The sequence below is a fragment of the Klebsiella sp. G-Nf4 genome (assembly GCF_002810615.1).
GTDB lineage: Bacteria > Pseudomonadota > Gammaproteobacteria > Enterobacterales > Enterobacteriaceae > Klebsiella > Klebsiella variicola.
In genome coordinates this window covers 1-55,844 of sequence record NZ_PION01000014.1, presented here as the reverse complement: position 1 = coordinate 55,844, position 55,844 = coordinate 1, and the positions used below count along the sequence as shown (strand labels likewise).

Annotated in this window: 54 protein-coding genes, 1 tRNA gene and 1 pseudogene; 27 read left to right on the top strand and 29 right to left on the bottom strand. The window is 58.9% G+C overall.

All coding sequences use genetic code 11. The features are described from left to right. Positions 1–115 precede the first annotated feature (115 nt). The 4 genes and pseudogenes from CWM57_RS23545 to CWM57_RS23530 all read left to right on the top strand — a co-directional run. On the top strand, positions 116–1,813 hold the full coding sequence (locus CWM57_RS23545; RefSeq protein ID WP_100676472.1) for an AsmA family protein: 1,698 nt from the start codon (positions 116–118) through the stop codon (positions 1,811–1,813). Between the two features lie 254 nt (positions 1,814–2,067). Further along, positions 2,068–3,627, top strand: a complete 1,560-nt coding sequence (locus CWM57_RS23540; RefSeq protein WP_074386939.1) for a PTS transporter subunit EIIC — start codon at positions 2,068–2,070, stop codon at positions 3,625–3,627. A gap of 12 nt (positions 3,628–3,639) precedes the next feature. Further along, positions 3,640–5,019, top strand: coding sequence for a glycoside hydrolase (locus CWM57_RS23535; RefSeq protein WP_100676471.1), 1,380 nt, complete (start codon positions 3,640–3,642; stop codon positions 5,017–5,019). Positions 5,020–5,160: 141 nt separating this feature from the next. Continuing rightward, positions 5,161–5,307 (top strand): annotated as a pseudogene (locus CWM57_RS23530) (glycoside hydrolase); the annotation flags it as partial. 409 nt (positions 5,308–5,716) lie between these two features. Here the strand turns inward: CWM57_RS23530 and CWM57_RS23525 are convergent. The 11 genes from CWM57_RS23525 to CWM57_RS23475 all read right to left on the bottom strand — a co-directional run bounded on the left by CWM57_RS23525 (position 5,717) and on the right by CWM57_RS23475 (position 17,449). Further along, a complete protein-coding gene (locus CWM57_RS23525) occupies positions 5,717–6,439 on the bottom strand; it encodes a MurR/RpiR family transcriptional regulator (RefSeq protein ID WP_100630955.1) in 723 nt (240 codons plus the stop codon). A 71-nt stretch (positions 6,440–6,510) separates the two neighbouring features. Next, positions 6,511–7,185, bottom strand: a complete 675-nt coding sequence (locus CWM57_RS23520; protein WP_100630954.1) for a D-lyxose/D-mannose family sugar isomerase — start codon at positions 7,183–7,185, stop codon at positions 6,511–6,513. Then, positions 7,182–8,099, bottom strand: a complete 918-nt coding sequence (locus CWM57_RS23515) for an ROK family protein (RefSeq protein ID WP_074386935.1) — start codon at positions 8,097–8,099, stop codon at positions 7,182–7,184. Before CWM57_RS23515 ends, CWM57_RS23520 begins: the two co-directional genes overlap by 4 nt. 49 nt (positions 8,100–8,148) lie before the next feature. Further along, positions 8,149–9,009 carry a ketose-bisphosphate aldolase gene (locus CWM57_RS23510; protein ID WP_100676494.1) on the bottom strand — a complete coding sequence of 287 codons (861 nt, stop codon included), beginning with the start codon at positions 9,007–9,009 and terminating at the stop codon, positions 8,149–8,151. An 80-nt stretch (positions 9,010–9,089) separates the two neighbouring features. Next, a complete protein-coding gene (locus CWM57_RS23505; RefSeq protein WP_100676470.1) occupies positions 9,090–9,941 on the bottom strand; it encodes a class II fructose-bisphosphate aldolase in 852 nt (283 codons plus the stop codon). Positions 9,942–9,952: 11 nt separating this feature from the next. Continuing rightward, complete coding sequence (locus CWM57_RS23500) at positions 9,953–11,044, bottom strand: PTS fructose transporter subunit IIC (protein WP_074386933.1); 1,092 nt, start codon at positions 11,042–11,044, stop codon at positions 9,953–9,955. Positions 11,045–11,067: 23 nt separating this feature from the next. Further along, the gene (locus CWM57_RS23495; protein WP_015369119.1) at positions 11,068–11,382 is read right to left on the bottom strand and encodes a PTS fructose transporter subunit IIB; all 315 of its coding nucleotides are present in this window, start codon (positions 11,380–11,382) and stop codon (positions 11,068–11,070) included. Between the two features lie 21 nt (positions 11,383–11,403). Continuing rightward, the gene (locus CWM57_RS23490) at positions 11,404–11,874 is read right to left on the bottom strand and encodes a PTS sugar transporter subunit IIA (RefSeq protein WP_074386932.1); all 471 of its coding nucleotides are present in this window, start codon (positions 11,872–11,874) and stop codon (positions 11,404–11,406) included. Between the two features lie 10 nt (positions 11,875–11,884). Further along, positions 11,885–13,456 carry a BglG family transcription antiterminator gene (locus CWM57_RS23485; protein ID WP_074386931.1) on the bottom strand — a complete coding sequence of 524 codons (1,572 nt, stop codon included), beginning with the start codon at positions 13,454–13,456 and terminating at the stop codon, positions 11,885–11,887. A gap of 267 nt (positions 13,457–13,723) precedes the next feature. Continuing rightward, the gene (yicI, locus tag CWM57_RS23480) at positions 13,724–16,042 is read right to left on the bottom strand and encodes an alpha-xylosidase (protein WP_100676469.1); all 2,319 of its coding nucleotides are present in this window, start codon (positions 16,040–16,042) and stop codon (positions 13,724–13,726) included. Between the two features lie 12 nt (positions 16,043–16,054). Beyond that, the gene (locus tag CWM57_RS23475; protein ID WP_100676468.1) at positions 16,055–17,449 is read right to left on the bottom strand and encodes a glycoside-pentoside-hexuronide family transporter; all 1,395 of its coding nucleotides are present in this window, start codon (positions 17,447–17,449) and stop codon (positions 16,055–16,057) included. Positions 17,450–17,741: 292 nt separating this feature from the next. On the opposite strand from CWM57_RS23475, the gene CWM57_RS23470 reads away from it, so the two are divergent. The 4 genes from CWM57_RS23470 (at position 17,742) to CWM57_RS23455 (ending at position 19,883) form a co-directional block, all read left to right on the top strand. Beyond that, positions 17,742–17,836: transfer RNA gene (locus CWM57_RS23470), tRNA-Sec, on the top strand. A 167-nt stretch (positions 17,837–18,003) separates the two neighbouring features. Then, positions 18,004–18,471: a DUF3237 domain-containing protein gene (locus CWM57_RS23465; RefSeq protein ID WP_100676467.1), complete on the top strand. Its 468-nt coding sequence runs from the start codon at positions 18,004–18,006 to the stop codon at positions 18,469–18,471. A gap of 112 nt (positions 18,472–18,583) precedes the next feature. Then, positions 18,584–19,591 (top strand): zinc-binding alcohol dehydrogenase family protein, encoded by a 1,008-nt coding sequence (locus CWM57_RS23460; RefSeq protein ID WP_100676466.1) that lies wholly within the window; start codon positions 18,584–18,586, stop codon positions 19,589–19,591. A gap of 1 nt (position 19,592) precedes the next feature. Then, entirely contained in the window at positions 19,593–19,883 is a 291-nt protein-coding gene (locus CWM57_RS23455) for a putative quinol monooxygenase (RefSeq protein WP_100676465.1), read from the top strand. 54 nt (positions 19,884–19,937) lie between these two features. On the opposite strand, the gene CWM57_RS23450 is transcribed toward CWM57_RS23455, so the two are convergent. Then, positions 19,938–20,636 carry a winged helix-turn-helix transcriptional regulator gene (locus CWM57_RS23450; RefSeq protein WP_100676464.1) on the bottom strand — a complete coding sequence of 233 codons (699 nt, stop codon included), beginning with the start codon at positions 20,634–20,636 and terminating at the stop codon, positions 19,938–19,940. Positions 20,637–21,006: 370 nt separating this feature from the next. On the opposite strand from CWM57_RS23450, the gene CWM57_RS23445 reads away from it, so the two are divergent. Next, the gene (locus tag CWM57_RS23445) at positions 21,007–22,056 is read left to right on the top strand and encodes an NAD(P)-dependent alcohol dehydrogenase (RefSeq protein ID WP_100676463.1); all 1,050 of its coding nucleotides are present in this window, start codon (positions 21,007–21,009) and stop codon (positions 22,054–22,056) included. Here CWM57_RS23445 and CWM57_RS23440 read toward each other — a convergent pair. Continuing rightward, on the bottom strand, positions 22,053–23,006 hold the full coding sequence (locus CWM57_RS23440; RefSeq protein ID WP_100676462.1) for a GlxA family transcriptional regulator: 954 nt from the start codon (positions 23,004–23,006) through the stop codon (positions 22,053–22,055). The two genes, CWM57_RS23445 and CWM57_RS23440, sit on opposite strands and share 4 nt — an antisense overlap. Before the next feature lie 21 nt (positions 23,007–23,027). After that, on the bottom strand, positions 23,028–23,807 hold the full coding sequence (locus CWM57_RS23435) for an MBL fold metallo-hydrolase (protein ID WP_100676461.1): 780 nt from the start codon (positions 23,805–23,807) through the stop codon (positions 23,028–23,030). A 167-nt stretch (positions 23,808–23,974) separates the two neighbouring features. Here CWM57_RS23435 and CWM57_RS23430 point away from each other — a divergent pair, with 167 nt between their 5' ends. Beyond that, positions 23,975–24,535 carry an NUDIX hydrolase gene (locus CWM57_RS23430; protein WP_100630946.1) on the top strand — a complete coding sequence of 187 codons (561 nt, stop codon included), beginning with the start codon at positions 23,975–23,977 and terminating at the stop codon, positions 24,533–24,535. Here the strand turns inward: CWM57_RS23430 and CWM57_RS23425 are convergent. From CWM57_RS23425 to CWM57_RS23415, 3 genes are all read right to left on the bottom strand, one after another. Beyond that, complete coding sequence (locus CWM57_RS23425) at positions 24,525–25,379, bottom strand: DMT family transporter (RefSeq protein WP_074386920.1); 855 nt, start codon at positions 25,377–25,379, stop codon at positions 24,525–24,527. The genes CWM57_RS23430 and CWM57_RS23425 overlap by 11 nt on opposite strands. 24 nt (positions 25,380–25,403) lie before the next feature. Further along, positions 25,404–26,213, bottom strand: coding sequence for a lipoprotein NlpA (gene nlpA, locus CWM57_RS23420; protein ID WP_100676460.1), 810 nt, complete (start codon positions 26,211–26,213; stop codon positions 25,404–25,406). Positions 26,214–26,340: 127 nt separating this feature from the next. Further along, positions 26,341–27,246, bottom strand: coding sequence for an AraC family transcriptional regulator (locus tag CWM57_RS23415; protein ID WP_100630944.1), 906 nt, complete (start codon positions 27,244–27,246; stop codon positions 26,341–26,343). 116 nt (positions 27,247–27,362) lie between these two features. Between CWM57_RS23415 and CWM57_RS23410 the strand changes: the two genes are divergently transcribed. Further along, positions 27,363–27,899 carry a carboxymuconolactone decarboxylase family protein gene (locus CWM57_RS23410; RefSeq protein WP_074386917.1) on the top strand — a complete coding sequence of 179 codons (537 nt, stop codon included), beginning with the start codon at positions 27,363–27,365 and terminating at the stop codon, positions 27,897–27,899. 20 nt (positions 27,900–27,919) lie between these two features. Here the strand turns inward: CWM57_RS23410 and CWM57_RS23405 are convergent, their stop codons facing one another. After that, positions 27,920–28,390: a DUF1348 family protein gene (locus CWM57_RS23405; protein ID WP_100676459.1), complete on the bottom strand. Its 471-nt coding sequence runs from the start codon at positions 28,388–28,390 to the stop codon at positions 27,920–27,922. Then, positions 28,390–29,019 carry a pyridoxamine 5'-phosphate oxidase family protein gene (locus CWM57_RS23400; RefSeq protein WP_074386916.1) on the bottom strand — a complete coding sequence of 210 codons (630 nt, stop codon included), beginning with the start codon at positions 29,017–29,019 and terminating at the stop codon, positions 28,390–28,392. The genes CWM57_RS23405 and CWM57_RS23400 overlap by 1 nt, the downstream gene beginning before the upstream one ends. Before the next feature lie 95 nt (positions 29,020–29,114). Here CWM57_RS23400 and CWM57_RS23395 point away from each other — a divergent pair, with 95 nt between their 5' ends. Next, the gene (locus CWM57_RS23395; protein ID WP_061152913.1) at positions 29,115–30,029 is read left to right on the top strand and encodes a LysR family transcriptional regulator; all 915 of its coding nucleotides are present in this window, start codon (positions 29,115–29,117) and stop codon (positions 30,027–30,029) included. Here CWM57_RS23395 and CWM57_RS23390 read toward each other — a convergent pair. Further along, a complete protein-coding gene (locus CWM57_RS23390; RefSeq protein ID WP_074386915.1) occupies positions 30,026–31,519 on the bottom strand; it encodes an MDR family MFS transporter in 1,494 nt (497 codons plus the stop codon). The two genes, CWM57_RS23395 and CWM57_RS23390, sit on opposite strands and share 4 nt — an antisense overlap. Before the next feature lie 80 nt (positions 31,520–31,599). Between CWM57_RS23390 and CWM57_RS23385 the strand changes: the two genes are divergently transcribed. Then, complete coding sequence (locus CWM57_RS23385) at positions 31,600–32,247, top strand: TetR/AcrR family transcriptional regulator (protein ID WP_074386914.1); 648 nt, start codon at positions 31,600–31,602, stop codon at positions 32,245–32,247. A 493-nt stretch (positions 32,248–32,740) separates the two neighbouring features. Here the strand turns inward: CWM57_RS23385 and CWM57_RS23375 are convergent, their stop codons facing one another. Further along, positions 32,741–33,157, bottom strand: a complete 417-nt coding sequence (locus CWM57_RS23375) for a GNAT family N-acetyltransferase (RefSeq protein WP_074386913.1) — start codon at positions 33,155–33,157, stop codon at positions 32,741–32,743. Here CWM57_RS23375 and CWM57_RS27935 point away from each other — a divergent pair. Then, complete coding sequence (locus CWM57_RS27935) at positions 33,132–33,248, top strand: hypothetical protein (protein WP_162676795.1); 117 nt, start codon at positions 33,132–33,134, stop codon at positions 33,246–33,248. The two genes, CWM57_RS23375 and CWM57_RS27935, sit on opposite strands and share 26 nt — an antisense overlap. On the opposite strand, the gene CWM57_RS27930 is transcribed toward CWM57_RS27935, so the two are convergent. Further along, the gene (locus tag CWM57_RS27930) at positions 33,208–33,330 is read right to left on the bottom strand and encodes a hypothetical protein (RefSeq protein ID WP_046620780.1); all 123 of its coding nucleotides are present in this window, start codon (positions 33,328–33,330) and stop codon (positions 33,208–33,210) included. The two genes, CWM57_RS27935 and CWM57_RS27930, sit on opposite strands and share 41 nt — an antisense overlap. 206 nt (positions 33,331–33,536) lie before the next feature. Between CWM57_RS27930 and eefA the strand changes: the two genes are divergently transcribed. The 8 genes from eefA to CWM57_RS23330 all read left to right on the top strand — a co-directional run bounded on the left by eefA (position 33,537) and on the right by CWM57_RS23330 (position 44,330). Then, entirely contained in the window at positions 33,537–34,661 is a 1,125-nt protein-coding gene (gene eefA, locus CWM57_RS23365) for a multidrug efflux RND transporter periplasmic adaptor subunit EefA (RefSeq protein ID WP_074386912.1), read from the top strand. Continuing rightward, a complete protein-coding gene (gene eefB / locus CWM57_RS23360; protein WP_100676457.1) occupies positions 34,661–37,768 on the top strand; it encodes a multidrug efflux RND transporter permease subunit EefB in 3,108 nt (1,035 codons plus the stop codon). The genes eefA and eefB overlap by 1 nt, the downstream gene beginning before the upstream one ends. A gap of 3 nt (positions 37,769–37,771) precedes the next feature. Beyond that, positions 37,772–39,136: a multidrug efflux RND transporter outer membrane subunit EefC gene (gene eefC / locus CWM57_RS23355; protein ID WP_100676456.1), complete on the top strand. Its 1,365-nt coding sequence runs from the start codon at positions 37,772–37,774 to the stop codon at positions 39,134–39,136. Positions 39,137–39,181: 45 nt separating this feature from the next. After that, positions 39,182–40,345, top strand: coding sequence for a multidrug effflux MFS transporter (locus tag CWM57_RS23350; protein WP_100676455.1), 1,164 nt, complete (start codon positions 39,182–39,184; stop codon positions 40,343–40,345). A 162-nt stretch (positions 40,346–40,507) separates the two neighbouring features. Next, on the top strand, positions 40,508–41,410 hold the full coding sequence (gene murQ, locus CWM57_RS23345) for an N-acetylmuramic acid 6-phosphate etherase (RefSeq protein ID WP_074386908.1): 903 nt from the start codon (positions 40,508–40,510) through the stop codon (positions 41,408–41,410). Between the two features lie 24 nt (positions 41,411–41,434). Further along, the gene (murP, locus tag CWM57_RS23340) at positions 41,435–42,865 is read left to right on the top strand and encodes a PTS N-acetylmuramic acid transporter subunit IIBC (RefSeq protein WP_074386907.1); all 1,431 of its coding nucleotides are present in this window, start codon (positions 41,435–41,437) and stop codon (positions 42,863–42,865) included. Between the two features lie 165 nt (positions 42,866–43,030). Beyond that, positions 43,031–43,933, top strand: a complete 903-nt coding sequence (locus tag CWM57_RS23335) for a DMT family transporter (protein ID WP_002923118.1) — start codon at positions 43,031–43,033, stop codon at positions 43,931–43,933. Between the two features lie 106 nt (positions 43,934–44,039). Then, positions 44,040–44,330 (top strand): YicS family protein, encoded by a 291-nt coding sequence (locus tag CWM57_RS23330; RefSeq protein WP_023298372.1) that lies wholly within the window; start codon positions 44,040–44,042, stop codon positions 44,328–44,330. A gap of 3 nt (positions 44,331–44,333) precedes the next feature. Here CWM57_RS23330 and CWM57_RS23325 read toward each other — a convergent pair whose 3' ends face one another. Genes CWM57_RS23325 through galB form a run of 4 tightly spaced genes read right to left on the bottom strand, consistent with a single transcriptional unit; the run spans position 44,334 to position 47,736 of the window. Beyond that, complete coding sequence (locus CWM57_RS23325) at positions 44,334–45,197, bottom strand: NAD(P)-dependent oxidoreductase (protein ID WP_100676454.1); 864 nt, start codon at positions 45,195–45,197, stop codon at positions 44,334–44,336. 2 nt (positions 45,198–45,199) lie between these two features. After that, a complete protein-coding gene (locus CWM57_RS23320) occupies positions 45,200–46,285 on the bottom strand; it encodes a 4-oxalomesaconate tautomerase (RefSeq protein ID WP_074386905.1) in 1,086 nt (361 codons plus the stop codon). Continuing rightward, a complete protein-coding gene (locus tag CWM57_RS23315; RefSeq protein WP_023298375.1) occupies positions 46,286–46,999 on the bottom strand; it encodes a 4-carboxy-4-hydroxy-2-oxoadipate aldolase/oxaloacetate decarboxylase in 714 nt (237 codons plus the stop codon). Then, positions 46,996–47,736: a 4-oxalmesaconate hydratase gene (galB, locus tag CWM57_RS23310; protein ID WP_008806774.1), complete on the bottom strand. Its 741-nt coding sequence runs from the start codon at positions 47,734–47,736 to the stop codon at positions 46,996–46,998. The genes CWM57_RS23315 and galB overlap by 4 nt, the downstream gene beginning before the upstream one ends. Positions 47,737–47,863: 127 nt before the next feature. On the opposite strand from galB, the gene CWM57_RS23305 reads away from it, so the two are divergent. Next, positions 47,864–49,090 carry a LysR family transcriptional regulator gene (locus CWM57_RS23305; RefSeq protein ID WP_100676453.1) on the top strand — a complete coding sequence of 409 codons (1,227 nt, stop codon included), beginning with the start codon at positions 47,864–47,866 and terminating at the stop codon, positions 49,088–49,090. On the opposite strand, the gene CWM57_RS23300 is transcribed toward CWM57_RS23305, so the two are convergent. From CWM57_RS23300 to CWM57_RS23290, 3 genes are all read right to left on the bottom strand, one after another. Beyond that, positions 49,087–50,349, bottom strand: a complete 1,263-nt coding sequence (locus CWM57_RS23300) for a gallate dioxygenase (protein WP_100630941.1) — start codon at positions 50,347–50,349, stop codon at positions 49,087–49,089. The two genes, CWM57_RS23305 and CWM57_RS23300, sit on opposite strands and share 4 nt — an antisense overlap. Before the next feature lie 13 nt (positions 50,350–50,362). Then, entirely contained in the window at positions 50,363–51,733 is a 1,371-nt protein-coding gene (locus CWM57_RS23295) for an MFS transporter (protein ID WP_100676452.1), read from the bottom strand. A gap of 211 nt (positions 51,734–51,944) precedes the next feature. Continuing rightward, positions 51,945–52,886 (bottom strand): LacI family DNA-binding transcriptional regulator, encoded by a 942-nt coding sequence (locus CWM57_RS23290; RefSeq protein ID WP_100676451.1) that lies wholly within the window; start codon positions 52,884–52,886, stop codon positions 51,945–51,947. A gap of 293 nt (positions 52,887–53,179) precedes the next feature. On the opposite strand from CWM57_RS23290, the gene CWM57_RS23285 reads away from it, so the two are divergent. The 4 genes from CWM57_RS23285 to CWM57_RS23270 form a co-directional block, all read left to right on the top strand. Then, the gene (locus tag CWM57_RS23285; protein WP_004145041.1) at positions 53,180–53,494 is read left to right on the top strand and encodes a PTS sugar transporter subunit IIB; all 315 of its coding nucleotides are present in this window, start codon (positions 53,180–53,182) and stop codon (positions 53,492–53,494) included. A gap of 11 nt (positions 53,495–53,505) precedes the next feature. Then, positions 53,506–54,828: a PTS cellobiose transporter subunit IIC gene (locus tag CWM57_RS23280; protein ID WP_002923156.1), complete on the top strand. Its 1,323-nt coding sequence runs from the start codon at positions 53,506–53,508 to the stop codon at positions 54,826–54,828. A 97-nt stretch (positions 54,829–54,925) separates the two neighbouring features. Next, a complete protein-coding gene (locus tag CWM57_RS23275; protein WP_004205145.1) occupies positions 54,926–55,228 on the top strand; it encodes a PTS lactose/cellobiose transporter subunit IIA in 303 nt (100 codons plus the stop codon). Positions 55,229–55,372: 144 nt separating this feature from the next. After that, the coding region (locus tag CWM57_RS23270; protein ID WP_044650547.1) for a carbohydrate porin at positions 55,373–55,844 on the top strand (472 nt) is incomplete at its 3' end.

Sequence of the window (55,844 nt, the reverse complement as noted above, 5' to 3'; positions counted from 1 at the left end):
CGGCCGGGACGCTCTCCACGACCTGCCTCATCACGGAAATAAACCACGCCCGCCTTGAGAAGTGCGCCTAAATCGGGCATAACACGGTTATGTGCATCTCACAGAATGGAAGACCATGAAATTTCTTGGAAAGCTGATTCTCTGGCTGCTAGTCGCTCTGCTGCTCGTCATTGTTGGCGCATGGTTTCTGCTGCAAACCCACTGGGGCGCCCGCCAGGCCAGCGCCTGGCTCAGCAATGGCACCGGCTGGCAGGTCTCCTTCGATGCGATGGAACACGATTTCTCCTCCCCTCTTCATGTGCAGTTGCAAAACGTCACCTTTGGCCGGGAAGGCAAGCCGGCCACCCTGGTGGCAAAAACGGTCGATATTGGCTTCAGCACCCGCCAGTTTAGCGATCCGCTGCATGCGAATGAGATAGTCCTTAACGACGGCACCCTGAATCTGTCTCCCCACTCCGCGGCCCTGCCGTTCGCTGCCGACCGGCTGATGTTGCGCAATATGGCCTTCAACAGTCCGGAAACCGGCTGGGCGCTTAGCGCGCAGCGCGTCACCGGCGGCGTCAGCCCATGGGCGCCGGAGGCAGGCAATGTGCTGGGGAACACGGCGCAGATCCAGATGAGTGCGGGCTCGATGACCCTCAATGGCGTCGAAGCCAGCAACGTCCTGATTCAGGGTAAGATTGATCATGGCGAGGTCACCCTCTCCACCCTCGGCGCCGATGTCGCCCGCGGCACCTTAACCGGCAATGCAAAACGCAGCGCTGACGGCAGCTGGCTGGTGGATAACCTCCAGCTCAATGAGATTCGACTGCAAAGCGCCTCATCGCTGGCCGACTTTTTCGCCCCGCTGACCACCGTCCCCTCCCTGCAGATTGGCCGCCTGGATATCACCGACGCCCGCCTGCAGGGGCCGGACTGGGCGGTAACCGACCTCGACCTGAGCCTGCGCAGCCTGACGCTCAGCCACGGCGGCTGGCAGAGCGAGGACGGCACGCTGTCGATGAACGCCAGCGAATTTATCTACGGCTCGCTGCACTTCTTCGACCCGATCCTGAATGCTGAATTCTCTCCCCAGGGCATTGCGCTGCGCCAGTTTACCTCACGCTGGGAGGGCGGCATGGTGCGCACCTCCGGCAACTGGCTGCGCGCCGGTAACGCCCTGGTGCTCGACGACACCGCCTTCGCCGGACTGGAGTACACGCTGCCGGCGAACTGGAAACAGCTGTGGATGGAGCCAATGCCGGCCTGGCTGCAAAGCCTGACGCTGAAAAAATTCAGCGTCAGCCGTAACCTGATCATTGATGTGGACCCTGCCTTCCCGTGGCAAATTACCGCCCTCGATGGCTATGGCGGCGAGCTACAGCTGGTGAAAAACGGCAGCTGGGGAGTATGGAACGGCAGCGCGACGCTGAACGCCGCGGCGGCGACTTTTAACCGGATAGACGTGCGCCGCCCGTCACTCAAGCTGAGCGCGACGGCGTCTACGGTCAATATCACTGAGCTTAGCGCCTTCACCGAGCGCGGCATTCTGCAGGCCACCGCCGCGGTATCGCAGCTACCCCAGCGCCAGGTTAATCTCAGTCTGAACGGCCGCGGCGTGCCGCTGGGTATTCTGCAGGCCTGGGGCTGGCCTTCGCTTCCCATTAACGGGGACGGCAATCTCCAGCTGACCGCCAGCGGCAGCGTGCGGGCCGATGTCCCGCTCAAACCGACGGTTAACGGGCAGCTCAGTGCGGTAAATATGGAGAAACAGCAGGTGGCGCAAACGATGCGCAACGGCGAGGTCAACACCGCGCCCGCCGCGCCGCAGTAAACTCCCCCTCACCCTGGCCCTCTCCCCCACGGGGAGAGGGAACACTTCCCGGCAAAACTCCGCTCTGGCCACTCCCTCTCCCTTTCAGGGAGAGGGTTGGGGTGAGGGTCCTGAAACCTGTGTGCAATAAGCGGCTATCTGTACCTATTTAGCGCAACAGGTTCCTTTCAAATATCAGAATTGCTATAACCAAATTACTGGAAGTCGATAAAAAAACCGCTCCCTGTACCTACAAAAATATAAAAGGATCAATCATGCCTGAAATACGTCAGCGTATTCTGGAGAATATGCAAAAATTCTCCCGGGCCATGATCGGCGCCGTATTGTTCTTGCCGGTCATTGGCTTAATTCTGGCCCTCAGTTCAGTATTAACTAATCCGACATTAATTGCTGAAACCAGTTTCTTACACCAGCTTGGGCAAATGCTCGGCGACACCTTTTGGCCTTTATTTGGCAACCTCGGCTTATTATTTTGCGTCGGCATTAGCTATGGTCTGGCAAAAGATAAAAAAACCGAAGTCGCGCTGGTTTCAGTGATGTGCTTCATTATGTTCCTTGGCGCCAATCACTCCTGGCTGGAACACACCCACGGACTCGCCGAAAAAATTAACGGTGAATATTATGGCACCGGACAAACCCAGCTGCTGGGCTTTGTGGTGGTGGATATGGGCGTTTTCCTGGGCATTATTCTCGGCTGCACGATTGCGTGGGTGCACAATAAAGTCTCTGCCATTGAGCTGCCTGGCGCGCTGTCGATGTACGGCGGCGCTAAGCTGACGCTGGTGGCGATGACGCCGGTGGTTATCTTCTACGCCATCGCCTTTACCTGGATTTGGCCCTTTATGACCCATGGCATCTCCGCCCTCACCGGTTTTATGAAAAATGCCGGAGTCGCCGGGGTCTTCGTCTATGGTTTCTTTGAAAAATTTCTTATCCCGACCGGCCTGCATCATTTCGTCTGGTCCCCCTTCCAGCTCACCCAGATTGGCGGCACCCTGAACGTGGACGGTCAGGTGGTCTCCGGGACCCAGGCCATTTTCCTCGCTTATATGCGCCATCCCGACCTGACGCCGGTCATGAACGACGCATTACGTTTTTCGCAGCAAGGGATGACCACTATCTTTGGCCTGGCGGGCGCCTCGCTGGCGTTCTACCACACCGCGAAGCCGGAGAAGAAAGTGATGGCGAAGGCGATTCTGCTGCCAGCGATTATCACTTCGATGCTGACCGGTATCACCGAACCGATTGAGTTCACCTTCTTATTTGTCTCGCCGCTGCTGTGGGTGATCCATGCGACGTTAACCGCCGCCTCGCAGGCCATTTGCGACATCTTCACCGTACGTCCCTGGGGAGCATCGGGCCTGATCGAGTTTCTGATCTATAACCTGCCGCTGCCGGTCTCCTTAACGCGCTGGCCGGGCTATGTCCTTATCGGTATCGGCCAGTTCGCCGTTTACTACGTGATTTTCCGCACCCTGGTGGTGAAGCTGAACCTGAAAACGCCGGGCCGGGAAGATGACGAGAACGTGAAGCTTTACAGCAAAGCAGAGTACCGCCAGAAAGTCGCGCAACCACAGTCGGTCACCGATGACATTATCCGCGGCCTCGGGGGCAAGGCGAATATTCTCTCCGTCGATAATTGTTTTACTCGTCTGCGCGTGGCTGTGCGCGATATGGCGCTGGTTGATGACGCGCAATTAAAAAATACCGGCGCCAATGGCGTCGTACGAAATCGTAATGAAGTTCAGGTTATTTATGGCGTAAAAGTGGGACAGGTACGTTCCCGGGTTGATAACTGGTTAGCAGAAAATTAATGAGGAGTTTGTATGAAATTAACCGTATTAGGCGGGGGCGGCGTTCGCTCTGCATTTTTAGCGAAATCTCTGGCCTATAACGCTCACCGCATTGGTTTAACAGAAGTGGTTTTTCTCGATAACTCTGCTGATAATCTGGCGATATTTGGCGAAATTGCCAGCTATGTATTTAATACTATTCGCCCGGATATTCAGTTTAGTACCACTACCGACCCGGTCGCGGCGCTGCAGGATGCGAACTATATCATTACCACCCTACGGGTTGGCGGTGACGAAAGCCGCATTCGCGACGAACGCATTGCGCTGCAGCATAACACCCTCGGCCAGGAGACCACCGGCGCCGGCGGCTTCGCGATGGCCATGCGCTCGATCCCGGCGATCCTTCGCTATTGCCGGCTGATCGAAGAACATGCCGCCGAAGACGCCATTCTGTTTAACTTTACTAACCCGTCAGGCCTGGTGACGGAAGCGATCATCAAGTCCGGTTTTAAGCGCCGGGTCTATGGGATCTGCGATGCTCCCTCCGAGCTGATTCGTGAACTGCCAGCGATCCTTGGTTGTGAGGAACACGACCTCAGCGTGGAATGCTATGGGCTGAACCATTTCTCATGGTTTACCCACTTCACCGTACGCGGGGAAGAGGTAACCGAACGGCTGATCGCCAGCCCGGAACTGTACCAGAAGACGGCGATGCAGTACTTCTCCCCGGAGCTGGTGCGGCTTTGCGATAATCAGCTACTCAATGAATATCTCTATTATTACTACTATCGAGAGGTGGCGCTGAAGGCGATTCAGGAGGCCGGCGAGACGCGCGGAGAGCAGATCGCCCGTATCAATCAGGAGATGCGCGAAGCGCTGCGCACCGTGGATGCCAGAACGCAACCGGAAGCCGCTTTCACCATCTGGATGCAGCATTACCTGCGCCGGGAAAACAGCTATATGCAGAATGAGTCGCAGCAGGAAAAATTCCACACCCGCGAACCGCTGACGCTGCGCCAGTTTATCGAAGAGCCGGACACCGGCGGCTATGCCGGGGTGGCGCTGGATATTCTGGAAGCGGTGAACAGCACCACCACCAAGCGTATCGTGGTATCGATCCAGAATAACGACACGCTCGACTTTTTGCGCCCTGACGACGTGATTGAGATCAGCTGCGACCTGAGCCGGGATGGCCTCAAGCCGGTGACGCCGGTGAAGGTGCCGACGGCGCAGAAGAATATGATTTCCTGCGTGAAGGAGTATGAGCGGCTGGCGGTGGCGGCAATCCTGCAGCAGGATAAATCGCTGGCGGTGCGGGCGCTGATGGCGCACCCGCTGATCGGTTCATATTCGCTGGCGAAAACCCTGGTCGAGGCCTACCTCGACGATGAGCAATTCGCCGCCTGGCAGTAACCCGCATTGCCGATGGGATCCCCCCCGCTCGCGCTGCGCTTAGCGGGGCTACGAACGGAGCGGTTTGTGTTTTATGTAGGTCGGATAAGGCGTAAGCCGCCACCCGACAAAATAGCCGCATCACCCGGTAGCCCGGATAAGGCGCAAGCCGCCATCCGGGAACTGCAGCAGGATAAATCGCTGGCGGTGCGGGCGCTGATGGCGCACCCGCTGATCGGTTCATATTCGCTGGCGAAAACCCTGGTCGAGGCCTACCTCGACGATGAGCAATTCGCCGCCTGGCAGTAACCCGCATTGCCGATGGGATCCCCCCGCTCGCGCTACGCTTAGCGGGGCTACAGCCCACTCGATGGAATAGTTCGGATAAGGCGTAAGCCGCCACCCGACAAAATAGCCGCATCACCCGGTAGCCCGGATAAGGCGCAAGCCGCCATCCGGGAACTCCCCCGCTCGCGCTGCGCTTAGCGGGGCTACGAACGGAGCGGTTTGTATTTTATGTAGGTCGGATAAGGCGTAAGCCGCCACCCGACAAAATAGCCGCATCATCCGGTAGCCCGGATAAGGCGCAGCCGCTATCCGGGAACTCCCCCGCCCGCGCTACGCTTAGCGGGGCTACAGCTCACCCGATTGAGTAGCCCGGATAAGGCGCCAGCCGCCATCCGGGAACACCCCCCGCTCGCGCCGCGCTTAGCGGGGGCTAACTATTGCTACGTACGCTGGTAAACCACATCTTCAATAGTCGCTCAAAGCCTAAGATGCAGTAGCCGAAAAACGGATTGCTCCAGTAAATATCATCATCGAACTTCTGCGGGTCGTGAATAATAAACGCCGTATCCGCAGCCTGCGCCAGCGGGCTTTGATAATCGCCGGTAAAGCAGACCAGATTAATCTCCTTCCCCTCCAGGGCCTTCACCCAGTTAAGCGCCGAGCTGCTGCGCCCGGATTTAGAAATTATCCAGATGGAGTCGAAGCGGGCGGCGTTTTTCTGTTCCAGGATTTCGTAATCCGGCCACAGCGCCAGGCTCGCGTTGACGCCGGTGACGAGGAACTTGTTGTAAATATACTGGGCGATCAGCTGTGAAAAGCCGCTGCCGTGGATCAGGACGCGCTGCTGCGCAAGGCTTGCCAGCAGCGGCGTCAGCGCTTCTTCCGGCTGAACGCTCATGTAGTCGATATCGTTGGTGACATCGAGCTTCGGCATGGTGATATTGAACTTGATGAAATAGACCAGCTCCAGCCAGCCGCTGAACTTCAGTTTCTTCGCCAGCCGGACCAGCGAAGAGGGATTGCTGTAGCACTGTTCGGCCACAGCGCGGACTCCCTGGCGGATACACTGCTCCGGGTCGTTCTGAATAAAGCGCAGCACGGTCATTTCCGTTTTACTTAGCTTCACGTCACGAAAGATACTTTCTAAATCCATGGCAGGCTCCTCTCAGCGGCAGAATACGCTATCACCTGAGGGAAACCAGGTCTGTGGGATGGCTCTCAACGTCATTGCCGGTATTCACTGCACAGCAGCCATTTTGCGGGTTCATCTTCCTCGATTGAGGGAAAACGCCCGCCGGCCTCAAGAAAACGATTATCCGTACGATCGTCATTAACCATCGAGATTTCCCAACCCATCACCATCCCTTTTTCGGCCCAGAAGCGATGATAGAGGCGCACCGGTATACAGACACTCTGTCCTGGATGTAGCACCAGCGTTTCAGCGGGTTTCAGCGTACGCCGGCAGCCATCAATCGCCACGCTAACGGGACGCTGATGATCTAACTGTTCGTCCTGTGTCGCCCAGGCCAGTTGCATACAGAGGTCGCCGCCGCCACGGTTAATAATGTCCTCCATTTTGTGGTAATGAAAATGCCAGGGCGTTTGCTGATCTGGCTGAATCTGCAACATTTTTTCCGCATAGGGTTTGGCGTAACGCGGGTCGGATAATGAACCGTTGCGTAACGTCAGCAGCGTCAGGCCCGTTTCGCGAAAGCAACCGCTACCAAAATCCGTCACATCCCATCCAAGCTGTAAATCCTGGACTTCATGCCAACCTTCACGCCGCTTTTGCGGCCAGCATGATGCCGTAAAGTGAGCAAATTCCGGCAGGCTGATACGAAAAGTTTCGGCCATCGCCAGCGCTTTATCTATTGCATAGTTAATCTGGGAACGTTTCATGGTTTTACTCCGCTTCGCACGGCAAGCCAGGCGGCGCCGCGCATACCGCTACTGTCGCCATGCCGCGCAGAAATAATAGGGGTGGAAAAATGGTCGGTGAAGACAAGCGGGGCGACCACCGAGGGTAAATCCGCCACCAGCTGCGGCGCGTTGGATAAACCGCCGCCCAGCACAATCACGCCGGGATCGATGATATTGACGATAGTCGCCAGCGTCCGCGCCAGCTGTTGACGAAAGCGATGGACCTGATGGCAAGCGGCGGGTTCTCCCACCTGCGCGCGGGCAAGAATCTGCTCGCTCGACAAAGACTCTCCACTTAGCAGTCGATAGCGTTCACATAGCCCCGTTGCGGAAATAAAGGACTCCACACAGTTAAACCTGCCGCAATAACAGCGTGTCGGCGGCCCATCCTCCTCAGGAGAATAGCCGGGCAAGGCGATATGCCCGCACTCTGCGGCAATACCTGAGGCGCCGACGAAAGGTTGCCGCTCCAGGGCAATACCGCCTCCGCAGCCGGTGCCTAACGTCATGCCGAAAACCGATGGAAACCCTTCCCCCGCGCCATCGCATGCCTCTGATAAGGCGAAACAATTGCCATCGTTGGCTAACACCACCGGCTGACCGAGCGCCTGTTCAAGCGCATCCTGTAAACGATAGCCGTTAATCACCTGAATGTTGGCGTTACGAATGGCGCCATGCTGTGGCGAAACGCTACCCGGCAACGCGATGCCAATAGCCATCGGCGATCCCGTCCGCGCGCGAATATCGGCAACGAAATCCACGATGCACGACATAAATGCCTGACGGTTTTCTTTCCGTGTTGCGCAGCGATAACGCCCCCGCTCCCGTCCCTGCTCATCCATCACGACGGCGGCGATTTTCGTCCCACCAACATCCAGTCCGAGGTAATTCATCTTTGCCTCCTGCCGATTGGAAGGCGGGTACGCCCGCCTTCCGACTGGGTCAATACAAGCTTGCTTTGCCGGTGGAACCAAACAACTTCATTTTGTGGCGAATAACTTCACGTGCGGCAGTAATCGGTTCCGGATAAATCACATTCGGATCCCACCAGCTCTCTTTAGTCAAAATTTCACGTACTTTCAGGAAGTAGGCGTGTTTCATATCGCTGGAGATATTGATTTTCCCAACGCCGAGCGTGACCGACTCGGCGATTTCCGCATCCGGATTGGCGGACCCGCCGTGCAGCACCAGCGGGATCGACACCCGTCCGGCAATATCGCGCAGGATGTGCATCTGCAGTTCAGGTTGCATCCCTTTTGGATAGATGCCGTGCGCGGTACCAATCGCCACCGCCAAGGTGTCGACGCCGGTGCGAGTGACAAAATCCTGCGCCTGCGCCGGGTCGGTGTAGGTGACTTTCGATACCCCACCCTCTACCGACGTTCCCGTCTGGCCGATGGTCCCCAGTTCACCTTCAACAGAAACGCCAGCCGCATGCGCCAGCCTGACCACTTCCTGGGTTAAAGCGACGTTTTCTTCGTAGGGCAACAGCGACCCATCGATCATCACCGAGGTAAAACCGCACTGGATCGCACGCAGCACATGCTCCACCGACGCGCCATGATCGAGATGCAGTGTAAATGGCACCCGGCTACGCTGAGTGATGTCCCGCACGTAGCTAAAAAAGGAATCGCCGACAAAATCGTGCTCGCTGGGGTGAATGGAAATGATCGCGGGGGTATTTGTCGCTTCCGCCTCTTCCACGACGGCGCGAATAAAGCAGCTGTCCGCAACGTTAAATGCGCCGATGGCAAAGCCGTGTTCACGAGTCGGTTTCAGTATTTCTTGCATGGAAACTAACATGGTCTTCTCCAGTTTCAGGGTGTAGTTCGCCCTGCCAGGGCGAATATGCGCTGGCATAAAGGGCGTGACTGATAAGTAAATCAGGCGCGGTTCATGGCGCCGGACGCTTGTAAGTAAGGGATGATAGCTTCAGCGCTGGCGTGTTCCATCACCGCCATGGCATCGGCCAGTTCAATAGAGCTGTCATGGCAAAGGGTGTGGAGGAGTGCGGCTTTACCGGCCTCAAATACCGCCGCGCCGACATTAATCTTCGCCACGCCAAATGCCGGGCAGCGGGCAAGCTGATCAAATGGCGTACCGCTGCCACCGTGCAGCGCTAAGGGCACCGAAGAGGCTCGCTGCACCTGCGCCAGACGGTCAAAGTCCAGCGCGGGCGTCACCCCAAGCGCATACATGCCGTGGGCCGTGCCGACGGAGACCGCCAGTAAGTCGATACCGGTTTTCTCGATAAACGGAGCGACGTCCGCAGGTTGCGTCATCAGGTCGGCATTTGTCGCAGAGTCATAGCGCGGAGCATCCGCCAGATGCCCCAGCTCCCCCTCAACGCACAGCCCGACGCTGGCAGCCAGCGTAGTCACTTCACGGGTCTGGCGGATATTTTCCGCAAGTGGAAATGCAGAAGCGTCAATCATCAACCCGCTGAATCCAGCGCGAAAAGCCTGGCGGATCTTCACCGGTTCTTTCCCATGATCGAGACTCAAGGTCACGGGAACGCTGGCCTCTTCGGCAAGGGTCCTGGCCACCGCCATCGCCGTCGCTGGCGGGAAATGCGCCAGATGGCCCTGATAGAGATTGAGAATAATCGGCGCGCGGTATTTTTCCGCCACGCGTACCGCGGCGCGGGCGCTCTCCAGATTCATACAGTTAATCGCCAGCAGGGCATACTGTTCACGCCAGGCTTTCTCAACCATCTGCTTCATATCGGCAAACATAGGGCCTCCGTTTACTCAAGGGTAAAGGTGATTTCATCATCGGCGACCTTTTGGTCGCTCAGTTCATCAAACTCTTCATCACGCTCCGTGACCGGTTTTTTCCACAGCGACAACATCACGCCACAGATAACCGTCCCAATCGCCAGCGCCAGACAAAACAACAGCGGATGGGTGAACAGCGGCACCACAAACATCCCTCCATGTGGAACCGGACTTTCCACACCCCAGGTCATAATCAAGCCGCCAGCGACCGCCGAAGCCACGACACAGGATCCCACCACCCGCAGCAGATCGCGGGCCGCGATAGGGATCACCCCTTCGGTGATCATGCAGATACCCATCGGGAAGGCGGCCTTAAGCGCTTCACTTTCGGCACGGGTATATTTATGACGGGTCAGCAGGAAGGACAACGTAATACCGAACGGCGGGATCATGGAGCCGACAAACTTGACCGCCTCCGGCCCATAGACCCCGCTCACCAGCAAGCCATCGGCGAATAACGACATGGTTTTATTCACCGGCCCACCAAAATCAAAGGTGGCCATCGCGCCAAGAATGGCCCCCAACAGGAATCGTGAACCGCCCTGCATCGATTCCAGCAGATGAATCAAGGCCTCCTGCAACCAGGCAATCGGCTTGCCTATCAGGGTCATCATCAACAGTCCGCTGATAATGGTGCTTAGTACCGGCAGCACCATAATGGGCATCAGCCCTTGCATTGATTTTGGCAACCGCACGTAATGCTTTAACAGAAGCACCGTGTAGCCCACCAAAAAACCGCCCAGCATCCCGCCGATAAAACCGGTGTGGATCTGCCCGCAGACAAAGCCAACAATCAGTCCTGGCGCAAAACCGGGTCTGTCGGCAATGGAATAGGCAATCGCCGCACAGATGAGCGGGACAATGAGCCCCATCCCCCAACCGCCGATTTGATTCAACATCCACGGGATGGTGCCGACGTTCTCGGCGACATTAGTACCGCCTAATATCTGACCGAGGGCAATACAGATCCCGGCGGCAACAATCAGCGGTATCATCCATGAAATACCCGTTAACAAGTGCTTTTTAATTTCCTGCGAGACAGGTGGTTTATTCTCACTCATGGTAGATCCCTCCAGAATAAGGATCAGGCATTCGCTAAGGATTTCTCGACCTTTTCGATGAACTGAATCGGTGACTTAATAACGACCTCCGTTTTCACGCGGACAATTCGTTTGTTTTTAAAACGCTCTTCGCCTTTAATTTTCACATCAACGGCAAGAATAACGACATCGGCGGCAGCAATATCTTCGGTTGTCAGTTCATTCTCAGTACCTATTGTTCCCTGAGTTTCAACTTTGACATTGTGGCCCAGCGCTTTCGCGCCTTTCATTAACTTCTCACGTGCGATATAAGTATGAGCAATACCCGCCGTACAGGCGGCAACACAGACAATATTCATCTCAGACTCCAATAGTTATTGTTAGTAAACATCCGATTCAGCATATTGACTAAAGAGATCAATAATCTTCTGCGGACTGGTTTCTTCGAGCAATTGCGCAATAATGTCATCATCGGCCAACGCTCCAGCGACCTGGGAGAGTAAGCGGATATGGGTGGTATTTTGATCTTCCAGACGGACGGCAAATAAAATAATGCAACGAACCTGACTTCCATCGAGCGTTTCCCAGGCAATATCCTGGCGAGTACGGCCAATGGCGAGCGTAGTATTCAGCACCGCAGATGATTTCCCATGAGGAATAGCGATGTGATTTTCAAATCCGGTCGAACCTTCCGACTCACGCTGCCAAACATCCTTAATAAACGTTTCTCGACAGCTTATGGCCCCATCTTTCTGCAGCAGATCGGTTAATTCTTCAATCACCTCCGCTTTAGTCGTGGCCTTCATATCCAGCAATACACGCTTAGTATTTAAAATTCGGCTGATGTCCATATTATTTACCTCATGGATATAAAATTTCATTGCTGGCAGTTGACGTTGCAGCATGGTGTAATTTCTCAGTGATCACTTTTTCTGTTACCCGCTTAATATCGGCATCGTTAAAAAAAGCCGTTACATAGACTACCGGTAGCGCAATCTCCGGCAGATGAATGGTTGAAATGACCAGTTCAATATCATCCTGTCGCTGTAGCGTATGTAAACTACCCGCAGGCAGTACGCCGACGATGGTCCAGTCGGGAAAGGCCCTGAGGACCCGGCTTTTCAACAGATGCGAAGTACCAATCCCGGTCGAACACACCAGCAGTACCCGCTTTCTGGCCACCTGCCTCTCCATTGCAGCCTGGAAATGGACAGTTAAATAACCCACTTCATCTTCCGATACCGCGTTCTCGCCCCAGGCGGCAAATACCTGATTCACCACCCGCAGAGTTAATGGCCACACCTCCGTTAATTCGCCTTTGATATCTTCAAGCAACGGATTACGGATATAGATACGATAATTCAGTCGGTTGAGCAGTGGCTTGATATGAATGAGCAGCCCTTCATATAACGCGGTGTCATGCGTCAAATCGATATCAACCACCGAGGAAAACAAGGCGATCAGCCGGGAGGTGATTTGCCGGGCCTCATCGCTGGAGCGTATATTGCACAGCATGCTGATATCATCACGCTCTTCCACCAGCATGCCGGACGAAATAATGTATTGATAAATAAACCAGCTTTCGTCCTCTGGTAAAGGATGGGCAATGCGGGCCTCAATTTTTTGCAGCATATTCTGCGCGATACGAAAGATGGACTCATCAAATAACGGATGTCCCTGTTCGCGGCGCGGTAACGCATTACCTCGAGTGATGCGATACATCATAATCAGGATATGGGTGAAGATATTGACGTAATACGGCTCGCCCAGCGACCAACTGAGTTTACGTTCCATATCCTGTAAAAGTGACTGCACAAAGATGACATCTTCTTCACCGAAATAATGCACTAATGCTTTATAGCTACCGCTATCCAGACGGGAGTGAATAATATTCCCTGGCTCATTATGGTTAATAACACCATTAATTAATAAAGCCATGGCCTGGCGAACATGTGATTCACTCCCCTCAATATGAGTACCGCTCTGACTACGAATGAGCACCAGACCCAGTGGTCTAATCCATGATTCGATCACTTTTAAATCATTCACAATCGAGGCGCTACTAATAAAATAACGTTCTGACAATTTACTGATCGACGTTTCACGCGGCGTTTCACTTAATAACTGAGAAGCAATTTTCACACGCCGGGAATTATTCATCATGGCATCTGTATCATCGCTTTCGCTACTGAGCAACTGGTCTAGTTGCAACAGATCGGCGACGTTATCAGCCAATAGCATGACACCAGCGCCGGCACGTTTATCAATACTGATTTTCCAGTCAGAGAGCCATTGTTCGAGAAAACGTAGGTCACGCTGAACTGTTTTTTCTGAAACATTCAGGTGTTCAGCTATTTTCAATAACGTAACGTATTCTCGTTTAGGCAAGAGAAATTTTAATAATCTGTTCTGTCGCGAGGTAACCATTTGCATTATTTACCCTTATTGCATAGCAGATTAATGCCAATAAGACATCGCTATACGACGCGATCTCCACGAAAATCATTGAGGATAAATATAGGGAGAGAGGGAGTAAACAACAATACTAAATCGTGTCCGGACATCCGGACAGAAATAAGACAACCCGGAGAAAGAAAGAATATTTATAAGTCAGATCACACTTTTGCAATAAATATACGTGATAACGATCTCAAATTCGCCGAAGAATAACTCCCGCAATATGCTGCGGGAGTTTTTTATTTACAGCGTAATCGTCAACGTATTGCCCTGGGCGCTCACCACCACACCCCATTCGCTGCCAGCCTGCGTACCGCCCTGCACGCCCGCGACCTGCGGGATATTGCGCAGACACAGCGTCCAGCCGCGGGCCTCACCTTCGCCGCTCACGGCGATGGTGTTGCCCTGGCGTATAGCCTTCAGGGTGAAGATCGTCGAACCGTCGGCCGCCGGAACGTCACAGCGTGCCTCGCGTCCATCCTCGAGCTGGAACAGCTGGAAGGCGGTGCCCTCATGCCAGGCATAATCGGGTTTCTGGTCGTTGTTGCCCAGCGCCAGCAGGGTGTTGTCACGAACGTAGACCGGCAGGCTCAGCGCATCGTGATGCTGCTTATGCCAGCGGCTACCCGGTAATTCATCGTTATGCCACAGGTGCGTCCAGCGCCCATCCGGCAGATAAAATTGCACCTCGCCCGCTTCGGAGAACACCGGCGCCACCAGGACCGAATCACCGAGCATATACTGGCGGTCAAGATAGTCGCAGGCCGGATCGTCCTGAAACTCGAGCATCATCGCACGCAACATCGGCGTGCCGAACTCGTTGGCCAGCGCCGCCTGGCGATAGAGATACGGCATCATGCGGCATTTCAGCTGCGTGAAGTGGCGCACCACGTCGCAGGACTCTTCGTCGTAAGCCCATGGCACCCGATAGGATTTGCTGCCGTGCAGCCGGCTGTGGCTGGAGAGCAGGCCGAAGGCGCACCAGCGCTTGTAGACGTGGGCCGGCGCGGTGTTTTCGAAACCGCCGATATCGTGACTCCAGAAACCGAAGCCGGACATGCCGATCGACAGCCCGCCGCGCAGGCTTTCCGCCATCGATTCGTAGTTGGCGTAGCAGTCGCCGCCCCAGTGCACCGGGAACTGCTGCGCGCCCACCGAGGCGGAACGGGCGAACAGCACCGCCTCCTGCTCGCCGACGGTCTCTTTCAGCACCTTCCACACCAGCTCGTTATAGATGAATGCGTAGTGGTTGTGCATTTTCTGCGGATCGGAACCGTCAAACCACTGGACGTCGGTCGGGATACGCTCGCCGAAGTCGGTCTTGAAGCAATCGACCCCCATCGCCACCAGGCCTTTTAACTTGTCGGCGTACCACTGGCAGGCTTCCGGGTTGGTGAAGTCATAAATCGCCAGCCCCGGCTGCCACTTATCCCACTGCCACAGCGAACCGTCCGGGCGCTTCAGCAGGTAGCCCTTCTCTTTCAGCTCCTTGAACACCGGCGAGCGCTGGCCGATGTACGGGTTGATCCACACGCAGACCTTCAGCCCTTTCGCCTTCAGGCGTTTGATCATCCCTTCCGGGTCCGGGAAAGTTAGCGGATCCCATTCAAAATCGCACCACTGGAAGGCCTTCATCCAGAAGCAGTCGAAGTGGAAGACGTGCAGCGGCAGATGGCGCTCAGCCATGCCGTCGATAAAGCTATTTACCGTCGCTTCGTCATAGTTGGTGGTGAACGAGGTCGTCAGCCACAGACCGAACGACCATGCCGGCGGCAGCGCCGGGCGGCCGGTGAACTGCGTATAGCGGTTAAGCACCGCTTTCGGCGTCGGGCCGTCGATCACGAAGTACTCAAGGTATTCGCCTTCAACGCTGAACTGGACTTTAGAGACCTTCTCCGAGCCCACCTCGAAGGAGACGCGCTGCGGATGGTTGACCAGCACGCCGTAGCCGTGGTTGGTCAGATAGAAGGGGATATTTTTGTAGGATTGCTCGGTGCTGGTACCGCCGTCTTCGTTCCAGGTTTCTACCGTCTGGCCGTTGCGCACCAGCGCGGTAAAGCGCTCGCCGAGGCCGTAGACGGTTTCGCCGACGCCGAGGTCGAGGCGCTCAAACATGTAGTTGCGCTGGGTCTTACTATCCTGCACGTAGCCGTTGTTTTTCAACTGGCTACCGGTGATGCGCACGCCGTCGCGCAGAAAATCCAGCGCCCAGAATTCACCTTTAGTGACGCGCACGCTGAGGTTGCCGCTTTTCAGCTCGGCGAACCCGGCCGTATTTTCTATTTCGACATGGATGTCTTTCTGCACGTTCAGCGGATAGTGCGGGCCGTTATCCAGCGCGCCCTGGAAGTGCGCCATGCGCACGCCGATTATCCCTTCCTGAGGCGAGAAAAAGCGCAGGGTGAACAATGGCGTATCCAGCTGCCAGGCACGTTCGCGAACATCGCGCGGCGCGGCATAGACCACCATTTCATTCCCCTGCTGTTCCACCTCGTAAACCTGTACGGGTTGGATCAGGTTGAGCCCTGGTTGAATGAGCCAGTTTCCATCACTGATTTTCATTAAAACGTCCTCTTAGTTTTGCCATTCTTTATCGATCGGGGCTGCGGTGAAATCTTGTTCGTTGCGACGCGCGCCCTCGGCCAGCTCGGCCATCATTTTTTTCAGGAACGGCGTTTTCAGCGTGTAGTAGCGTTTGGCGATCACCGCGCTCAGCAGGTAGCACATCGCCGGAACGAGGGTGAACAAGGCGATAATGATGGTGAGGGTGGCGCCGTTCTGGGTTTTGGCGGCGGCGTCATAGCCGCCGCCGGCCAGCATCCAGCCGATCAGCGCGCCGCCCAGCGCCAGCCCCAGCTTGAGCACAAACAGGGTGCCGGCGAAGCTGATGCCGGTCAGGCGTTTGCCGTTGCACCATTCGCCGTAGTCGACGGTGTCGGACATCATCACCCACTGGATTGGGGTCACCAGCTGGTGCAGTACGCCAATGACGAAGATAAAGGCGAACATAGTGATTTCAGCGTCCATCGGTACGAAGAACATCGCCACGCTAAGCACCGCCAGGAGGGCGTTGGTCCACCAGAAGACGCTGACTTTGCATTTCCAGTCGGTCAGCGGTTTCGCCAGCGCCGAGCCAATCAGGTTGCCGACGCAGTAGGTGGTGAGGAAGACGGTGAACAGCGCCGCCGAACCCATGATCCAGGTGGTGTAGTACATCATCGCGCCGCCGCGAACGCAGACCGCGAGGATATTGAGGATGGTGAGCACGCCGACCACCCGCCACTGGTCATTGCGCCAGATATCGCGCAGGTCTTCACGCATCGAGGTGCTGCTCGGCGGCGCTTCGACACGCTCTTTAGTGGTGAAAAAACAGAAGGCCAGCATCAGGAAGGCAATGACTGACAGCACCGCGATGCCCCCCTGGAAGCCGAGCGCTTTATCTTCGCCGCCGATAAAGTTGACCAGCGGCATCATCAGCACGGTGGAGAGCATGCCCCCCGCCGTCGCCAGCACGAAGCGCCAGGACTGCAGCGAGATGCGCTGCGTCGGGTTGTCGGTGATCACGCCGCCCAGCGCGCAGTAGGGGATATTCACTACGGTGTAGAGCAGGGTCAGCAGCGTGTAGGTCACGGCGGCGTAGATCAGCTTGCCGTTGTGGCTTAAATCCGGCGAGCTGTAAGCCAGCACGCAGACGAGGCCGAACGGGATAGCGCCGAAGAGGATCCACGGGCGGAACTTACCCCAGCGGCTACGGGTACGGTCGGCAAGCAGGCCCATGCACGGGTCGGAAATCGCATCCAGCGCCCGCGCCAGCAGGAACATGGTGCCGACAAAGCCGGCGGGGATACCGAAAATATCGGTGTAGAAAAACATCATGTATAACATGACGTTATCAAAAATGATGTGGCTGGCGGCGTCACCCATACCGTAGCCAATTTTCTCTTTGACGGACAGAATATGATCTTTCATTTGCGCACTATTCCCTTAGCGGCACCGCGGATTGGTACCGGTTACGATTTTTGTAAACCTTTGCCGCAGTAAGATGAATTGCGATATCTCGTTATCAGATTACGTTTCTTGTTTTCTGTGATCGTGGTAGGGAATCAGCGAGTGAAAAAGTGTAACTCACGGATTTTGTGAGGATTTGTCCAGGACTGTTCTGTAAAGTCCAGTTTTAACAGTAAAAAAGTGCGTTTAGGTATGTGGTAAACGGCTGAAAGTAGCTATAATGCGCCCCGCCTCCATGTAGCAATCGAGGCGCGGAAGATCGTCATCTCCGGTGAGGTGGCTGGACTTCAAATCCAGTTGGGGCCGCCAGCGGTCCCGGGCAGGTTCAACTCCTGTGATCTTCCGCCAGTTTGCCTCTGCTCCCCAACAGCCACGCCATACCAACCTGAGCCCCCCCAAACTCATCATCCCAGCCAATCATTTTCATCCAAACCCTGCGTTATTTTGTCTCTCGCAAACCCGTTACACTGGCGCGGTGGCCGCGTGCCGTTGCCAACCGAAACAGGAGAGCCATAATGACCCCCGAACTCAGACACTGTTTTTCCATTACCATCCAGGTTGATAAACCGATAATTGTCTCCCGCATCCCGCAGACCGGTAAGCGCCAGCTGATCCCGATTGTCGGCGGCAGCGTCTCGGGTCAACTTCGCGGCCACGTGCTGTCCGGCGGGGTCGACAGCCAGATAATCGAACCTGACGGCACCTGCAGGCTGTCCGCCCGCTATGCCCTGCAGGTGGCGGAAGGGACAGTCTATGTGGAAAATAACGGCATCCGCCGGGTGCCGGCCCAGTATCATGACCAGCTGTTCGCCGACGATATGCGCTTTTTTAGCGATATTCCGCCAGAAACCATCTATTTTCGCACTGTTCCCTCCTTCGAGGTGGATACCCCCGCGCTCAGCTGGCTAACCACCTCGCTGTTTATCTGCTCCGGTGGACGAACCCAGGATGGCGTGATGCTCGATTTCTATCAGGTGGGCTGATTTTCACTTTCTGCGTATAACTGTTATTGCCGTTAGCCCGTTTTTCCCCTTCCGGCAGCGGTCTACGATGGCGTCCTCTCTTCCTTTACCCGAATCGCAGACCGGAGCAGTTATGAAAGCTATCGCTATTACTCAAGCCGCCGCTGACGGCAACAACATCCCTTCTTTAACCGAGATCGACCTGCCGGTCCCCACCGCCCACGGGCGTGACCTGCTGGTCGCCGTGAAAGCCATCTCGGTCAACCCGGTGGACACCAAAGTGCGCGCGGGATTCCAGGGCGACACGCCGCGGGTGCTGGGCTGGGACGCCGTTGGCGTGGTGCAGTCCGTCGGTGAGGAGGTGACGTTGTTCGCCCCGGGCGATGAGGTCTGGTACGCTGGCGCGCTGGGCCGGGCCGGGAGCAACAGTGAATATCAGCGGGTGGACGAGCGCCTGGTGGCGCATAAACCGCGCACCCTCGATAACGCCGCTGCCGCCGCGCTGCCGCTGACGGCGATCACTGCCTGGGAGCTGCTGTTTCACCGTCTCGGCGTTGAGGAAGGCGGCAACGCGGGCGACACACTGCTGATCGTCGGCGCGGCGGGCGGCGTGGGGTCAATCCTGACCCAGCTGGCCAGCAAACTGACCGCCATGACGGTGATCGGCACCGCCTCGCGTCCGGAGAGCCAGCAGTGGGTCCGCGAGGCGGGCGCGCACCATGTGATCGATCACAGCAAGCCGCTCGCCAACGAGCTAGCGCGCATTGGCATCACCTCGGTGACCCATGTCGCCAGCCTGACCAACACCGAGCAGCACTTCAACGCGCTGATCGACGCCCTCGCCCCGCAGGGCAAGCTGGCGCTGATTGATGACCCGGAGACTCTGGACGTGGTGCCGCTGAAAGCAAAAAGCATTTCCCTGCACTGGGAATTTATGTTCACCCGCTCAATGTTTGAGACGGATGACATGATCGCCCAGCACCAGTTGCTCACCCGCGTGGCAGCGCTGATCGACAACCACACGATCAAAACCACCCTCGGCGAACACTACGGCGCCATCACCGCCGCCAATCTGCAGAAAGCGCATCGCCAGCTGGAAACCGGGCGCGCCGTCGGCAAGATCGTGCTGGAGGGGTTTTAAGATGATATCGCTTATCGCCGTGCTCAAGGCGAAACCGGGCCAGACGGACGCCCTGCGCCAGGCCCTGCAGGCGCTGCTCCTGCCGACGAGACAGGAGCCGGGCAACCTCGACTACGCCCTGCTTCAGCTGCGCGACGCGCCGGACACCTTCTATATGCGCGAGGCGTGGCAGGGACAGGACGCCCTCGATGCGCATGTCGCGATGCCCTATTTTCAGGCGTTTATTACGCAGATGGAGTTCCTGCTGGCTGAGCCGCTGCGGCTGGACTATCTGACGGCGATTGAGCCTTAGCAGGTTCGATTCACGAGGGGTGGGAAAATCACGCCCCTCCGCCGCACGGGTTAGTTAAAAGTGGGCGGGAAGCGGGTGAGCGATGGTCCTCAGCACACCGCGATGGATCGTAATATAGTCGCCTTTGCGCAGCTCCGACAGAATCGACATAATGCGGCTGCGCGACAGGTTGGTACGGCGAAGGATAAAGTTTAATACGTTGATTTTTCGACGATACGCCTCCGGATAGCCTGCCAGCTCTATTAACAGGGTTCGCACCATCAGGTAAGAATCCACCCCCATCATCTCCTGCGAACGCATGCTCAACACCATCAGCCGCTGCGCCAGAACATGGGCCATCTCCTGCCACAAGTTTTGCGCATTGAGGATCTCGACCGCGGCCTGATGCGCTATCCAGTGTCCGCGCAAATCTGTCTCAGCAAACAGAGAGCAGTGGTGTTTTTCCGGAATACCGTTAAAGACGCCGTAACCATCGATTAATCCCAATAGCGAAGGGGAAAATATCGTTGATATCACCATGTTGTTTTCCGCATGGCATAGCGAGGCAATCCCCTCTTCGAGCAGAATTAATCCGGATTCAGCCTGGGTCGGCGGAAAACGATAATAGGTCGATCGCGGCAGCGCAAAGGGTGAGCTGGCGGGCAGGAACGCAGATAACAGGGATTCCACCGCGAATAACGGCTTTGTCTGTCTTCCGTAATAAAAAGACGGTAACGCCTGGTCGGTAGAGAGGCTGGCTGCAGGTATCGACATGGTTTTATGCCATCGGTCAGGTTGAAAAAGTGATTCGTTGAGAATCATAGTATCAACAGGTGAAATAACGAATAAAAGACAAGACGTTACGGGGATAAAAAGAGTGTAAGCATCATTATCTGCAATAACTATTTATCTTTATTCTACAGGAATAAATAATACTATTTGCCGTAAATACCTATAAGGCTTAGCGGCTATAAAGATAAGGCCACCTTATTATTTACTGCGCTGGCTAACACCGCGCCTGAGGGTTTCTCAACCGCTTTCCCCCTCGCATCTCGGCCAGTCCAGGCTACGCTTATCGATGCCACTGACCACCCGCATTCCCCTCCCGTTCTATTGAGTCCATTCATCAAGAAGAGGTTTCGCTATGCTGATCAACGCTATTGGTACCTACTCCGCCAGCCAGCCGCTGGAATCAATGGCCATCACCCGACGCGAGCCGGGGCCACAGGATGTACAGATCGCCATCGCTTACTGCGGCGTCTGCCACTCCGATCTCCACCAGGCGCGATCGGAGTGGGCGGGAACGCTCTACCCCTGCGTGCCGGGGCATGAAATTGTGGGCCGGGTGACCGCGGTCGGCGACGCCGTCTCGCGCTACGCCGTCGGCGATCTGGTCGGCGTCGGCTGTATGGTCGATAGCTGTCAACAGTGCGAAGAGTGCGCTGAGGGGCTGGAAAACTACTGCGACCACATGGTGCTGACCTATAACGGCCCGACCCAGGATGCACCGGGCCACACGCTGGGCGGCTATTCCCAGCAGATCGTGGTCAAAGAACACTACGTACTGCGGATAACCCATCCCGAAGCGCAGCTGGCCGCCGTCGCGCCGCTGCTGTGCGCCGGGATCACCACTTACTCGCCGCTGCGCCACTGGCACGTCGGGCCGGGTAAAAAAGTCGGTGTGGTCGGCATTGGCGGCCTCGGGCATATGGGGATCAAGTTGGCCCACGCCATGGGGGCCCACGTGGTGGCCTTTACCACCTCCGAATCCAAACGCGAGGCGGCCAGAGCGCTGGGTGCTGATGACGTGGTGGTGTCGCGCAACGACGACGAAATGGCGGCCCACGTCAAAAGCTTCGACTTCATCCTCAACACCGTGGCGGCGCCGCACAATCTCGATGCCTTCACCACGCTGCTGAAACGCGATGGCACCATGACCCTCGTAGGCGCTCCGGCCACGCCGCATCCGTCGCCGGAAGTGTTCAATCTGATCTTCCGCCGCCGGTCAATTGCCGGCTCGATGATCGGCGGTATTCCGGAGACTCAGGAGATGCTCGACTTCTGCGCCGAACACGGCATCGTCGCCGATATCGAGCTTATTCACGGCGATGAGATCAACGAAGCCTGGGAAAGAATGGTCAAGGGTGACGTGAAATACCGCTTCGTGATCGACAGTGCGACCCTCGCCGGCTAAGCGCCGCTGCGAAAGGTGCGCCGCCACTCCGCCGGGCTGACGCCAAAGCGCGCTTTAAACTGCTGGCGCCAGGTGACCGCTGAAAGATAACCCACCGCCTCCGCCACCTGCTCGACCGGCAGATCGCCCGCCTCAAGCAGACTCTGGCTGCGGCGCAGACGTTCGGCGGTCAGCCAGTCGGTAATGCTCATCCCGGTCGCCCGGGCGAAGTGGCGGGTCAGGGTACGGCGGCTCATCGCCACCACCCGGGCCAGCGAATCGAGACTGTGCGGCTCGGCAATATGCTGCTGCAGATAATCCAGCAGGCAGTTAATCCGCGCATCGCGGGTGTTTTTCGGCACTGGCTGGGCGATAAACTGCGCCTGGCCGCCTTCGCGGTGCGGCGAAACAATCATCCGCCGGGCGATCTGATTGGCCGCGAGGCTGCCGAAACGCTGGCGGATGAGATACAAGCAGCAGTCCAGCGCCGCCGCGGTGCCCGCCGAGGTGATCACCCGCTGATCATCCACATACAGGGCATTGATATCCAGCTGCACCTGCGGAAACAGGCGCTGAAAATCCTGTTCGAACTCCCAGTGAGTCGCCGCTCGCCTGCCGTCCAGCAGCCCGGCGTAGCCGAGGACGAACGCGCCGAGACACAGGCCGACGATTTCCGCGCCGTTATCCCGCGCCCGCACCAGGCTATCAAGCAGCGCCTGCGGCGGACGCCGATCGACCTCGCCCCAGTAAGGCACCACCACGATATCCGCCTGTTCCAGCGCGGCGTAATCGCCGGTGGCGTAGAGCGCAAAACCATCGCGGGCGCGAAGCAGCCCCGGCCGCTCGGCGCAAATGTGCAGGTTAAAGCGTTTGATTTCAGAGACCGAATCGCCAAACAGCATGCAGGGGACGGCGTAGTGAAATGGGCTAAAGCCCTCTACGGCGACAATCGCCACGTCGGTGAGTTTCATCGTCCCTTCCCCTTGCGCATGTTAATAAACCACGGTTTCCCCATCCTGCGGGATACTCACCACATCGGCAATCTGATTATCCACCGCATACTGGCGCATCTCTTCCCGGCTCACCAGGCAGTGGTTGACCGCCTCGAGGTGGATAGCCATGATTTTCGCTTCCGGCAGGGTGAAGTGCACGTTCAGGAGATCTTCCTTACCCATGATAATCGGGCCAAAGCCGATGACGTGGGCGTAGCCGGCGTTCAACACCACCACGTCCGGGCGCAGCTTCAGCAGGTCGGCTGCAATGTCATCGCGCCAGATAGTATCCCCCACCAGCCACAGCGTCTTCTCCTGCGGATGGCGAAATACCACGCCGCAGGCTTCTCCCAGGCGTTCAGCCATCGCCGGCACTGCGTAGGTACGATCGCTGCCGTGTTGGCCGGAGGTGGTTTTCTGCAAGCGTACGCCGGCAAATTCGCTGTCAGCCGACAGCAGGCGCAGATCCTGAAATCCCTGGCTGCGCAGCAGCGCGGCGTCGGCCTCATGCTGGACGAACACCGGCAGGGTTTTCGGGATCGCGGCGATCGCCGCCGCGTCCCAGTGATCGTCATGGGTATGGGTGACGATCACTGCATCAACATCGATAATTTTATCGCGGGAAAACGGCAGCTCAACCAGCGGATTGCGCAGCTCGCTACGCGCGGTACCGGGAAAACCTGGCCAGGCGCCCTTGTCCGCCAGCATCGGGTCGATGAGAAATCTTTTCCCGGCGTAGTCAATCATCTGGGTCGCATTACGGATATGGGTGATGTTCATGTTGGCGTTCCTCTGTGGGGTCATCTGACGAACATCGTACTGAGTACCAGCCTGGCTCAACAGGGGCATTTGGGCAATGATCGATGAAATCGGGCCAACCTGCGGCAGTTGCCATCCGCCTCCGGCTATGTTGTTCTTAAGGCTCAATTTTTGACAGGAGTGGCACGATGAAAAAGAAACTGACCGCCGCCGATATGCACGACCCGCAGGTCATCGCCGAGACGCCGTGGTTCAGCATGCGTAAGGTGGGTATTGATGTCGCCCCCGGCGAGCGCCGCGACTTTTACGCCATTCACTATCCGCGCCCGGCAGTGGGGATTGTGGCCATTCAGGATGAGAAAGTACTGCTGATTCGCCACTACCGCTACCTGATCGATAAGGTGGTGTGGGCGATCCCCTCTGGCGGCGTCGATGAAGGGGAAGACCCGGCGGTCGCCGCGCTGCGCGAACTGCGGGAAGAGACCGGCTGGCAGGCGCAACGCGTCAAGGAGATCATTCGCTTTAACCCCTCCTACGGCAGCAGCGATCAGCTGTTTATCACCTGGCTGGCTACCGATTTACACTGGGTGGGGATGGATGCGGATCAGGATGAGGTAATGGAAACCGGCTGGTTTACCTTTGAGGAGATAAACCAGCTGATCGCCCGCGGCGAGATGCCGGACGGGCTGTCGCTGGTGCCGCTGCTGCAGCTGATGGCGCAGCGGCGAAGCGGCCCGCTTACGGCTTAAGCATCCGCCAGCGGAACCACAGCTGGGCCACCAGGATCAGCACGCCGCCGATGATTTTCTGCAGCGGCAGCTGTTCGCCGTACCACAGCGCGGCGGCAATGACCGTCAGCAGCGGTTCGAGCACCATGATGATCGCCGCGCTGGCCACCGCCGCGTACTTCTGCCCCTTCATCTGCAGACCGAAGCGCAGGCTGGTGGCGATGACAATGCTGGCCACCAGCCAGCCGAGAGTCGGCAGGGTCATCGGCTGGTCCCAGCGTTCAACGGCAACGGAGATGGTCAACCCGACGATACCGGTGATCGCCAGCTGCACGGTGGTCAGGGGGATCAGCGGCACTTCACGCGCGCAGCGACTGGTGTAACAGAACCAGATCGACTGCACCAGCGCCGTCAGCAAAAACCAGCCCTGGCTGGGGTGGAAGGCTATCGGCATATGCAGACTGAGCAGCCCCAGGCCCACCACCGCGATCGGCAGGCACTCCCACCAGGCGCGCGGCGGGCGTACCTTCATCATCACCCACGCGGTCAGCGGGACGAACATCATCGACAGGCTCATGATAAACGCCCCTTCGCCGAGCGACGCCGTCGTGGAGACCGAGTAGATCCACAGACAGAGGTTGAGGGCAAACCAGAGTCCGCTGATGATGAGCTTTGGCCAGTGCTGCTTTTGCGGGCGAAAACCGCGGCAGAACGGCAACAGCAGCAGCGCGGCGAAGAAAAAGCGCAGCCCAAGAAACGCGAAAACCGGCATGCCGGCGATCGCCTCGCGGGAAAATATCCAGCCGCAGGCGGCAATCACCGTCGCGGCAATCAGCAGCAGATCGGCCTGCCGTTGGCGTACCATACGCGCCTCTCCCTGTGTTTTAGCTTACCAGCCCGGCACCGCGCCGCCGTTGAAGATAGTCTCTGCCGCCTTCGCCACCTCCGGCGACTGATACGACTGCATAAACTCCTTCACGTTTTCCGCGTCTTTATTGTCTTCCCGGGTCACGATGATGTTCACGTAGGGCGAGTTTTTATCTTCGATAAAGATGCCGTCACGAACCGGTGACAGCCCGGTTTGCTGCAGATAGGTGGTGCTGATGATGGCCACATCGACTTTGGGATCGTCAAGTACGCGCGGCAGTTGCGCCCCTTCCAGCTCCATGATGTTCAGGTTATGCGGGTTGTCGGTGATATCCACCGCCGTCGGCAGCAGGCCGGTACCGGCTTTGAGGGTAATCAACTTCTCTTTTTGCAACAGCAGCAGCGCCCGCCCGAGATTGGTCGGGTCGTTGGGGATGGCGATCGTCGCGCCGTCTTTCAGTTCGGCGACTGACTTGATCTTGCGCGAATAGCCGGCCATCGGGAAGACGAAGGTATTGCCGACGGCCACCAGATGATAGTTATGCGCTTTGTTGTCCTGCTCAAGGAAAGGCCGATGCTGGAAGACGTTGGCGTCCAGATCGCCGGCGTTGGTCGATTCGTTAGGCAGCAGCGAGCCGCTGAATCCCACCAGCTCGACGTCCAGACCGTACTTCTCTTTGGCCACCTTCTTCGCCACTTCCGCCACATCCTGCTCGGCGCCGTTAATCACGCCGACCTTAATGTGCTTCGCTTCATTACCCTTTTGGTCGCAGCCGACCAGCACCAGACCCGCCAGCACCACTGCGGCGGCGGCCCGTAAACGTAATCTCATCCTCTTCACCCTGTCTGTCCTGACTGTCATTGTTTTTTTCGTGCAAAACTATAGCGACTTTCGGGTCGGGTAATAAACAGCAAACCACGCAACTGGAAATAAAATCATCTTCGCGGAACGCGACGCGCTAGCCCCGTCGCCACTCGCCCGGCGTCACGCCATAGCGCATTTTGAAGCGCTTCGAGAATGACGCCAGCGACTGAAAGCCGCAGCGTTCGGCAATGACCTCGAGGTTGGTCTGACGCTCCAGGCGCAGCAGCCGGGCGGCCAGCGCCATTCGCAACTGCGACAGCCACGCCTGCGGCGTCAGGTGATAGACGCGGGCAAAGTGACGGGCAAAGGTGGCCCGCGACAGAAACGCGCGGGCGGCCATGCTTTCCAGCGTCCACGGTTGCTCCGGGGTCGCCATCACCGCCAGCACCGCCGGCATCAGGCGTTCATCGCTCATCAGGCGCAGCAGTCCGCCGGGCGGCTGTTGCTCACCAAGCAGCATGCGCAGCAGGAGCACCAACAGCGTATCGCCGAGGCTGCGCACGATGGCGCTGCCGCCGGGACGCTGCGTCAGGCTCTCGCGCACCAGTATATTAAGCAGCGCGTCCAGCTCCGGGCAGTCTTCACGCGCATCGGTATGGAGATGGATCAGCGTCGATGCTTCACTGAACAGCCAGCTGACGTGCGGACCAAAATAGAATTCGCCGCACAGCATCTCCAGCGCCCCCTCCGTCGGGCCGGCGCGCATTTCCGTCACCGTGCCGTTAAACCGGTGCGCCACCGGCAGCACCTGGCCCCACTCCACCAGGCTCTCCATCAGGTGTGGCGAACCGTGGGGCAGGAGAACGACATCGCCCGCGCGCAGGTGATGGGTTTGGCCACCGACGTTGAGCCGCCCCTCGCCGCGCAGCACCACGTGCCAGGGCACCACGCCGCTGCGCATTTGCTGGTGCCCGGCCTGCCAGCGGCCGCCGAAGCGACAGTGCAGGTTCACTTCACAGCGCGGCGCCAGCAGCGCCAGCAGATGACTGAGACTGTCCATGCTTCTCCTGAGACGATAAGACAAAAAGGTGAGACGAAGACCGCCAGTCTAGCATGCGGCAAGCGCCTAAGATGACCCCATTGCCAACACACCCTCGATAACAACAGGAGTTAACCATGAGCCGTTTAGCAGATATCCGTGAACAAGACGCCACCGGCAAAGCCGCCGATATTTTCGCCGGGATCAAAAAAGCGATGGGCAAAGTGCCGAACGCCTATCTCACCATCGGCGGCCACTCGCCGGCGGCGCTGCAGCAGGCGCTGGCGCACAATGCGATGCTCCATAAAGGCAGCCTCAGCGCCCAACAGCTGGAAGCGATTAATCTGTCGGTCAGCGAAGCCACCGGCTGTGACTACTGCCTGGCCGCGCACACCCTGATGGCGAAAAAAGCCGGCTTCAGCAGCGAGCAGATCCACGCCCTGCGCCGCGGGGAGTATACGGAAGAGGCGCAGCTTGATGCGCTGGTGAAATTTGCGCAGACTCTGGTGACCACCACCGGCACCCTGCCGGCAACCGACGTCGCCGCGCTGCGCAACGCCGGTTTTAGCGACCAGCAGGTGATTGATATTATCAGCGCCATCAGCGCGATCCTGTTCACCAACATGGTGAACCGGGTTAACGACACGGTGGTCGACTTCCCGAAAGCCGATTAATCCGTCGCGCCGCGCCGGTTTTACAGCCCCAGATCGCTGAGCCCCGGATGATCGTCCGGGCGGCGCCCCTGGGTCCAGTGGAACAGGCGCTCGCTTTCGGCGATCGGCAGATCGTTGATGCAGGCGTAGCGCGTCTGCATCAGTCCGTGCTTATCAAACTCCCAGTTCTCATTGCCATACGAGCGAAACCAGTTGCCGCTGTCGTCGCACCACTCATAGGCGAAGCGCACGGCAATGCGATTCTCCTGCCATGCCCACAGCTCTTTAATCAGCCGGTATTGCTGCTCCTTGCGCCATTTTCGCTGCAGGAACTCAACAATTTGCCCCCTGCCGTGGACAAATTCGCTGCGGTTGCGCCATTCGCTATCGACGGTGTAGGCCAGAGCGACTTTTTCGGCATCGCGACTGTTCCAGCCATCTTCCGCGGCGCGGACCTTCTGGATAGCGCTGTCGCGGGTAAACGGCGGTAACGGGGGACGTTGCTCATTCATCAGGAGTCTCCTTTTGAGGATAATTGCTGCTGCAGGCGCTGATTCTCCTGCTCCAGGTCATGAATACGTTGCTGCAAGTTCTGGCTGTACTCCGCCACCTGCTGCGCGCTGTAGCGCGGCGTAATGTGCTGCGGGCAGTTCCAGTCAAACGCCTGCAAATGAAAAAGAAACAGGCGTTCAATGCGGGCGCGATAGTTGGCCGGCGCCACCTGCGCCAGCAGCTCCGGGTGGTCCTCTGCCGCCAGGACTTCGACGGTGGCGTAGATTTTCAGCCTGGCACGGCGCGGATAATCCATCAAAAACAGGCAGGCCCGGTCGCTGCCGCGCAGATTGCCGGTAGTGATGTACTGGCGGTTGCCGCCGAAATCGGCCATCGCCAGGGTGGTGTCATCCAGCAGATGCAGAAACCCCACCGGGCCGCCGCGATGCTGAATGTAGGGCCAGCCGCTCTGCGACACCGTCGCCAGATAAAAGCTGTCGCGGGTGGCGATCATCCCCGCTTCGCTGTCGCCGAAGCGGTCGGCCTGGCGGCGACTGTGCGGCGTTTGCCACAGCATGTCGCTGCCCATTTCATGCTGCACATCCATCACGTCCGGGGTGATGGCGATATCGAGAAAGGTTGCTGCCATAGCGCCTCCTGTTGTCTGGCGCCATCATGGACTGTACTGTGAAGAATGATAATACGGGTTAAGTGGCAATCATCTTTCCGGAAAACGGGAGAATAATGGATCGATTAAGCGCGATGGCGCTGCTGGTGAAAGTGACCGAGCTGGGGAGCATGTCGGCGGCGGCGCGGGCGCTGAATATGCCGTTGACCACCGTCAGCCGCCATATCGGTGAACTGGAGAGTGCGCTGGGCGTGCGCCTGCTGGCGCGAACGACCCGCAAACTGACGCTCACCGACGCCGGGGTCGATTATGTCGCCGCCGCGCGGCGGATCCTTGAGGAGGTGGAAAACGCCGAACGCCAGGCGACGGGCGAATATCAGGAACCGAAGGGCGAGCTGGTGATCTCCGCGCCAACGATGTTTGGCCGTCAGCACGTTCTCCCGGTGATCGGTGAATTTATCGCCCGCTACCCGCAAATTCGCGTCCGTTTGCTGCTCAGCGATCGCAATGCTGACCTGGTGAGCGACCATGTCGATCTGGCGGTGCGGATTGGCGACCTGGCGGACAGCAGCATGGTGGCCACCCGCCTTGGCACCATGCGGATTGTGGCCTGCGCCCATCCGGCGCTGCTGGCGAAATACGGCGAGCCGCAGCGGCCGCGCGATCTGGCGGCGCTGCCGATCATCCGCATTGAATCGCCGATGCCCTATCGCGGCTGGCGCTTTCGCGCCGCTGAGCGCGAGGACCAGCTGATTAACCTGCCGCCGGTGCTATCCGTCACCACGCCGGAGAGCGCCGCCGATGCTGCGCGGCTGGGCGTGGGCGTGGCCCGCTTACTGCATTATCAGGCGCTGGATGGCCTGCGCCACGGGGAGCTCCGTCTGCTGCTGGAAAGCGTCGAGCCCGCCCCCGCGCCGGTCCATTTGCTGTATACCGCACGAGATCTGGCGCCACTTAAGCTGAGGAAATTTATCGATTTTGCCGCACCGGCGCTGCGTCAGGCACTACTGCGCATCGCCGGCGCCGCTTAATGCACCGCGGTCTTCAGCGGTGCCTCCTTTAACAGCCAGGAGAGGACAAACGCCACCGCCATAATGCCGGCCGCCATCAGAAATGCCGCGTGGATCGCCGCACCGAAGGCGTCGAGGTAGTCGAGGCGGATATCCGCGGGCAGGTGCTGAACCGCCACCGGATTCATTCCCGGCGGCAGCACCGCGCCTTCCGGCAACAGCTTTTGCAGGTTGCTCTGCAGCACGTGCGTGAACACCGCGCCAAACAGCGCCACGCCGATGGAGCCGCCAATCGAGCGGAACAGGGTCACGCCGGAGGTGGCGACGCCGTACATCTGCGCCGGCATCGCATTCTGCACCGCCAGGACCAGCACCTGCATCACCAGCCCCAGACCCGCCCCCAGCACACCGGTAAACAGGTATAGCTGCCACATCGGCGAATGAATGGTGATGCGGGTCAGCAGTACCATGCCGGTGACGCCGAGCAGGGTGCCGAGGATCGGAAACAGGCGATATTTACCGGTACGGCTGATAATCCGCCCGCTGATAATCGAGGTCAGCAGCAGGCCGCCCATCAGGGGGATCAGCTGCAGCCCGGCCTCGGTGGGCGTCGCCTCCTTCACCACCTGCAGATAGAGCGGCAGGAAGGTGACTGACCCGAACAGCGACATGCCGATGACGAAGCCAATCAGGCTGCACAGCAGGAAGCTGCGGTTGCGGAACAGCGCCAGCGGAATAATCGGCTCGGCGGCGATCCGCTCTTCGTAAATAAAGCCGATGATCCCCACGATGCCGAAGGCCAGAATGCACCACAGCTGCGGGTCATTCCACGCATGGACGCTGCCCCCTTCCGAGGTAAACAGAATGATGCACAGCAGCGCCATGCTGAGGTAAATCGCCCCCAGCCAGTCAATCTGATGCTGGCTGCGTTTATTGCTGCTGTGGAATACCGCGCCGATCACCAGCAGCGCGAACAGGCCGAGCGGCAGGTTGATATAGAAGATCCAGCGCCAGGAGGCGTGCTGCACCAGAAAACCGCCGATCAGCGGGCCGATCACCGTCGCCAGGCCGAAGACGCCGCCGAACAGCCCCTGATAACGGCCACGGTTGGCGGGTGGGATGACGTCGGCGACCGCCGCCATACTGATCACCATCAGGCCGCCGCCGCCGAGCCCCTGCAGGCCGCGCATCAGCACCAGTTGGGTCATATTCTGCGCCAGCCCGCAGAGCGCGGAGCCGACGAGAAACAGCCCAATCGCCACCTGCAGCACGATTTTGCGACCGAACAGATCGCCGAATTTCCCGTACAGCGGCACCGCGATGGTGGAGCTGAGAATATAGGCCGTGACCACCCAGGAAAGCTTGTCCAGCCCGCCCAGTTCGCCGACAATCGTCGGCAGCGCGGTGGAGACAATGGTCTGATCCAACGCCGAGAGCAACATCACCAACAGCAATGCGCTGAACAGCAGGCGTATCGACTGCACCGGTGGGTTAGCGACTTCAGAAGTCATTACAACGCTCGCTTGAAATTAATTAAATGCATAATTAATATTTAGTGAAAGAATGAGTCGGGTCAAGAGATCGCCATACCATGACAGCACAAAAGGATCAGGATGCACCCCGCCGCCCGGGTCGGCCGCGCGGTAAAAAACCGGGTACCGCCAACCGCGAACAGCTGATGGACATTGCCCTGACGCTGTTTGCCCGCGACGGGACGGCTCGCGTGTCGTTGAACGCCATCGCCAAAGAAGCCGGGGTGACGCCGGCGATGCTGCATTACTATTTCAGCTCCCGGGAAGCGCTGGTGACCCAGCTGATTGAGGAGCGCTTTATGCCGCTGCGCAATCACATCAGCCGCATTTTTGTCGATCATCCGCAGGACCCGGTGTTGGCGCTGACGATGATGGTCGAGACGCTGGCGCATATGGCGGAGAAAAACGCCTGGTTCGCGCCGCTGTGGATGCAGGAGATCATCGGCGAGATGCCGATCCTGCGTCAGCATATGGATGCCCGCTTCGGCGAGGAGCGTTTTCAGGTGATGCTGGAGACGGTGCGTCGCTGGCAGCTGGAGGGCAAGATCAATCCGGCACTGTCGCCGGAGCTGCTGTTTACCACGGTGATTAGCCTGGTGCTGGTGCCATTTTCACGCATTCACAGCGATCCGCGTTTACAGGCGGTCAACCGCCAGACCATCATCAGCCACGCGCTGGCGTTAATGGGCCACGGCATCGGGGGTTAAGGCGTGGTTTTGACGCTTTTGTAGCCCGGATAAGGCGCCACGCGCCGCCATCCGGGATTTTCCCTGCTCGCGCTACGCTTAGCAGGGCTACCACTCCCGTGTTATGTCCGGGCAGATTGCGCTCCCGATATTTCTTCTGCGCTATGTCTCTTATGGCGCAGGGAGCGCACAGGGGGCGGTCAGTCGCCGCCGCCCCCTGTACCCCCGGGCTCCGGCCAGCACCGGCAGTTTCAGTCGCGCAAGTGGGTATATCAACAACAGGCCGCTCGGCATCATGGCGGGCACAGCACGAACCCCAGGACGGGTAAGGCGACAGCCGCCACCCGGCAAGAATACAGGTGCCGTGCCTGATATCCTGCCCGGCGGCGCTGCGCTTGCCGGTCCTGGGTGGGACGAAACGACGGGAGGACTGTGTAGGCCGGATAAGGCATTTATGCCGCCATCCGGCACAACCACAGGTACGGTACCTGACCGCCCGGGGATACCACTACCGTTACAGCGCCTTCGACAAATAGTGGCGCTGCATGCCTGCGTGGGGGAAGTCGGGCAGCGACATCTGCAGCTGATAGCCTAATTTTCGATAAAACGGCAGCGCCTGGAAGCTAAAGGTATCCACCAGCAGATGGCTGCAGCCTAGCGCCTGCGCCTGCTGTTCCGCCTCCTGCATCAGCTCGCTCCCCAGCCCGCGCCCGCGCGTCGTCTCGCTGACCCACAGATACTCAATGCACAGCCAGTTGCCCTTGCGTTTGGCAATCAGCCCGCCCTGCATCACCCCTTGCGCATCGCGGGAGTAAACCCCCAGATCGCCAAACTGCGCCGCATCGAGATACTGCTGATTATAGTGCCGCAGACCGGCAAGCAATTCTTGTTGATCGTCGGGATTAATGCTTTTTGTAATGATTAGTGTCATTAACTATCTCCAGTATTGCGATGCCGAATCGTTATTTTCCCTCTCCACTTTCACAAAATATTCTTATTTTCTCCATGATTATTTGCCTTAATTTTTTGCGTTCTAAAAGTAAGCAAAAAAACCTTTCCATTATCGCGGCGGATCGTATAATGGAGAAAAATGAGAATGATCATTCTCACCACAAAACCAGAGGAGATGCGCTTTTCACCTCCTGAATACCGAAGAGGTTGGCTTCAACGGAGACACAATAACAATCACGTTCAGGAACATCTGTGTTCCTTTTTTGTCATTTTCGCTCACCCGAAAATGCCTCAGCGCCCAACCTATTCCCTCGTTTTTAAATAAACGGGGCGGACGTCTTATATCTTGAGAAAATATAATGAAATACATCATAGCTCCCATCGCGACAGCATTATTTCTCCTTAGCGGATGCGATAATGCGCAGACATCTGCCCCGCAGCAACCCGCGCCGGAAGTGGGCGTGGTCACCCTGCAAAGCCAGCCGGTTCCGGTAGTCAGCCAGCTCACCGGCCGCACCACCGCCTCGCTCAGCGCCGAAGTACGCCCGCAGGTGGGCGGCATCATCCAGAAACGCCTGTTTACCGAAGGCGATATGGTGAAGGCCGGGCAGGCCCTTTACCAGATCGATCCCTCCAGCTATCGCGCGACCTGGAACGAAGCGGCGGCCGCGCTGAAACAGGCCCAGGCGCTGGTGGTCTCCGATTGCCAGAAGGCCCAGCGCTACGCGTCGCTGGTCAGGGATAACGGCGTTTCCCGCCAGGATGCCGACGACGCCGCCTCCACCTGCGCCCAGGACAAGGCCAGCGTGGAATCGAAGAAAGCAGCGCTGGAGAGCGCGCGCATCAACCTGAACTGGACCACCGTCACCGCGCCGATTGCCGGGCGCATCGGCATCTCGTCGGTTACGCCGGGGGCGCTGGTCTCCGCCGATCAGGATACCGCGCTGGCGACGATCCGCGGGCTCGACACCATGTATGTTGATCTGACGCGATCCAGCGTCGATCTCCTGCGTTTACGCAAACAAAGCCTGGCCAGCAACAGCGATACCCTCAGCGTGACGTTAACCCTGGAAGATGGCAGCACCTATCAGGAAAAAGGGCGTCTGGCGCTTACCGAAGTTGCCGTCGATGAATCCACCGGCTCGGTGACCCTGCGCGCGATCTTCCCCAACCCGCAGCACGTCCTGCTGCCGGGGATGTTCGTCCGCGCGCGCATCGATGAAGGCATCATGAACGACGCGATCCTCGCCCCGCAGCAGGGGATCACCCGCGATGCCAAAGGCGACGCCACGGCGCTGGTGGTCGATGCCGCCAACAAAGTTGAGCAGCGTACCGTGGAAACCGGCGACACCTATGGCGATAAATGGCTGGTGCTGAGCGGCCTGAAAGCGGGCGATAAGCTGATTGTCGAAGGCACCAGTAAAGTGGCCCCCGGACAGACAGTGAAGGTCGTTGCCGTTAACAACAACGGAGGCAATGCCTGATGTTCTCCCGTTTCTTCGTGCGTCGCCCGGTCTTTGCCTGGGTGATCGCCATTCTGATTATGCTCGCCGGGGTGCTGGCGATCCGCACGCTGCCGGTAGGCCAGTATCCGGACGTCGCCCCGCCGGCGGTGAAAATCTCCGCCACCTATACCGGGGCGTCCGCCGAAACCCTGGAGAACAGCGTCACCCAGGTCATCGAGCAGCAGCTCACCGGGCTCGACCACCTGCTCTATTTCAGCTCCACCAGCAGCTCCGACGGCTCGGTCAGCATCACCGTCACCTTTGAGCAGGGGACCGACCCGGACACCGCCCAGGTGCAGGTGCAAAACAAAGTCCAGCAGGCGGAATCGCGGCTGCCGAGCGAAGTCCAGCAGTCCGGCGTGACGGTGGAAAAATCGCAGAGCAGCTTCCTGCTGATCCTCGCGGTGTATGACAAAACCAACCGCGCCACCAGCTCCGACATCTCCGACTGGCTGGTCAGCAATATGCAGGACCCGCTGGCGCGCGTGGAGGGCGTCGGCAGCCTGCAGGTGTTCGGCGCCGAATACGCGATGCGCGTCTGGATGGACCCGACCAAACTCGCCTCCTACTCGCTGATGCCTTCCGACGTCCAGTCGGCGATTGAGGCGCAGAACGTGCAGGTTTCCGCCGGTAAAATCGGCGCGCTACCGTCGTCCAATGCCCAGCAATTGACCGCCACCGTGCGGGCGCAATCCCGGCTGCAAACCCCTGACCAGTTCAAAGCGATCATCGTGAAAAGCCAGGCCGACGGCTCGGTAGTGCGCCTGAGCGATGTCGCGCGGGTGGAGATGGGCAGCGAGGATTACACCGCCACCGCCAATCTGAACGGCCACCCGGCCGCCGGGATCGCAGTGATGATGGCCCCCGGCGCCAACGCGCTGAATACCGCGACCCTGGTGAAAAGCAAAATCGCCGAATTCCAGCGTCAGATGCCGCAGGGCTACGATATTGCCTATCCGAAGGACAGCACCGAGTTCATCAAAATCTCGGTCGAGGACGTGATTCAGACCCTGTTCGAAGCGATCATTCTCGTGGTCTGCGTGATGTATCTGTTCCTGCAGAACTTCCGCGCGACGCTCATCCCAGCGGTGGCGGTGCCGGTGGTGCTGCTTGGCACCTTCGGCGTGCTGGCCCTGTTCGGCTACTCGATTAACACCCTGACGCTGTTCGCCATGGTGCTGGCGATCGGCCTGCTGGTGGATGACGCCATCGTGGTGGTGGAAAACGTCGAGCGCATTATGCGCGACGAAGGGCTGCCCGCCCGCGAAGCGACCGAAAAATCGATGGGCGAAATCTCCGGCGCGCTGGTGGCGATTGCCCTGGTGCTGTCGGCGGTGTTCCTGCCGATGGCCTTCTTCGGCGGATCGACCGGGGTCATCTATCGCCAGTTCTCGGTCACCATTATCTCGGCGATGATGCTGTCGGTGGTGGTGGCGCTGACCCTCACCCCGGCGCTGTGCGGCGCGCTGCTCAGCCACTCCAAACCGCACACCAAAGGGTTCTTCGGCGCCTTTAACCGCCTGTGGGGGCGCACGGAAGCGGGCTACCAGCGCCGCGTACTCGGCGGCCTGCGCCGGGGCGCGGTGATGATGGGCGCTTACGCGTTGATTTGCGGGGCGATGGCGCTGGCGATGTGGAAGCTGCCGGGCAGCTTCCTGCCGGTGGAGGACCAGGGGGAGATCATGGTCCAGTATACTCTGCCCGCCGGGGCCACCGCGGTGCGTACCGCTGAGGTGCGCCGCCAGGTGACCGACTGGTTCCTCACTAAAGAGAAAGCCAATACCAACGTCATTTTCACCGTCGACGGCTTCAGCTTTAGCGGCAGCGGCCAGAACGCCGGGATGGCCTTCGTGTCGCTGAAAAACTGGTCGCAGCGCAAAGGGGACGACAATACCGCCCAGGCCATCGCCCTGCGGGCCACCAAAGCGCTGGGGACGATCCGCGACGCCACTCTGTTCGCCATGACCCCGCCGTCGGTAGACGGTCTCGGGCAGAGCAACGGCTTCACCTTCGAACTGATGGCCAGCGGCGGTACCGACCGCGACAGCCTGATGAAGCTGCGCAGCCAGCTGCTGGCGGCGGCCAACCAGAGCAGCGAGCTGCAGTCGGTGCGCGCTAACGATCTGCCGCAGATGCCGCAGCTGCAGGTGGATATCGATAACAACAAAGCCGTCTCGCTGGGGCTGTCGCTGAGCGATGTAACCGATACGCTCTCCAGCGCCTGGGGCGGTACCTACGTGAATGACTTTATCGATCGCGGCCGGGTGAAAAAGGTCTATATCCAGGGCGAAAGCGACGCGCGCGCGGTGCCGTCGGACCTCGGCAAATGGTTCGTTCGCGGCAGCGATAACAGCATGACGCCGTTCTCCGCCTTCGCCACCACCCACTGGCAATACGGCCCGGAAAGCCTGGTGCGCTACAACGGCTCCGCCGCCTTTGAGATCCAGGGCGAAAACGCCGCCGGCTTCAGCTCCGGCGCGGCGATGGACAAGATGGAAAAGCTGGCCGACAGCCTGCCGGCGGGCTCCACCTGGGCGTGGAGCGGCATTTCGCTGCAGGAAAAGCTCGCCAGCGGCCAGGCGATGAGCCTCTACGCCATCTCGATTCTGGTGGTGTTCCTGTGCCTGGCGGCGCTGTATGAGAGCTGGTCGGTGCCGTTCTCGGTGATCATGGTCATCCCGCTCGGCCTGCTCGGCGCGGCGCTGGCGGCGACGCTGCGCGGTTTAAGCAACGACGTCTACTTCCAGGTGGCGCTGCTGACCACCATCGGCCTGTCGTCGAAAAACGCCATCCTGATCGTGGAGTTCGCTGAATCCGCCGTGGATGAGGGGTATTCGCTCTCCTGGGCGGCGATCCGCGCCGCGCAGACCCGTCTGCGCCCGATTGTCATGACCTCGCTGGCGTTTATCGCCGGGGTACTGCCGCTGGCCATCGCCACCGGCGCCGGAGCCAACAGCCGCGTGGCGATCGGCACCGGCATCATCGGCGGCACCCTGACGGCCACCCTGCTGGCGGTGTTTTTCGTACCGCTGTTCTTCGTGCTGGTGAAACGTCTCTTCACCCGCCAACGTCCTTCTCAGGAGTAAGGTATGTTTCGTTTGAGTGTAGTGTTTATCGCGCTCCTGACCGCGGGCTGCGTCTCGCTTGACCCGCATTATGATCGCCCGGCCGCGCCGGTGCCGGCCACCCTGCCCGGGGCGCACGGCGAATCGACGGCGGTGGTCGGCGACTGGCAGAAAGTGGTCAATGACGCGCGGCTGAAAAAAGTGGTCAGTCTCGCGCTGAACAGCAACCGCGATGTGCAAAAAGCGCTGGCCGATATCGAGGCCGCGCGCGCCCAGTACGGCGAGACGCGGGCGTCGCTGTTTCCCACCGTCGATGCCGATCTGAGCCATACCCGCAGCAAAACGGTAGCCAGCGGCCTGAGCTCCACTTCGCAGGCCGACGGCGCGGTCTCCAGCTTCGAACTGGACTTGTTCGGCAAGAACCAGAGCCTGTCGCGCGCGGCGCGCGAAACCTGGCTTGCCAGCGAATTCACCGCGCAGAATACCCGGCTGACGATGATTGCCGATTTGACCACCGCCTGGGTGACGCTGGCGACGGATAATAGCAATCTGGCGCTGGCGCAGCAGACCATGGACAGCGCAGCAAACTCGCGCAACATCGTCGCCCGCCAGATGGCGGTGGGTACCGCTTCCGCCGGCGATGTAAGCTCGGCGGAAAGCGTCTATCAGCAGGCCCGCGCCAGCGTCGCCAGCTATCGCACGCTGGTGGCGCAGGATAAAAACGCCATTAACCTGCTGGCGGGGGAAACCGTGCCGGAGAGCCTGCTGCCCGGTACTCTCGAGAGTCTGGGGGATAACAGCATCGCGCTGGTGCCGGCGGGTGTGTCGTCGTCGGTGCTGCTGCGCCGGCCGGATATTCAGGAAGCGGAGCACAATCTGAAGAGCGCCAATGCCGATATCGGCGCGGCGCGGGCGAACTTCTTCCCGTCGATTTCCCTGACCGCCAGCGCCGGGGTCGGCAGCGACTCACTGTCGTCGCTGTTCAGCCACGGGATGCAGGTATGGTCGTTCGCCCCCTCCATCAGCCTGCCGCTGTTCACCGGCGGCAGCAACCTGGCGCAGCTACGCTATGCGGAAGCAGAGAAAAAGGGGCTGATCGCCACCTACGAGAAATCGATTCAGAGCGCCTTTAAGGACGTTGCCGATGCGCTGGCGCGCCGGGAAACGCTGAGCGAAGAGCTCGATGCCCAGCGGCAGTACGTCGCCGCCGAGCAGACATCGCTGGATATCGCCATGAAGAGCTATCAGGCCGGAGTCGGCGATTATCTGTCGGTGCTCACCGCTCAGCGCACGCTGTGGTCGGCGAAGACGACGTTGCTGTCCCTGCAGCAGACCGACCTCAATAACCGGATCACCCTCTGGCAGTCGCTGGGCGGCGGCGCCAGTTAATTTCACCCGCCGGGCGGCCGCGCCCGGCTTCTGTAAGGAATCGTTATGCCACGTGTTTCCCTCTCCTGGGCGCTGATCCTCGGCCTGCTGTCAGGTATCGGCCCGCTGTGCACGGATTTTTATTTGCCGGCGCTGCCGGAGATCACTCAGCAGCTGCAGGCCACCAGCACCCAGACCCAGCTGTCGCTGACCGCCGCGCTGATTGGCCTCGGCCTGGGTCAGCTGTTTTTCGGCCCGCTGAGCGACCGCATTGGCCGCCTGAAACCGCTGGCGCTGTCCCTGCTGCTATTTATCTTCGCTTCGGTGATGTGCGCCCTGACCCGGGATATCAACATGCTGATTGTCTGGCGTTTTTTACAGGGCTTCGCCGGTGCCGGCGGCTCGGTGCTGTCGCGATCCATCGCCCGCGATAAATACCAGGGCACCCTGCTGACCCAGTTTTTCGCCCTGCTGATGACGGTGAACGGCATTGCGCCGGTGCTGTCCCCGGTGCTGGGCGGCTACGTCATCACCGCCTTCGACTGGCGAATTCTCTTCTGGACGATGGCCGCCATTGGCGGCGTGCTGCTGGTGATGAGCCTGACGATCCTGCGGGAAACGCGCCCGGCCACAGCAACGCATGCCGCCCGCCAACAGCCCGGCCAGCCGGTGTTGAAAAATCGCCGCTTTCTGCGCTTCTGCCTGATTCAGGCCTTTATGATGGCTGGGCTGTTCTCTTACATCGGCTCCTCTTCCTTCGTGATGCAGAGCGAATACGGCATGAGCGCCATGCAGTTCAGCCTGCTGTTCGGTCTGAACGGTATCGGGCTGATTATCGCGGCGATGATCTTTTCCCGCCTGGCGCGCCGCTTTAGTGCCGAAAGTCTGCTGCGCGGCGGCCTGACGCTGGCGGTGGGCTGTGCGGCGATCATGCTGCTGTTTGCCTGGCTGCAGCTGCCGGTGCTGGCGCTGATCGGCCTGTTCTTTACCGTGTCGTTGATGAGCGGCATCAGCACCGTCGCCGGCGCGGAGGCGATGAGCGCCGTCGACGCCGCGCAGTCCGGGACCGCGTCCGCGCTGATGGGCACCCTGATGTTTGTCTTCGGCGGCATCGCCGCGCCGCTGGCGGGCCTCGGTGGTGAAACGATGCTGAAAATGAGCTTCGCGATGGCCATCTGCTACCTGCTGGCGCTACTGTTGGGCCTCAGCAAACCGCGCAGCGCGCGCTAAACGCCAGGTGCGGTAATAAAATATTCCAGATTTATTACCGCACTATTTCCCGCCATACCTACCATTCTCGTATTATTCTCCGCGTACTAATCGTGATACTCTTCACAGGCAAGGAATAAATAATTCCTTATACTGCGCGCCACTGAGAATAACGAGGTTTCTATGAGTATCGACCTGAGCAAACTGCTGACCGAGCGACGCAACGCCAACAGCGCCAACATTGACACCCTCTCCACCCTCGACATGCTGACGGTGATAAACCAGGAAGACCAGCAGGTAGCCCAGGCGATTACGCCCTATCTGCCGCAGATTGCCGAGGTGGTGGATAAGGTCGCGACGGCGCTGCAGGCCGGTGGCCGCTTGATTTATATCGGCGCTGGCACCTCAGGCCGACTGGGGATCCTCGATGCCAGCGAATGCCCGCCAACCTTCGGCACCCGCCCGGAGCAGGTGGTGGGGATCATCGCCGGCGGACATAAAGCGATTCTCAGCGCCGTGGAAAACGTGGAAGACAACAAAGCGCAGGGGGCAATGGACCTGCAGAACCTGAACTTCAGCCACCGCGATGTGCTGGTGGGACTGGCGGCCAGCGGACGCACACCGTACGTCATTGGCGCCATGGAATACGCCCATCGTCAGAATGCCTTTGTCGCCATCGTCAGCTGTAACCCGCATGGCGAAATGGCCCAGCTGGCGGATGTGGCGATCACCCCGGTGGTCGGCCCGGAAGTGGTCACTGGCTCTACCCGTCTGAAAGCCGGTACCGCGCAAAAGCTGGTACTGAACATGATCTCCACCGGGGCGATGATCCGCGTCGGCAAGGTGTACAGCAACCTGATGGTCGACGTCGAAGCGACCAACGCCAAGCTGATCGAGCGCCAGGTCTCTATCGTGATGGAGGCGACCGACTGCGATCGTCCCACTGCCCGGAAGGCGCTGGAGGCCTGCGGCCGCCATTGTAAAACGGCGATCGTGATGGTGCTGGCGGACTTAAGCGCCGAAGCGGCGCAGTCGCTGCTGGCGAAAAACAACGGCTATATCCGCAAGGCGCTCAGCAACACCTGAGCGCCGACAGACAGGTAACGGGCAATGGCAAAAATAACGAAAGAGATGATAGCGCGGATCCTCGCCCACGCAGGCGGCGCCGCAAACGTCGCGCAGGCAGGCAACTGCATGACGCGCCTGCGCTTGACCCTGCGCGATGAAAGTCTGGCCGACAGCGCCGCCATCCGCCAGATTGACGGCGTGATGGGGGTGATCGTCAGCGACGAGCAGTTCCAGGTGGTGCTCGGCCCCGGCAAGGCGCAAACCGCCGCCGAGATGATGAACGGCCTGCTGGAGGAGGCGCCCGCCGCGCCGTCGCTGGCCGACGTCGCGGCAGAGAAAAAGCAGGCGCTGAAGGGCAAGCAGACCAGCGCGGTGCAGAAGTTTCTCGCCAAATTCGCCACCATCTTTACGCCGCTGATCCCCGGCTTTATCGCCGTCGGGCTGCTGCTGGGCTTCGCCACCCTCGCGGAACAGGTCTTCGTGCTGGAGAACGCCCATCCGAACGCCAGTCTGGTAGCGCTGATTGGCTACATGAAGGTCTTCAGCAAAGGGATGTTCACCTTCCTGAGTATCCTGATTGGCTATAACGCGCAGAAGGCGTTCGGCGGCTCCGGCGTGAACGGCGCGATTATCGCCTCGCTGTTCGTGCTGGGCTACAACCCGGAGGCAACCAGCGGCTTCTACGCCGGCATTTCCACCTTCTTCGGCCACTGCATTGACCCGCGCGGCAATATCATCGGCGTATTGATCGCCGCTATCCTTGGCGCGTGGGTTGAGCGTCAGGTGCGGCGGGTGATGCCCGCCAACCTCGATATGATCCTGACTTCGGCGGTGACCCTGCTGATCATGGGCGCGGTGACCTTTACGGTGATCATGCCGATTGGCGGCTGGTTGTTTACCGGCATGTCGTGGCTGTTCCTGCATCTTAACGGCAACCCGTTTGGCTCGGCGGTGCTGGCCGGCCTGTTCCTGCTGGCGGTGATGTTTGGCGTCCATCAGGGGTTTGTCCCGGTCTATTTTGCGCTGGTGGACGCCCAGGGCTTCAACTCGCTGTTCCCGATCCTGGCGATGGCCGGGGCCGGGCAGGTGGGGGCGGCACTGGCGCTGTTCTGGCGGGCGAAGCGCGATTCGCTGCTGCGAACCCAGATTAAAGGGGCGATTATTCCGGGCTTCCTCGGGATTGGCGAGCCGCTGATCTACGGCGTCACCCTGCCGCGGATGAAGCCGTTTGTCACCGCCTGTATCGGCGGCGCCTGCGGCGGTTTCTTCGTCGGACTGATCGCCTGGCTGGGACTGCCGGTCGGCCTGAACACGGTGTTCGGCCCGTCGGGGCTGGTGGCGCTGCCGCTGATGACCTCCGGCAGCGGAATTTACGCCGGGATGGCGGTCTACGCCGGTGGACTGGTGGTCTCCTACCTGTGCGGCTTTGTCCTCACCTGGCTGTTCGGCAGTAAAAATGTCGATTTAAGCTAGAACGCGACTGTCGGGTAGTGCCCGGTGGCGGCTTCGCCTTACCGGGTCTGCAAAAACAGTGACGTCTGCCGGACCCGCCGCCGCGCCCGACTACCATTTCCTGCCCCGCCGCCCGGGCGCGCGCATGCTATGATTCCCCTTTGTCATATTTCGCTTGAGGAAAAGATGGGCTCCAGCAAAAAAGGGATGCTGAACGTACTGATTGCCGCCGTGCTGTGGGGCAGTTCCGGGGTGTGCGCGCAGTTTATTATGCAGGAAAGCCAGATGTCGTCGCCGTTTCTGACCATGACGCGTCTGCTGTTCGCCGGGCTGATCCTGCTGATGCTCGGCTTTGTTCACGGCGACCGCATTTTCCGCGTGCTGCAAAACCGCCGCGACGCCCTCAGCCTGCTGTTTTTCTCGCTGTTTGGCGCGTTAACTGTGCAGTTCACCTTTCTGATGACCATTGAAAAATCCAATGCCGCCACGGCCACGGTGCTGCAGTTCCTGTCCCCGACGATCATCGTCGCCTGGTTCGCCCTCGCCCGCAAAGCGCGTCCCACTCCGCTGGTGTTGGGGGCTATCTGCACCTCGCTGGCGGGCACCTTTCTGCTGGTGACCCACGGCAACCCAACGACGCTGTCGATTTCGCCGGCGGCGCTGTTCTGGGGGATCGCCTCGGCGTTTGCCGCCGCCTTTTATACCACCTACCCCTCGACGCTGATTGCCCGCTACGGGACGCTGCCGATCGTCGGCTGGAGTATGCTGTTCGGCGGCGCGATGCTGTTGCCGTTTTACGGCGGCCAGGGCACCGATTTTGTGGTTAACGGCAGCCTGCTGTTAGCTTTTTTCTATCTGGTGGTGATCGGTACCTCGCTGACCTTCAGCCTTTATCTCAACGGCGCGCAGAAAATTGGCGGCGCGAAGGCCGGGATCCTCAGCTGCGCCGAACCGCTGAGCAGCGCCCTGCTGTCGCTCCTGCTGCTGGGGATCACCTTCACGCTGCCGGACTGGCTGGGCACTCTGCTGATCCTCGCGTCGGTGGTGCTGATCGCCATCGACTCACGGCGGCGGGTGAGAGCCGCCTGAGCAGGCGATAAAAATTGCATTTTCAATAAGTTAAACTGACCACTATTTGCGTGTTTTCGCGCCTGCGCATATAGTTGACGGAAGCGATTACGGAAGGAGAAGCCTGATGAAAGCATGTTGGATGGTATGCCTGGTCACTGCCCTGAGCGCCACGTCGGCGTGGGCCGAATCACCGCTGCAAAGCCTGCAGTTCGAACAGCAAAAACAGCTGGTGCTCAAAGCGGTGAAGGAAAAATGCGCGCCAGCAAGCCACCTCAGCGATAACGATTTTGCCAATAAAGTGCTGGCGACCGACGGTAACAAGAACGCGGTCCGCGAAGCAACGCTGGCGAAAGAGCGCAATAACCAGAAAAGCTACCAGGCCGCGATCGACAAAATCGTCTGTCCGGCCAAATAGCGGTTATTTCAGGCTGGCGACCAGCGTTTTCCAGTCAAACGGCGTCAGCTGCCTGTAGCTCAGGCTACGGGCGGCCATCTGCTCCGGCAACTGGCGCTGGCTTTTCGCGATCGCCTCGCTCATTATCCCGGCGCTCCCCACATCACGCAGGGTTTTCACCACCTCTTCCATCTCTTCGCTGCGCCGAATGCCATGTTCCGCCACCCGGCTGATCAGATAGTCGGGGAACGCTCCTGTCCAGCCCAGAGAGGGGAAACTATGATGCAAGGAGCTAAGCACCTCCTCCTCGACGCCATATTCACGGGCCGCGAACAGGCATTCTGTGGTGAGCGCTTCAAGACCTTTGATCATCACGCTACGGCACATTTTTATCGCCGACACCTGGCCCACCGTACTGGCGCCATAGCGGGCATTCAGCCCCAGCCCCTGCAGACGCGGCGCGATCGCCTCCGCCTGCGGCCCGCCGATCAATAACGGTGTCTGCAATCGGGCGGGCGGTACCGGCGCCATCACCGCGACATCAATGTAGGCGCCGGGCAGAAAATGAGCGGCGGCCTGCCGTTTTGTCTCCGGCGCCACGGAGTTGAGATCGAGGAAGTATTGCCCCGGCTGCAGCAGCGCGGCGGCCTGCTGCGCCACCTTTAGCGCCTCACCCGCGGTCACAGTAGAAAAAACCAGCGTGGCGCTCTCCAGCGCCTTCGCCAGCGAACTTCCCACCTGAACACGCGAGTCACAGGCTTTTTTGCCCATCGCCTCTCGCGCCGGGCCATTGAGCTTGCAATCCCACATGGTCACCGTATTCTCACGGGCCAGATCCGCCGCCAGAATGCCACCCGCCTCGCCAAAACCAATAAACGCGATCGTCATCATCACTCCTCACGCGGCCAGACGCGGGCCGGAATAAAAACCTCGCCAGCAAACAGCAGTCGCGCCGTGCGTAACAGACCGCAGCCTGCTAACGCACCGTCAGCGTCAAGCTGAAGCGTTACGCTAAATTCGCCTGTCGGATGCTCAACGCTGAGCAGCGGCGTAGGGCCTGACGTCACTTGCGCCATACCCTGCGCGACGGATCCAGGAAGCAGACAGGCGCTGGCCACGCTCACCGCGCCAAACACGCCGATTGACGCGTGGCAGCGGTGCGGGATAAAGGTGCGGCTGCTGATGGCGCCGCCGTGTCGTGGTTCGGCGATCAGGGTCATCTTGGGCACCGTGCGCTGGCTGACGTCGCCAAGCTGCATCAGCGGCCCGGCCTGCAGGCGAATCGACTCCAGGCGACGTTTAAGCGCATCGTCATTATCCAGCTGTTCGCGCGTCTCATAGCCGGTGCAACCGAGGTCGCAAGCGCGCAGCAGGATCACCGGCATACCGTTATCGATGCAGGTCACCTCAACGCCGTCAAAACGGTCACGAACCCGGCCGGTCGGCAGCAGCGCCCCGCAGCTGGAGCCCGCCACATCAAGAAAATGGAGCAGGATCGGGCTGGCGCTGCCCGGCACGCCATCGATACGACTCTCGCCGACGTAGTCGACCCCGTCGGCATCGCACGGGATCTCTGCCACCGCCAGTTGCCCCGTGTTCTCCATATAAATACGCACCCGAGTGAGCGGCGCATCGTGGCGAACCAGACCACGCTCGATGGCGAAAGGGCCAACGGCGGCAAGAATATTGCCGCAGTTTTGGCCGTAATCCACGGTGGCCGCCGCCACGTTCACCTGGGCAAACAGATAGTCCACATCGGCGTCAGGCCGTGCGGAGCGGCGGATAATCGCCACTTTACTGGTCAGCGGATCGGCGCCGCCGATCCCGTCAATTTGCCGGGGATCAGGCGAGCCCATCACCGCCAGCAGCACCGCATCACGTTGCACCGGATCGGCAGGCAGATCGTCAGCCAGAAAACAGGCTGCCTTCGAGGTGCCGCCGCGCATCCATAGACAGGGGATTCCGCGTTGCGCCATTTATTCCTCCACCTCGTCTGCGCGGTCGTAATACCGCAGCCCCTTTTCCGCCAGACGCGGGCGCATCGCGTAAATATCCAGCCCCAGCTCGCCATGGCGCATCCGCTCACGCTTCGCAAGCTCATTGCTCATGCGGGCTTCCGCTTTATCGAGCACATCACGGACCTGCGCGTGAGGCAGCACCACGACGCCATCGTCGTCGGCCACTACGACATCGCCCGGCTGCACAAGCTGACCTGCGCAAATCACCGGGACGTTAACCGAGCCGAGGCTCTCTTTCACCGTTCCCTGGGCATAAACCTGACGGGACCAGACGGCGAATCCCATCTCCCGCAAAGTCTGCGAATCACGAATGCCGATATCGCCCACCAGACCGACCACGCCGCGCGATTGGAGAGACGTCGCCAGCAGATCGCCGAAGAAGCCATCGCCGCACGGCGACGTCGGGGCCACCACCAGAATATCGCCGGCGCGGCACTGCTCGACCGCGACATGAAACATCCAGTTGTCGCCTGGCGTCACCAGCACGGTTACCGCGTTGCCCGCCCGGCTGACGCCCTGCTGAATCGGACGGATTGTCGGCCCCATCAGCCCCTGGCGATCCCAGGCTTCATGGAGCGTCGCCACCCCGGCCGCCTCACAGCGGCGCAAAACCGCCTCGTCATGGCGCGGCAGATGGCGGATCACAAGGCCTTTTTTATTTAACAGGTTCATGCCAGGTTCTCCGTTACGCGGGGGAAGATGCTCTGGAAGGCTTCGCCGTGAACGATATCGCGCGCGGCCGTGATGCCGATATTGCGCTTGGCCTGCACCCCGCGCTGCAGCGCCACGCGGGTGTAGTATTCCCACAGATGCTCCTGACCCTGCATGCACTGAATGGCCTGATACTTTTTCTCCCAGACGGCGGTGATGTCCAGTAACACATCGGGTTTCCAGTTGCACTGCTCCGGCTGGTGCGGTTCGAAACAGTAAACCGGGGGAGCAGCGACAATTTTCTCACCAGGGCGATAGCCCTCTGCCTGAGCGATAATCCGTGCTTCCTGCGCCAGATGGGAGGCCAGCGGATGATCGTAGTTATAGGGATCGTGCAGGGAGTGCGTCAGGACAAAGTGGGGCTGGATACGGCGATACACATCCGCCAGACGAAATAGCGTCTCTTTATCGGCGCGCAGCGGATAGTCGCCGATATCAAAGAATTCGACGCTGGCGCCCAGGATCTCAGCGGCGGCCTGCGCCTCTTCGCGACGCACCTGCTTCACCGCCTCCTCGGTCATGTTGCCTTTGCGCCACAGTTTGGCGGACTCGCCGCGCTCGCCAAAGGATAAACAGACCACATGGACCTGATAGCCCTGCAGGGCATGCAGCGCTATCGCACCGCCCGCGCGCCAGACGAAATCGGCCGAGTGGGCGCTGACGACAAGGGCACTTTTTTCGCTAACCGGATGAGACATGATGGCTTCCTCTGTTGTTTTTTTCAGCTTGTCATGTCCCGTCGCAGGGAGGTAATTCGTTAACTTGCGAAGGCTATGATTTTTATTTATGTTGTCGACTCACTCACTGTTTCAGGCCTGACGAACCATGCTGAAGAAAAAGCACGATAAGATCATAAATATCATGCAGCTGCGCTTTTTCTGTCAGGTCGCGCTGCGCGGCAGCGTCTCGCGTGCGGCCGATGACTTATTCCGCACGCAGTCAGCAATAACCCGGGCGATCCGCGACCTTGAAGCCGCGTTGAACGTCACGCTGTTCGAACGCCATTACAGCGGCATGGTGCCCACCGAGTATGGCAAGTGCATCCTGCCGCGCGCCCGGCGGGCGATTGACGACCTGCAGGCCATCCCGGCGCTGATGCAGAAGCACCATACCCGCAGCAGCGGCCCGCTGGCGGACGCCGGCTGGCTGTTCAATACCCGCCGGTTAGCCATTTTTATTCAGCTCTATCACGTCAACCATACCCAAACCGTCGCGCAACAGTTGGGGATCACTCAGCCGGCGGTCAGCGCCGCGTTGAAGGTCCTGGAGAAAGGGGCGGATTCGGCGCTATTTCGCCGGACGCCAGAAGGGGTGCGCCCCACGCCCGCCGCGGAGCTACTCTATCCCCCGGTAAGCAGAGCGCTCAACGAGCTGGAAAACATCTGGAGCGATCTCGCCGCCCGTCGCGGGGTGCTGGAGGGCACCGTGCGCATTGGCGCCCTGCCGCTGAGCCGGACCCGGCTACTGCCCTCCGCCATCGCCGCCTTTCTGGCCCAGCACCCGGGCATTACCCTCATGACCAATGAAAGCCCGTATGAGTCGCTGGTCGCCGATATGCGGGCAGGTAATATCGATTTTATTATCGGCGCCCTGCGCCAGGATGAAGATCTCCCGGACCTCTGTAGCGAAGCGTTATTCGAAGAGGATATGTTGATTTTACTGCGTAATAACCACCCGCTGCTGCGCCATCCGGATCCGCGCAGCCAGCTGGCGACCGCACAATGGGTGCTGCCGCGCGCCAACGCGCCGGCGCGCCATTTGCTGGATAAGGCGTTTATCACCCTGGGGCTGCCGCTGCCCCAGCCGACGGTGGAGACCGGGGATGCGGCGATGGTGCGAGGATTGCTGCAGGACTCCGACATGCTGGCGGCGGTCTCCGCCAGCCAGATGCGTTTTGAAACTGACAATGGGCTGCTCAGCGTGTTGCCGGTCCCCCTGCCCGATACCACCCGGCGTATCGGGCTGACGTTTCGCGCCGGCAGCCTGCCCTCCCCGGCGACGCAGGCGCTGTTGCGTTTTATCTATCAGCAAGTTCAAGACGGGACCGTTTAACGTTTACCCGCCACCGAATAGGTTACCTGTTGGTTGCGCGTTTGCTGAAACGCCTCCAGCGTCTGCCCGCGCATCGCGGCATAAATATGCAGGTTGGATACACCGACCACCGCGCCCATTTTCTCCAGCAGGAAGAAACTGGCGCCATACTGAATCAATCCCCGCCAGTCGCGTGCGTTGAGCAACTGCTGTTCCTCCTCACTCAGTCCGGCTTCGGCATAAAGCGACTGAGGCGACTGCAGAAAACGTTCGCGCCAGGCAGGCTCAATCAGCCGATGCAGGAAACGGTTAAGCCGCAAGCCATTCAGGCTGCGCTCGTGGGTAAAAGGATAGGTTCCCGGCAGTTTCTCCACCCCGGCCAGCTGCTGCGCCATATGCTGGCGATGGCGCGTCAGGGTATCGACGGGGGGCAGGCGCGCATTGTTCTCAAGGATCAGCGTGGCGATACCGGTCATCGACGGCAGGTAATAGTCGCGCCAGGTTTCGGTGACATTGGCTGATAGCGCGCCGCGCATCACCAGCCACATGATCACTTCGGACCCCTCCATCCCCCCCAGCTCAGCATATTCGCCAAGGGTCATTTCGGTGAGCTTTTCCGGGTCATTAACCAGCATGTCAACAAACTGGGCATCCCAGTCGGGATTATTAAATCCGCAGCGCTCGCCATGAACCTGATGCGAGAGCCCGCCGGTCGCGACAATCGCCACATTGATATCTTCCGGGAAGCTTTCAATTGCCCGGCGCAGCGCCTGGCCGAGTTTGTAACAACGGCGCGCGCTCGGTACCGGAAATTGCAGCACGCCGATCTGTAACGGGATCACCGCCGTCGGCCACCCCTGCGCTTCATCCCAGGGCAATAGCGCCGAAAGCGGCGAGAAAAGGCCGTGGTCGAGCTTTTTATCCATAAAGAACGACATATCAAACTCATCGGCCATCAGGCTGGCGCCAATGTGCCTTGAGAGCGCCGCATTGCCCTGGACCGGCGGCAGACAGCGTGGTCCGCCCCCTTCATCGGCAACGTCATATTGACTATCGATTCCCAGCGTAAAAGTCGAATAGTGATCGAAGAAAAAGGCGGTCACATGGTCATTAAAGATGTACACCAGCGCATCCGGCTTTTTTTCCTCCAGCCAGCGCTGCAGCGGTTCGAAGCTCTGGAAGATCGGCGACCACGCCGGGTCCAGCTGTTTATGATGATCGACCGCGAAGCCGATAGTCGGGGTATGAGAGACGGCGATACCGCCGAGAATGTTAGCCATCAGATAACTCCACTTATCGGTGTTCCAGGGGGGATGACAAAGCGTTCAGTTCTGCCTCTGTGAGTCGAGGCTTAGCGTGATTCATACGGTGCAACAAAATACAGATCCCCGCCAGGCAGGCCGGCAGCCCAAGCACCAAAAAGATCGACGAGTGTCCCGGCACAGCCAGCATCAGCATCCCACCCAGCGTGGAGCTGAGAATAGCCCCGGTACGGCCGATACCATGCATCCAGCTGACTCCGGTAGCACGGATCTCGGTTTGATAATAGGCTGGCGAATAGGCCTGCAGACCGTTCTGCGCGCCGTTAATGCACATCCCGCTGATAAAAATCAGCACCGACAGCGCCGCCGATCCGAAATCCATCAACCCCTGGGACAACAGGCACAGGCAGCCGAGGAAATAGGTTGCCGCAATCACGGCTTTCGCCGAAGCACGATCCATCAGCATACCGACAAGGATCCCGCCCAGCGGGCCGCCGAGCTGGAACAAGCCGGTCATCATCGCCGCCTGCTGCAGCGACAGCCCGCCGGAGCGGAGAATGGTTGGCAGCCAGCCGTTCAGCAGATATATCACGAACAGCCCCATAAAATAGGTCAGCCACAGCGCTATCGTGCCGCGGGCATAGCCATGCCGAAACAGCTGCGCCACTTTGCTGCTCCGCGTGATGGGCGGCGCATTTAACTGAAAAACGGTTTCCGCCGTAAACTGGCCCCCAAGCCGGTTAAGCGCCCTGGCGATCTGCTCGCCCGGTAGTCGGCGCGCCACCATGTTCATCGCCGACTCCGGCAACATCACGATCATAAAGGGGAGCACCACGAGCGGCAGCACGCCGCCAAAAATCAGCGCCGAGTGCCAGCTGTAATGCGATAACAACCCGGCGGCGATAAAGCCGCCGAGGCCAGAGCCCACGTTAAAACCGCTGTACATCAGGGTGATCATCACCCCTTTACGCCGCTCCGGCATATATTCCGCCACCAGCGTGACGCAGTTGGGCATCACCGCGCCAAGGCCAAGGCCAGTAAGAAAACGCATCAGCGCCAGTTGCGATGGGCTTTGCGCCACGGCGCCGGCCAGGCTGAACAGCGCAAACAGCGCCACCGACCAGAGTAAAATGCGTTTTCGGCCGTAGCGGTCAGAAAGCGGGCCCGCCACCAGGGCGCCAATGGCGACGCCGAACATGGCCGCCCCAAGAATCGGCCCCATTTCAGCCCGGCTGATGCCCCAGTCCTCGATGAGCGCCGGGGCGACAAAGCCCATCACCGCGGCGTCATACCCATCCAGCATAATGATGATGAAACAGAGCAGCAGCACGTTCCATTGAAAGCGCGAGACCGGACGGGCATCTATCCACGCTTTCACATCGACAACGTTCATGTGATTCATAGGGTCACTTCCTTAAGCAGGCGGTACGAATGTTCTGGTTAGGTTTTTTTGAGTGGAACTTTCGTACTCAACTTAAGGCAGGTCACGCAGGCTGTCCGGTTCGAAAACCCGGCGTCAGATATGAGTTTTATTTATAATGTGAGGGATACGACAAAAACCAGCCAGCAAAAAACCCGCAGCCAACGGCGGCGGGTCAGGGCAAGAGCGGCGTTCAGTGCTTCGGAATAATTAAATCGCCGCGCAGCGGGCTGCCGCCCGGATTGTCCGTTTTCTCGGTCAGCCAGTTGACGATCCGCGACGCCATCGCGTCCATGGAATATTCAATGGCCGGAATGGTGGGGATACCGGGCAGCTGTAACGATCCGGCGAGGCTAAACACCATCACATTTTGCGGAACGGCGCGGTTAAACGCCTGCAACTGCGGCACCACGCGCTGCGCCTGCTGTTCATCGCTCACCAGCAGCGCGTTAAAGTTCAGCGTCGTGGCGTTATTGACCAGCTCCTGCACCGCCACTGACGGCGAGGTGTTATCCAGAAACACCAGGTTGCGATTAAACGGCAAAAAGTTTTTTTCCAGCGCGTGCTTGTAGCCCAGCAGCACCTGATCGGCAAAGCCGCTGCTCTGCGGATGAATCAGCGCAATCTGCCGTCTGCCCTGGCTAATCAGATAGTGACAGGCGGTTTCGGCAGCGAAGGCATGATCGAACTGAATGCTGTTGTCGCCCTCGCTGTCGAGGCAGTCCACCAGCACCACGTCCGGGCGGTTAATATTCAGGGGAAAACGCGCGCCGATGATCAGCACGTTATCGCACAGCCCGCAGCTCAACTCCTCCAGCGAGTTCATCACGCCGTTGCTGGTGTTGGCGAAGCGCAGCAGCAGGTGCTTCTGGTGCTGGCTGAGCTGCTTTTCCAGGGCGTAGAGATAGCTGGTGGTTTGATTGATGTTGTCCTGGGCGCAGATGACGCCGATGCAGCCGGTGGACTGGCTGAGCAACGACTGGGCTATCATGTTTGGCCGGTAATTGAGCGCTTCCGCCGCCTGCAGCACCGCCTGACGACTGGCTTCCTTCACGCCACGTGAGCCGCTCAACACTCGCGACACCGTGGCTTTGGAAACCCCGGCAAGCCGTGAAACATCATTGATTGTCGACATCATTTTCCCCTGCGCGGGCGCCGCGTCCCGCCAAAATCCTGTAAACCTGAATCGCTTCAATTGTGACCAGCGCAGTATATCCATTTCGTCATTTGTTTGGAAACCGATTTTCCATTTCAGCGCAAAACATCGCCAAATCGACAGAATAATGTGAGCGAAATCCAATAAATCCGCCCCATAAGCAGGAGATCTTGACCACTATCACAGTTCTGCTTTTTATGAATGGAAACCGGTTTCCGTCTGATATCAAATCATCCACGCAATAACTTTTTACATTTTGAGGATGGTCGCCGATGTACAAGATTATGCTGTGCTGCTCTGCCGGGATGTCCACCAGTCTGCTGGTCAGAAAGATGGTGGAGGCGGCGAATGAACGTGATCTGCCGGTGCAGATTGATGCCTATGGTGTTTCCGAATTTGACATGCAGTTTCCGCAGTATCAGGTGGTGTTGCTTGGCCCCCAGGTGAAATACATGTTGAAAACCCTGTCTGACAAAGCGGCTTCCCTGAACATTCCCGTTCAGCCCATCGATACGATGGACTACGGCATGCAGCGGGGAGACAACGTCCTGAATTATGCTCTGTCGCTGATCCCAGCGGCGCACTGAGAGGTGTTGAAATGAGTTCTCTGTATCAGTCGATGATTGCCGTGATCGAGCAATCTATTACTCCGCTGGCAGGACGCCTTGGGCAGCAGAAATACGTTATCGCTATCCGCGATGGCTTCACTGCCGCCTTGCCGTTTATGATCATCGGCTCTTTCATGCTGGTATTTATCTTTCCGCCGTTTTCACCCGATACCACCAACGGCTTTGCCCGCGGCTGGCTTGATTTCTCCCAGCACTACCGCGAACAGCTGATGCTGCCGTTTAACCTCAGCATGGGCGTGATGACCTTCTTTATCTCGGTCGGCATTGGCGCCAGCCTCGGTCGGCAGTTTCAGCTCGATCCGGTGATGTCCGGTCTGCTGGCGTTTATGGCCTTCCTGCTGGTCGCCGCGCCCTATGCCGATGGCAAAATTTCCACTCAGTATCTGTCCGGTCAGGGCATTTTCACCGCGCTGATCACCGCCATCTACTCCACCCGCGTTTACGCCTGGCTGAAGCAAAACAACATTACTATTCGTCTGCCGAAAGAGGTCCCCACCGGCGTCGCCCGTTCGTTTGAAATCCTGATCCCGGTGCTGGTGGTCATTGCGACTCTGCATCCGCTGAACCTGTTTATCGAAGCGCAGACCGGGATGATCCTGCCGCAGGCGATCATGCATCTGCTGGAGCCGCTGGTTTCCGCCTCCGACTCGCTGCCGGCGATTTTGCTCTCCGTTCTGATGTGCCAGATTTTCTGGTTCGCTGGGATCCACGGATCACTGATTGTCACCGGCATTATGAACCCGTTCTGGATGGCCAACCTGTCGGCAAACCAGGCGGCACTGGCGGCGGGCACGGTGCTGCCGCACGTCTATCTGCAGGGCTTCTGGGATCACTATCTGCTGATTGGCGGCGTCGGTTCGACCCTGCCGCTGGCTTTCCTGCTGCTGCGTAGCCGGGCCACTCATCTGCGCACCATCGGCAAGATGGGCATTGTGCCGAGCTTCTTTAATATCAACGAGCCGATTCTGTTCGGGGCGCCGATCATCATGAACCCGATGATGTTTATCCCCTTCGTCTGCGTGCCGATGGTCAACGCGGTGCTGGCTTACGGCGCGACGCGTCTTGGCTGGCTGAGCCAGGTGGTGTCGCTGACGCCGTGGACCACGCCGGCACCGATTGGCGCGTCGTGGGCGGCTAACTGGACCCTGAGTCCGGTGGTGATGTGCCTCATCTGCATGGTGATGTCGGCGGTCATTTACCTGCCGTTCCTGCGCGCCTATGAACGTTCCTTAATGAAAACCGAAGTTGAGAAAGCCAAAAATAGCGTTCCAGTGGCAGAAACCGTTAGCTAATCCCTCTCCGTCCGGAGAGATAATAAGATGACAGCGTAATAATGCAGAAAATGGACTTTCACTGCATTATTAAATAATAAATACCTCAGGAATACACATGATTGAATTAGAAGATGCGGTAATGGAAATTATCGTTAATGCGGGACAGTCACGCTCATTATGTTTTGAAGCGCTGCATGCGGCCCGAACCGGAAATATCGACGAAGCACGCTTACTCTTAAATGAGGCCGACGGCTACGCCCGCCGGGCGCATCAGATGCAGACCCAGCTCATCGAGCAGGATGCCGGTGAAGCGCGTCAACCCATGACGCTGATTATGGTACATGCCCAGGATCATCTGATGAACTCGCTGCTGGCTCGCGAGTTCTCAGAAGAATTAATCCATCTGTACCAGCGTTAATTAATATGGAATAACGTCAGCGAGAATATGATTCTCCGGCGTCGCTGTACCCTAAAAAACAAATCAGCTTATTTTGGTTATTTATTTTAGCCAGAATGGGATGGTTATTATCTGACATATATTAATTATTAAAGCGAGATAACCATGAATACTGTGAAAAAACTGCCTTTAGCCATGGCGGTTGTCGCCGCGCTGTGCCCAATTTCTGTCATGGCGCAAGAATTTACGCAGGAACAGATCGACGCCATCGTTGCCAAAGCCGTTGATAAAGCGCTGGCCGACCGCCAGGCGAAAATCGACGCCGCGGCCAACAAAAAGGTCGATGTGATCACCAACCCGCAGACCACCGCTGCCTCGCCGGATATGGCCATTCCGTTCGGCCTCAAGTTCAGCGGCTATGCCCGCTATGGCGCCCACTTCCAGACCGGCGACCAGAAATATGTCGGCGTCGACGGCTCCTATAACGGCGCCTCAGCGATCGGCCGTCTCGGCAACGAAAGCAACGGCGGCGAATTCCAGATCAGCAAGGCCTTCAAAAGCGCGCAGGGGGCTATCTGGGATCTCAACGTGATGTTCGACCACTGGAGCGACGAGGTTAACCTGAAGAAGGCCTACG

What these genes read in the sequence shown, in the direction of transcription:
- CWM57_RS23375 (WP_074386913.1), bottom strand. Translation starts at nt 33,157, where the DNA reads ATGACACTAATCATTACAAAAAGCATTAATCCCGACGATCAACAAGAA.
- CWM57_RS23300 (WP_100630941.1), bottom strand. Translation starts at nt 50,349, where the DNA reads ATGGCTAACATTCTCGGCGGTATCGCCGTCTCTCATACCCCGACTATC.
- CWM57_RS23400 (WP_074386916.1), bottom strand. Translation starts at nt 29,019, where the DNA reads ATGGCAGCAACCTTTCTCGATATCGCCATCACCCCGGACGTGATGGAT.
- yicI (WP_100676469.1), bottom strand. Translation starts at nt 16,042, where the DNA reads ATGAAAATCAGTGATGGAAACTGGCTCATTCAACCAGGGCTCAACCTG.
- eefB (WP_100676457.1), top strand. Translation starts at nt 34,661, where the DNA reads ATGTTCTCCCGTTTCTTCGTGCGTCGCCCGGTCTTTGCCTGGGTGATC.
- CWM57_RS23440 (WP_100676462.1), bottom strand. Translation starts at nt 23,006, where the DNA reads ATGAAACTCACCGACGTGGCGATTGTCGCCGTAGAGGGCTTTAGCCCA.
- CWM57_RS27935 (WP_162676795.1), top strand. Translation starts at nt 33,132, where the DNA reads ATGCTTTTTGTAATGATTAGTGTCATTAACTATCTCCAGTATTGCGAT.
- CWM57_RS23335 (WP_002923118.1), top strand. Translation starts at nt 43,031, where the DNA reads ATGGGCTCCAGCAAAAAAGGGATGCTGAACGTACTGATTGCCGCCGTG.
- eefA (WP_074386912.1), top strand. Translation starts at nt 33,537, where the DNA reads ATGAAATACATCATAGCTCCCATCGCGACAGCATTATTTCTCCTTAGC.
- CWM57_RS23520 (WP_100630954.1), bottom strand. Translation starts at nt 7,185, where the DNA reads ATGAAACGTTCCCAGATTAACTATGCAATAGATAAAGCGCTGGCGATG.
- CWM57_RS23510 (WP_100676494.1), bottom strand. Translation starts at nt 9,009, where the DNA reads ATGTTAGTTTCCATGCAAGAAATACTGAAACCGACTCGTGAACACGGC.
- CWM57_RS23275 (WP_004205145.1), top strand. Translation starts at nt 54,926, where the DNA reads ATGATTGAATTAGAAGATGCGGTAATGGAAATTATCGTTAATGCGGGA.
- CWM57_RS23465 (WP_100676467.1), top strand. Translation starts at nt 18,004, where the DNA reads ATGACCCCCGAACTCAGACACTGTTTTTCCATTACCATCCAGGTTGAT.
- CWM57_RS23485 (WP_074386931.1), bottom strand. Translation starts at nt 13,456, where the DNA reads ATGCAAATGGTTACCTCGCGACAGAACAGATTATTAAAATTTCTCTTG.
- CWM57_RS23535 (WP_100676471.1), top strand. Translation starts at nt 3,640, where the DNA reads ATGAAATTAACCGTATTAGGCGGGGGCGGCGTTCGCTCTGCATTTTTA.
- CWM57_RS23320 (WP_074386905.1), bottom strand. Translation starts at nt 46,285, where the DNA reads ATGGCGCAACGCGGAATCCCCTGTCTATGGATGCGCGGCGGCACCTCG.
- CWM57_RS23545 (WP_100676472.1), top strand. Translation starts at nt 116, where the DNA reads ATGAAATTTCTTGGAAAGCTGATTCTCTGGCTGCTAGTCGCTCTGCTG.
- CWM57_RS23325 (WP_100676454.1), bottom strand. Translation starts at nt 45,197, where the DNA reads ATGACGATCGCGTTTATTGGTTTTGGCGAGGCGGGTGGCATTCTGGCG.
- CWM57_RS23290 (WP_100676451.1), bottom strand. Translation starts at nt 52,886, where the DNA reads ATGTCGACAATCAATGATGTTTCACGGCTTGCCGGGGTTTCCAAAGCC.
- galB (WP_008806774.1), bottom strand. Translation starts at nt 47,736, where the DNA reads ATGTCTCATCCGGTTAGCGAAAAAAGTGCCCTTGTCGTCAGCGCCCAC.
- CWM57_RS23505 (WP_100676470.1), bottom strand. Translation starts at nt 9,941, where the DNA reads ATGTTTGCCGATATGAAGCAGATGGTTGAGAAAGCCTGGCGTGAACAG.
- murP (WP_074386907.1), top strand. Translation starts at nt 41,435, where the DNA reads ATGGCAAAAATAACGAAAGAGATGATAGCGCGGATCCTCGCCCACGCA.
- CWM57_RS23425 (WP_074386920.1), bottom strand. Translation starts at nt 25,379, where the DNA reads ATGGTACGCCAACGGCAGGCCGATCTGCTGCTGATTGCCGCGACGGTG.
- CWM57_RS23285 (WP_004145041.1), top strand. Translation starts at nt 53,180, where the DNA reads ATGTACAAGATTATGCTGTGCTGCTCTGCCGGGATGTCCACCAGTCTG.
- nlpA (WP_100676460.1), bottom strand. Translation starts at nt 26,213, where the DNA reads ATGAGATTACGTTTACGGGCCGCCGCCGCAGTGGTGCTGGCGGGTCTG.
- CWM57_RS23295 (WP_100676452.1), bottom strand. Translation starts at nt 51,733, where the DNA reads ATGAATCACATGAACGTTGTCGATGTGAAAGCGTGGATAGATGCCCGT.
- CWM57_RS23455 (WP_100676465.1), top strand. Translation starts at nt 19,593, where the DNA reads ATGATATCGCTTATCGCCGTGCTCAAGGCGAAACCGGGCCAGACGGAC.
- eefC (WP_100676456.1), top strand. Translation starts at nt 37,772, where the DNA reads ATGTTTCGTTTGAGTGTAGTGTTTATCGCGCTCCTGACCGCGGGCTGC.
- CWM57_RS23395 (WP_061152913.1), top strand. Translation starts at nt 29,115, where the DNA reads ATGGATCGATTAAGCGCGATGGCGCTGCTGGTGAAAGTGACCGAGCTG.
- CWM57_RS23490 (WP_074386932.1), bottom strand. Translation starts at nt 11,874, where the DNA reads ATGGACATCAGCCGAATTTTAAATACTAAGCGTGTATTGCTGGATATG.
- CWM57_RS23315 (WP_023298375.1), bottom strand. Translation starts at nt 46,999, where the DNA reads ATGAACCTGTTAAATAAAAAAGGCCTTGTGATCCGCCATCTGCCGCGC.
- CWM57_RS23500 (WP_074386933.1), bottom strand. Translation starts at nt 11,044, where the DNA reads ATGAGTGAGAATAAACCACCTGTCTCGCAGGAAATTAAAAAGCACTTG.
- CWM57_RS23495 (WP_015369119.1), bottom strand. Translation starts at nt 11,382, where the DNA reads ATGAATATTGTCTGTGTTGCCGCCTGTACGGCGGGTATTGCTCATACT.
- CWM57_RS23445 (WP_100676463.1), top strand. Translation starts at nt 21,007, where the DNA reads ATGCTGATCAACGCTATTGGTACCTACTCCGCCAGCCAGCCGCTGGAA.
- CWM57_RS23415 (WP_100630944.1), bottom strand. Translation starts at nt 27,246, where the DNA reads ATGGACAGTCTCAGTCATCTGCTGGCGCTGCTGGCGCCGCGCTGTGAA.
- CWM57_RS23430 (WP_100630946.1), top strand. Translation starts at nt 23,975, where the DNA reads ATGAAAAAGAAACTGACCGCCGCCGATATGCACGACCCGCAGGTCATC.
- CWM57_RS23390 (WP_074386915.1), bottom strand. Translation starts at nt 31,519, where the DNA reads ATGACTTCTGAAGTCGCTAACCCACCGGTGCAGTCGATACGCCTGCTG.
- CWM57_RS23330 (WP_023298372.1), top strand. Translation starts at nt 44,040, where the DNA reads ATGAAAGCATGTTGGATGGTATGCCTGGTCACTGCCCTGAGCGCCACG.
- CWM57_RS23280 (WP_002923156.1), top strand. Translation starts at nt 53,506, where the DNA reads ATGAGTTCTCTGTATCAGTCGATGATTGCCGTGATCGAGCAATCTATT.
- CWM57_RS23475 (WP_100676468.1), bottom strand. Translation starts at nt 17,449, where the DNA reads ATGAAAGATCATATTCTGTCCGTCAAAGAGAAAATTGGCTACGGTATG.
- CWM57_RS27930 (WP_046620780.1), bottom strand. Translation starts at nt 33,330, where the DNA reads ATGATCATTCTCATTTTTCTCCATTATACGATCCGCCGCGATAATGGA.
- CWM57_RS23410 (WP_074386917.1), top strand. Translation starts at nt 27,363, where the DNA reads ATGAGCCGTTTAGCAGATATCCGTGAACAAGACGCCACCGGCAAAGCC.
- CWM57_RS23435 (WP_100676461.1), bottom strand. Translation starts at nt 23,807, where the DNA reads ATGAACATCACCCATATCCGTAATGCGACCCAGATGATTGACTACGCC.
- CWM57_RS23350 (WP_100676455.1), top strand. Translation starts at nt 39,182, where the DNA reads ATGCCACGTGTTTCCCTCTCCTGGGCGCTGATCCTCGGCCTGCTGTCA.
- murQ (WP_074386908.1), top strand. Translation starts at nt 40,508, where the DNA reads ATGAGTATCGACCTGAGCAAACTGCTGACCGAGCGACGCAACGCCAAC.
- CWM57_RS23540 (WP_074386939.1), top strand. Translation starts at nt 2,068, where the DNA reads ATGCCTGAAATACGTCAGCGTATTCTGGAGAATATGCAAAAATTCTCC.
- CWM57_RS23515 (WP_074386935.1), bottom strand. Translation starts at nt 8,099, where the DNA reads ATGAATTACCTCGGACTGGATGTTGGTGGGACGAAAATCGCCGCCGTC.
- CWM57_RS23405 (WP_100676459.1), bottom strand. Translation starts at nt 28,390, where the DNA reads ATGAATGAGCAACGTCCCCCGTTACCGCCGTTTACCCGCGACAGCGCT.
- CWM57_RS23385 (WP_074386914.1), top strand. Translation starts at nt 31,600, where the DNA reads ATGACAGCACAAAAGGATCAGGATGCACCCCGCCGCCCGGGTCGGCCG.
- CWM57_RS23460 (WP_100676466.1), top strand. Translation starts at nt 18,584, where the DNA reads ATGAAAGCTATCGCTATTACTCAAGCCGCCGCTGACGGCAACAACATC.
- CWM57_RS23450 (WP_100676464.1), bottom strand. Translation starts at nt 20,636, where the DNA reads ATGTCGATACCTGCAGCCAGCCTCTCTACCGACCAGGCGTTACCGTCT.
- CWM57_RS23305 (WP_100676453.1), top strand. Translation starts at nt 47,864, where the DNA reads ATGCTGAAGAAAAAGCACGATAAGATCATAAATATCATGCAGCTGCGC.
- CWM57_RS23525 (WP_100630955.1), bottom strand. Translation starts at nt 6,439, where the DNA reads ATGGATTTAGAAAGTATCTTTCGTGACGTGAAGCTAAGTAAAACGGAA.